Below are 48,214 nucleotides of genomic sequence, written 5' to 3'. Positions count from 1 at the left end.
TACAGACGCCTAAACACCCATGCAACCTCAAAAAGGGTGAAGTAGACCACAAACACGGGGGTTTAGGTCCATCCTGACCCAAACATGACACTAGAACCCCTAGTCAGGAAAGGATAAGCTCCTCAAAAGTTCTTCGAAAAAAGTTTAAAAACCTTCAAAAGAACCCAAAAAACCTGCAGAATGCCCTCTCGGAGCATCCAAACAGAACAGACAGCGCCCATTAAACAACCAGGCAGCGCCGACCAACTCGAGAAGCGTACAACGGAGGAACACTTGGACAGCAAAGATACAGAACGACATATATGTAGAGCCTCTCCTGACGAAGGGGCTCTACATATATAGGGGACAGAAAAGGAGGAGCACTCCCCCACCGAACTGTCAGTACCAAACACTCAGTACTAAACACTCAGCAGAGAAGACTCCTCCCCTTCTATATATCGAGAAGACTAAATCAACTCTGTATTAGATAAGCTCTACAGCCCCCTGGTTCTTCTTGCCACGGCGAACCATCGCAAAACGACCGTGCAGCAGATCATCCTTAGAAATAGCTGCGTCCTCGCCCTGAACCTTCACACCGTTCACCGAAGCACCGCCTTCCTTCAGAATGCGACGAGCCTCAGAGTTAGACTTCGCAAAGCCCAGCTCAGTCAGAACAGAAATCATGTCCAGACGATCCTCGGACAGCTTAGCTGAAGGAAGCTCAGCAACCACAGACTCCAAGGTAGCCTCATCCAGAGCAGCGAAATCGCCCTTACCGAACAAAGCCTCCGAAGCAGCCACAGCCTGATCAGTAGCCTCAGTACCGTGAACCAGTGAAGTCACCAGGTATGCCAGAGTCTTCTGCGCCTCGCGCTTAAACGGCTCCTTCTCAACCTTCTCCGCAAACTCAGCAATCTCAGCACGAGTCAAGAAAGTAAAGACCTTCAAACGATCCACTACATCTGCATCCGCAGTGTTCAGCCAGAACTGATAGAAAGCGTACGGCGAGCACATCTGCGGGTTCAGCCAAATAGCGTTACCCTCGCTCTTACCAAACTTAGTGCCATCAGAGTTAGTAATCAGCGGAGTACCAATAGCGTGAACGCTCTTACCCTCCACCTTACGAATCAGCTCAGTACCGCTCGTCAGGTTACCCCACTGATCAGAACCACCGGTCTGCAGAGTACAACCGAAACGACGGTTCAGCTCCAAGAAGTCCAAGCCCTGCAGAATCTGGTACGAGAACTCGGTGTACGAAATGCCCTCATCAGAGTTCAGACGCTTCGCAACAATCTCCTTCTTCACCATGGTGCCCACGCGGAAATGCTTACCAACATCGCGCAGCAGCTGCAGAGCAGACATCTGACCGCTCCAATCCAGGTTATTCACCATACGAGCAGCGTTCTCACCCTCGAAAGATAGGAAACGCTCAATCTGAGCGCGCAGAGACTTAACCCACTCAGCAACAACCTCAGGAGAGTTCAGCACACGCTCAGAAGTCTGACGCGGATCACCAATCAAACCGGTGAAACCACCTACCAGACCCAGCGGCTTGTGACCAGCAAGCTGCAGACGACGCATCACCAGCAGCTGCACCAGGTGGCCCAGATGCAAAGAAGCCGCAGTCGGATCATAACCCGTATAGAAAGTCAGGCTCTCCTCGCTCAGCGCCTTCTCCAGAGCAGCCTCATCAGTGCTCACGTGCACCAGGCCGCGCCACTTCAGCTCCTGCCAAATATTCTCGAAGGTATCGTCATTATGCTGCGCGTTGAGGATCTCGGCAGACATGCTTCTCCCATTCACAAGGTAACAACGCCCGAAGGCGCTCGAACAAAATATGTAACAAGCCTAGCACCGCACCAGCCCAATCGCTCAGAAAAAACCAAGCGAGCGCCCAAACCGGTGCGGAACCGGCTCAAAGAAATAGAAATAACCGATAGAGGCTACACGAGCCACAAAGCTACAGACCCGCAGGCATCCGCGAACCCACCATGTGCAGGCGCTGAGTCGGACGAGTCATCGACACATACAAATCACCCACAGCACCATCAGCATCATCAATCAGCTGCTGCGGCTCAACAATCACCACAACATCAAACTCCAGCCCCTTCGCCTCCCACGGAGTCAAAACCAGCACCTGACTCTTCAGCGCTGTCTGCGCAGTACCCGTACGATCAGAATGAGCACGAGCCACAGCCTGAACCGTCTGAACATACAGGCTCGGCGGGCACACCACACCAATCAGAGCACCACCCGAATGAGCGACCTCCTCACTGACCACAGACACGGTCTGCTCCACAACAGACTCGGAAGCAACCTCATGAACCAGCGGAGCCCAACGGCCCTCACGCACCGCACGAGGCGCAGACACCTCATAGCCAGCCGCCTGAGCAACCGACACCGCCGCCTCAGCAATCTGAGCCGGAGTACGGTAATTAATCGTCAGCTCCTCCAGAGTGAAACGCTCACCCACAAACGGCTCCAACGCCTGCGACCACGACGAAGCAGCCGCAGCAGAAGAAGCCTGAGCAATATCGCCCACAATCGTGAACGACTTCATCGGACAACGACGCATCAACAGACGCCACTGCATAGGTGAGAGCTCCTGAGCCTCATCCACCACAATATGGCCATACGCCCACGTACGATCAGCCGACGCCGCAGTCGCAGCAGTCATACGCTCGCCACGAACCTCATTCATCATCGCAATCTGCTCTGGAGTAATTACGCCATCGGCGCCAATATCCTCCAGCGACTGGTGAACATTCTCCAGAGCCTTCGCCGCATTCTCAAGGTTCGCACGATGCTCCGCCGCAGCACGAGCCGCAGCAGCCGCACCGGTCACCTTCGAAAAATCACCCAAAAGTTCAGCAGCCTCATCCAACAGAGGAACATCAGCCTCCGTGAAAGGGGCATCCGCCGGGCGAACCAGCAGCTCACGCTCAGGCTTCGACAACTCACGAGTCGCAGACTCCAGATAGTGCGGCTTCGAGAACAGCGAACGCAACAGAGTCTCCGGCGACAGCGGCATCCACGCCAAGTTCAAGGCACGGCGCACATCCATCGAGGCACGCACATCATCCTGCAGATACGGACGCTCCACCACACGACCCGCCGCACGGTTCAGCTGATCATCCAGCTTCGCGGTCAGTTCCTTCAACAGAATCTTCACGAACGTCTCACGAGCCTCATTATGCGGCTTGCCAGTCGAACGAGCGCGAGAACGAGCCGAACGAACCATCTCCGGAGTCAGCTCAACATCAGTACCCTCAACATTCAGACGCTGAACCTGAGCCGGCACCTTCTGACGATCCGCCACCGCACGCTTAATAACCTTCACCATGCGCAAATCGCCCTTCAACGCAGCAACCGCGCGATCCTTCTCAGGCACAGCACGCAAACCCGGGTACAGGGTCGCCAACGAAGACATCACCACGCCGGTCTCACCCAGCGAAGGAAGCACACGTTCGATATACCACATGAACGAATTCGACGGACCAACCACCAGCACGCCAGCCTTCGACAGGCGCTCACGGTTCGTGTACAGCAGGTACGCCGCACGATGTAGCGCCACAGCAGTCTTACCGGTACCCGGACCGCCCTGCACAACACGCACACCCGGTAGCTCCGAGCGGATAATAGCATCCTGCTCAGCCTGAATCGTCGCCACAATATCGCCCATGCGGCCCGTACGCTTCTTATTCAACGCCGCCAACAGAGCACCCTCACCGTGGAGAGTGTCCTCATCCTGCAGCATCTCCGAATCGAAGACCTCATCCTCAATATTTACGACAGTGCGGCCCTCAAGCATCAGGTGACGGCGGCGGCGCACGCCCATCGGCTGAAAGGCAGTCGCCTGATAGAACGTACCCGCCTCCGGGGCACGCCAGTCCATCAGCAGACGCTGCTGATTGCTATCCGTAATACCAATACGACCGATATATCGCACCGCATCAGCGCCCTCACGGTCCATATCCAAACGACCAAACGTCAGACGAGAATCCACAGCATTCAGCTGCGCCAAACGATCCTCATAGTGAGTAGCAAAAGAGTCACGCTCCGAACGGTTCTGATGACCGCCCACCGCCTGATTCTTACGAACAGCAGCCAGCATCTCAGCCGTCTCCTCACGGAGCTTATCCAGACGAGCATACACGCGAGCAACATACTCACGCTCCGCAGCCATCTGCTCGGCAAACAGCTTCTCAGCCGCCGAAGAATCAGCAGACTTCTGGGGTAGAGATTCAGATGACACGTAAGCTCCTTAAACCTATAGTGTCTCAAAGACAGGGTGCGACAGACACCCAAAAATACGGGTCACTATTTTACAGGACAGGCTCCGAAGGGCAGAAATATTGCCCCCATAGAAAAGTACCCCACCGGTTCAACCGGCGGGGCACCCCTCATCAATATCAGCTACACACACCCAAACGGCGGTAGCCTCAAACTCTATAAAACTACTTCGACGGCAGCGGGTACTCAGACACCAAGCTCAGCGTCTCAAGACGGTAACCGTCCAACGCCTCACGACCGCCCAGGCCCTCCAGCTCCAGAAGAGCGCCAACGCCGGCAACCTTCAGGTTCGCGCGCTCCACCAGCTTCGCGGCAGCCACCAGGGTACCGCCAGTCGCCAGCAGATCATCCAGCAAAAGAACACGGGTGCCCGGCGCGAAATCATTACAGTGAATCTCAATCGCAGCGCTACCGTACTCCAGTGCATACTCCTCACGGTACGTCTCACGCGGAAGCTTACCCGCCTTACGAACCGTCATAATGCCAGTGCCCGTAGCGTATGCGAGCGCAGAAGCCAGCAAGAAACCGCGAGCCTCAACACCAGCCGCCACATCAAACTGACCCTCAAAACGAGCAGCCAGCTCATCAATGCACGCCTTGAACACCTCAGCATTAGCGAAGAGAGTGGTCACATCGTAAAAGAGGATACCCTCGTGCGGGTAATTCGGAATTGTAGCGCAAGCAGCCGGAATCAACTGCTCAATAGGGGTTCGCGAAGCCTCAGAAGCGGGAACGCTCATGCTCTCTCTTTCGTGAAGGGGATAGCCCCGGAAAAACCGTCCGGGAACAATAGCGCGGTAGAAGCCGCCTACAAGATTCTACCCTCTTCATCTACAGTTGTCCTCAGATGAGCACCAAGAACTCCCTATCGGAATTAGCCCCGCTGAATCAAAACCCGCAAGTCACGCTTAAGAATCTTACCGGTCGGGCCCAAAGGCATGCTCTCCACCATCACGTAGCGGCGAGGGTACTTATACGCCGCCAAACGAGTACGAGCCAACGCATTCAACTCCGCCTGCAGCACACCCTCATCAGCACCCGGACGCGGCATCACCACGGCGACAACCTCCTCGCCCACTCGCTCATCCGGCACGCCCAACACCGCTGCAGACTGCACCTGCTCATGGGTATAGAGAACATCCTCAATCTCACGCGGATACACCGAATAGCCGTTACGCAGAACCATGTCTTTAATACGATCCACAATAAAAATATTGCCCTGCTCATCGACACGAGCAACATCGCCGGTCGCAAACCACTCGCCGTCAAAAACCTCAGCAGTAGCCGCCGGGTTATTCCAGTAGCCAGCCATCACGTTCTCACCGCGCACCCACAGCTGACCGCTCACACCCGGAGCGCACTCGGAGCCTTGCGGGCAACGGACCTGCACCTGCACACCCGGCAGCACACGACCCACCGAACCGAGCACCATGCCAAACTCCGCCTGATTAAACGAAACCACCGGCGACGTCTCACTCAAACCGTAGCCCTCATATACCGGGCACTCAATCAGCATTTTCAACGCAGAATGCACCGGCGCAGGCAACGGCGAACCGCCCGAAATACCGAAACGGATGCAACCACGCAGCGAGCGTGCACGCTCAGGCTCAGCCTCCAGCGCCGCCGCTAACGACACATACATGCTTGGGACCGCAGCCAACACCGACACCCCTGCACCCTCAATCAGATTCAGCGCACCATCAGGGGTAAAACGTGGCAGCAAAGCCACAGTAGCCGACGCCGCAAACGCCGCGTTCATCGACACCGTCTGCCCAAACGCGTGGAATAGCGGAAGTCCACCAAAAATGACATCCTCAGCGGTAAAACCAAAAACGCTGACACAGCTACGAGCATTCGAGAGGATATTCGCGTGGGTCAGCGTCGCACCCTTCGGTTTGCCCGTCGTACCCGAAGTGTACAGAATAATCGCCGGCTCGCTCACCGCCACCGGGACAGGCTCCAGAACAGTAGCCAACAGCGCACTATCGGCAGGCGTATCAAAAGGAGCCACCGGCGAGCCCTCTCCCCCGGTGAAAATCTCGCAATGAACCGAACCGTTCTTCACCGGAACCGTCGAGGATGCCACCGACGCCAGACGAGTACCCGCAAAAGCAAAAAGTGCCTTCGCCCCGCTATCGCGCAGATGATACTCCAACTCAGCACCCGACAACAGCGGATTCAACGGAACACAAATCGCACCCGCAGCCACAATGCCGTAATACAGCGCCGGCATCAACGCCACATTCGGCATAGACAACGCCACGCGGTCACCACGCCCAACACCGAGCGCCGCCAAATGACGCTGAACCTGCGCGGCCGCAGACGCCAACTGCGCGTAGCTCACTACCCGCACATCAGCAGAGTCAGAAGCCGGAATCGCCAAAGCTGTCTTAGCTCCCGAACCAGAAGCAGCCTCTGCCAAAAGGTAGGCAATATTGTTCGCTGAATCGTGCATTTCAGACATAATAGAAAACTCTCACCACAGAAAAATCGGTATATCTAGAAAAGAAGTCGAGCTAGAAGCCCGGCAAAAAGCCCGAAGACAGCAGAAGGGCGTACCTTAAACCGCTCTCCCGAAACATCAGAAGAACAGGCAAGATACGCCCCAGCTACTACTGAGCAGCAGACCAATCCAAGAAGCTCTCGGCAAGCGCAGCCCCACCATTGGGGTCACGAGTAACCACTATTACCGTATCGTCACCGGCAATAGTACCCATAATCGCTTCGAGACCGCCCTGATCAATAGACGACGCCAAGAACTGCGCAGCACCCGGAGGAGTACGCAGAACCGTAATATTTGCCGAACCCTCAGCGGTAATCAGCAGTTCCTTAAACAGGGAAATCATACGGGCGTCAGGTGCAGTACCGCTGCCACGACGAGCAGGGTAATTCGGCACAGCATAAATCAGGCCAGCGCCTTCATCACGGATGCGCTCAGCGCCAATTTCAACAAGATCACGGGAAAGGGTGGCCTGAGTAACCTTCATACCATCATCGGTCAGGTACTGCGCCAGTTCAGCCTGGGAGCGGACACGTCGGGTCTGCAGCAATTCAACGATGCGTGCCTGACGCGCGATCTTGGTCGAGGGGAAAGGCATAATATCTCTTCTTCCTACGGTGCCAATCACGAATTCAGAACGGAGCTGCCCAACGGTGGCGCAGCGCAACATTCTTTACTACCCAAGATAATACATATGCACATAAATATGCGCACCAAATATGGATTATTCCAAGATATGGGGGAAATTTCAGGGTTTATCTCACCAACTGTCACGCAAAACGCCGTGAATGTAGCGTGTATCTACACATTCAGGCGCATAACCTCGCAATGAATGCATAGCATGCAAGAACATTGTGGACTGGTCCGCTGCGCCCATCAAGAGGCCTCCGGCAGGTGAGCACAAAAAAGGAGCCCGCCTCCAGCACACCACGTGCACCAGAAACAGGCTCCCTCAACAAAACATCAACCGGTCAATCCTCAAGATTCAGAACGCCTAGCGCTCATCCTCCACCAGACCATCCAGGTCCTCATACTCGACATCGCGCGAACGGCGGTTCAGCCACACAGCAAAACCCATACCCAGCAGAAGCACCAGCACCGAACCAACAATACTTGCGATACCGGCAAAGCGCTCAGCATTCACGCTGTCCTCAGTCACAGGCTTCAACGTGCCCTTCTCAGCGGTATACACAACTTCAAGGCTACCGTTCTTCTCCACCAGCAGGCCGTCCACCTCACGCGGGAACTCGGAGGGAACATCTCCAGTCTGCGAACCTCGGAACTCAATCGGAGCCCCCGAAGTCACCTGATACTTATCCTTCAGGTTCGACACATACGTCTTACCATTCAGCGCATCATCAGCCGGCAGGTTGCCCTTATAGCGAGCCACATTACCCTTCGTAATCAGGTCAGGAGTCAAATCCTGATAAGTGCCCTGAATAACCCAGCTCTTGCCAGCATACTCGGCGTTATTATTCACCGACGCAAAAGCACGAACACCCACAACAGCCAAAACAATGGAAAGAATAACTGCAACAACAGCAGAAAGAACCGACAGCCAATTCACGCCCGGACGGTGATCCAGCTCTTCCTCACTCATCGCGAAAAGAGAGGAGTTCTCTTCCTCATCGTCGTCGTAATCCTCGGGCTCGTCGTACTCCTCATACTCAGAATCTTCAAAGTAGGTTTCTTCGACCTCAGGCTGCGACAGCTCATCCTGTTCGCGCGAGTTCTCTAGATTAGCCATTACTCTCTCCCTCACTTCATCTATCCTCTAGGGTACCCATAACCACATGAGTTCACCCATGAAAGCGCTTATCAACGCTTCATAAACCAACCCAACAGATAAACCCACCACGCAACGCCAAAAGCTACGGGGCGGGAGCCAACAACTCCCACCCCGTCAGCACTAAGCGTTACGTCATAGGGTCAGCCCCGGTTAGACACGCGGTTCCGCACCCAGCTGCTCAACAGTCGCAGCCACAGCAGCCTCACGAGCAGCCGACGCCTCATCAGCAGTTAGCGTACGATCCGGCGCACGGAAACGCAGAGCAAACGCCAAAGACTTCTTTGACTCATCAATACCGACACCTCGGTAATCATCAAAGACGCGGATATCCTCCAGCAGCTCACCAGCGCCCTCACGCAGAACACGCTCCACTTCAGAAGCAGGCAGATCGCGGCCCACCAGAAGCGCCACATCCTGAGTAGCAGCCGGGAACGTCAGCACCGGAGTAGCCTGACGCGCCTCAACACGATCAGCAAACAGCGCCGAGAAATCCAGCTCAAACGCGCAGGTACGCTCCGGCAGGTTCAGCTCCTGCAGTAGCTTCGGATGCAGCTCACCAGCGAAACCAACACGCTCACCAGCAGCACTCAGAACCTCAGCCACACGGCCCGGGTGGAACGCGGTATGCACACCGTTACGCACCTGAATCTCAGCCGAAACAGCGGCAGCAACCAGACGCACAGCGTCCAGAGCGTCACGCCAATCGTAAGCGCGCGGAGCAATGCCGGGCATTACCTCATGTTCAGTACCAGCAAACAGGCCACCAATGAACGTGGGCTGCTGCGGAATACCGGCATTCAAATCAACCAGAACCTCATCCGAAGGACGAGCACCCAGCGGCGGAATAGACTCCGAACCCAGCTGCTCACCCGGAATGAACACGTGACCCGTCTCAAAAATAGCCAGGTTCTTGAAACCGCGAGACAGGTTACGCTTCAAAACCTCAACCAGGCCAGGCAGCAGCGAGCGGCGCATCCAGCCCTCAGCCGAAGAAATCGGGTTCTCCAGGCGAACCGAAGGAACCTCAGTTACCGGATTCTCAGGGGTGCTAACCCACGGAGCCGACCATAGGTTATTCGCATCAGCCGACACGAAGGGGTACGCGAAAACCTCAGTCAGGCCCGAAGCTGCCAGCGCATTCAGCGCACGACGCTTACCCGCCTGCTCCGGAGTGTAACCGCGACCCGCAGGAGCCACCGGCAGAGTCGAGGGGATGTTCTCGTAACCGTCAATACGTGCGATTTCCTCAGTCAGGTCCTCCTTCGCACGCAGGTCAGTACGCCATGACGGGACAGTCACCGCGTAACCAGACTCGGTACGCTCCACCGAGCAACCAATCTCACGTAGGCAAGACTCAATCTGCTCCGGCGAGTAATCCACGCCAATACGACCGGCGGTGTAATCAGCAGGCAGGTCAATCACGACCGGCTCATAGCCAAGTGACACATCAGTAACGCCCGGCTCAGCCTGGGCGTCAGCCAGCTTAACCAGCAGCTCAACCGCACGCTGAGCAGCCGCAGTCTGAATCTGCGGATCCACGCCACGCTCAAAACGCTTCGAGGACTCAGAAATCAGCTTGTGACGGCGAGCAGTACGAGCAACCGACACCTCATCAAAACGAGCAGACTCCACCAGAATGCGGGCGGTCGAATCGGTCACCTCAGTCGAGGCGCCACCCATCACACCGGCAAGACCAATCACCCCGGAACCATCAGCAATGACAATATCCTCGGGATGCAGAATACGCTCGACACCGTCCAGGGTCACCAGCTTCTCACCAGCAGCGGCGCGGCGCACCACAATCTCACCCTGGACCTTGTCAGCATCGTAGAAGTGCAGAGGCTGACCGGTCTCCAGCATCACGTAGTTCGAAATATCTACCGGCAGCGACAGTGAACGCACACCCGCCAGACGCAGACGCGAAGACATCCAAGTCGGAACTGGCGCATCCGCCTTCACGCCCGACACCTCACGCATCACAAAACGAGTGCATGCGGGGTTACCGTGAATCGGGGCCTCATCACGCAGAGAAACCGCGTGACCGGTCTTGTTCGCCTCCGGGGCACGCTCGCCGTACGCCAGCACAAAATCCTCAAAAGAAGAACCGGTAGCGTGGCACCACTCGCGAGCGATACCGCGCAGAGAGAACGCGTAACCGCGGTCCGGAGTCACGTTCACCTCAGCAGCCTGATCGTACAAGCCCAGCAGCTCCATCGCATCGGTGCCGACCTCCGGGTCCATGCCCAGGGTCGAAAGCACCAGAATGCCACCGTGATCATCGCCAATACCCAGCTCACGGGTAGAGGCAATCATGCCAGCCGACTTATGACCATAGGTCTTACGGGCGGTAATCGCGAAACCGCCGGGCAGAACAGCACCGGGCAGGGTCACAACAACCTTGTCACCGGGCTTGAAATTGTGGGCACCACAAATAATGCCCTGCACTCCGGAAGGCTCAATGCCCTTACCGGTCAGAGTCTGCTCCTGGCCCTCCGGAACCACACGCACCTGGCACCAATTCACGGTCTTGCCATTAGAGTGGGTCTCCGGCTCCATAGAGAGCACCTGACCAACCACAATCGGGCCGGACAGCTCATCAGAGGGGCGGTGAACGTCTTCTTCTTCCAGGCCAACCTTCACCAGGGTTGCCATCAAATCTTCAGCGGAAGCATCCTCAGCTACAGGCACGAACTCGCGCAGCCATGACAGGGGTACACGCATAATTTAGATCTCCATCCCGAACTGTTCAGAGAAACGGATGTCGCCTTCAACCATGTCATGCATGTCAGCGACGTTGTTACGGAACATGAGGGTACGTTCAATACCCATACCGAAAGCGAAGCCCGAGTACTCCTCAGGATCAATACCCGCAGCACGCAGAACATTCGGGTTCACCATGCCGCAGCCACCCCACTCAATCCACTGCGGGCCGCCCTTAGCGTTCGGGTGCCACAAATCCAGCTCCGCGGAAGGCTCAGTGAACGGGAAGAAGTTCGGGCGCAGGCGAATCTTAGCGTCCTCACCGAACATGGCGCGTGCCATATACTCCAGGGTGCCCTTCAGATCAGCCATGGTCAGGCCCTTATCCACGGCAAGACCCTCAATCTGGTGAAAGACCGGGGTGTGGGTCGCGTCCAGCTCATCGGTGCGGTACACCTGACCCGGGCACACAATGTACAGCGGCAGATCACGCGAAAGCAGCGAGCGCATCTGCACCGGCGAAGTGTGAGTGCGCAACAGCAGGTGAGCGGTCTTCGGCTCAACGTAGAAAGTGTCCTGCATTTCGCGTGCCGGGTGGTCCGGCTTAATGTTCAAAGCGTCAAAGTTGTACCACTCAGACTCAAGCTCCGGGCCGTCAGCAACTTCCCAGCCCATACCGACGAAAATGTCGGTCAGGCGCTCCTGCATCAGAGCAATCGGGTGGCGACCGCCCAGGGAACGGCGAGCCGAAGCAGCAGAAACGTCCACAGCTTCCTCAGCCAGGATGCGAGCCTCACGCTCAGCCTCCAGCTCAGCGGTGCGAGCCTCAATAGCCTCAGTCAGGGCGGCACGAGCCTGACCCATCAGCTTACCCACCGGGCCCTTGTGCTGGTTCTGAAGATCACGCATCTGACGGTTAGCGATGCTCATGATGCCCTTCTCACCGAAGAAGCTCAGGCGCACCTCCTTGAGGCTGTCAAAGTCCTTAGCCTTCTCGCGAATCTCCTGCTTGGCACGCTCACGCTCAGCCTCAAAGGCCTCACGGATAGCGTCCAAACCGTTCTCGGGGTTCTCCTCCAGAACCTGCGCAATGCGGGCGAGAACCTGAGCCGGGCCGTTAAGACCCTCGTGTTCCTGCACGGAATCGGTCATTGTCACTCTTCTCTGCATACCACCGGCCGAATGCCGGCTGGCTCGTTATACAACTTAGGCAGCACCGTCTGCTCTCTCCCGACTGCCCGCACAGGGTGCGGAACAAAGGTAGGCGACGGGCGCATATCCTATCCATTTTAGACCAGAGAAGGAAGCGCAAACAGCAGAACGCCCGGATAATCCATCCGGGCGTTCTAGAGTATATCTTTTCAACAATAGGGTTGAAGGGGTGCTTCTACTTCAGAGCCTGCTTTACAGCCGGGTCGAAAGAAGCACGAATCCACAGCACGTTCGCAATGAACCATGCCGCGTACAGGGGCACAAAGCCGTAGCGCTGAGCGTCAATAACATTACCAATCAGAGACATAATCGCCACGAACGCACCCAGAATTGCAAAAACCAGACCGACGGTTAGGCCCTGACGCTTGCCCTTCTGAATCGTGAAGTACACCCAGATGTACACAACCGCAGAGACGACCAGCAGAGCGATACCGCCGACAATACCAAACTGCGGCAGCCCATGTAGCGGGGACAAGTTACCCGGCGCCAACGAGGAAATAACACCGTGGATAAAGCAGAGCAGTGCGGAGATAATCATAATCTCCTGCAGACGCAGAATCTTCGGGTGCTTGGTCGGCGAGTGGAACAGAATTCCGCGCGGCTCAGCGCCGCCTTCCTGAATATAAATAGCTTGAGTGTCCGAGGGAACCGCGTCGGAGCGGTAGGCACCCGGATCAAACGGGGGTTGAGCAGTCATCATTGTCTCCCAATACGTATGTGATTTCTCCCTCAATACTACCCGCCTACCGGTTGGTTTCCAAAGTATGCCCCCGTGTTGAAACCATATATGACAAAATCCCCTCCCTCACAAAAACCCACAAAGAGTCAATCCAGGCACCCCCAACACCCGCAAAATAGTGGCTGTGCACGCATTAACAAGAGAAAGCAGGAAGTGACAGCACCTCCTGCTTTCAACAGCATAAACACGCCGCTTAGCAAGCCTAAGCAGGCGCTAGTCCCACACATCCACTAGCTGAAAAGACCCGAACAGATGTAGTCGTTCTCATCCTTCACACCCGGAGGCACCGCAAACAGCCCACTACCGGTATGACGCAGATACTCACTCAACGCATCCGAAGAAGTCATCGTGCTCAGCATCGGAATAAAATGCGTGCGCGGATCGCACACGTACGCAATGAAGAACAAACCAGCATCCAGGCGGCCCAATTCATCAGTACCATCCGTGTAGTTGAATCCGCGGCGCAACATCTGCACACCCTGATTCTGGTCAGGATGCATCAGACGCATATGCGAATCTGCTGGAATCAGAGGACCCGAGCGGCCCTTCTCCGAAAAGTTAGGAGCCGTGAACTCGTCACCACCAGACAGCGGCGCGCCACTGACCTTAGTGCGGCCCACAATCTCCTCCTGCTCACGCAGACGAGTGCGGTCCCACGTCTCAATATTCATACGGATACGACGAGCAGCCAGATAGCTACCACCCTCCATCCATGCCGGGCTATTCGCCGAATTCTCAGAAGAAGTCCACACATGCTTCTTCAGCAGATTCGGGCTCTCCACCTTCAGGTTATTTGTACCGTCCTTGAAACCGAACAGGTTACGAGCCGTCACCTGGCTCGTCGAGGTCGAAGAAGTACGACCAAAGCCCTGCTGATTCCATGCCACCACAGCGCGACCGCCAGCAATGCGAATCAGATTACGAATCGCATGGAACGCCACCTGCGGGTCATCCGCACAAGCCTGAATGCAAATATCACCGTTGCTACGCTTATCTTCCAGCGCATCACCGGTCATATGAGGGATGCGGACCAGCGCCTCCGGGAGCTTGCTCGCAAAGCCAAAGCGATCCTTACCCTCATCATCAACGAAGAAGCTACGACCCAGCCCAAAGGTGAGGGTCAGGTTCGCGGCAGACAGGTCCATCGCCTCGCCGGTATCCTTAGGAGGCGCCTCATAGGAGCGGTCCTCCCCCACCAGCTCACCCACCTGCAGCTTCGCAGCAGCGGCACTCCATTCCTTGAACAGGGACTGGATTTCATCACGGTCGGTAGTCTTCAGGTTCAGCGCCGCAAAGTACATGCGGTCCTGAACCTCAGTAGAGATGCCGCTCTGATGCTCCCCGTAAAACGAGTGGGAATCTTTCACAGCGGTCGAGGAAGCACTCGCAGAAGTCTGCGCGCTGGAATTGGAGGAGCAGCCGGCGAGCGCGCCAAGGGCACCCAAGGCACCGGCACCAGCCAGTGCGGCACCGAGAGCACCGCGGCGGGAGGTGCCCGCAGGCTTAGCTTCGGGGGCTATTTCCGGGGTGTGGTGGTTAGATTCGGTAGGCATGGGAAGGCCTTTCGTATGATGTGTGAATAATGAATAATGCGCCCGTGCCGGGCAGAGACACGAATCAACCGTAGTCCCCACCCGGCATCACCCGCATTCAAGCGCAGTGAGGTATCAACCCGCAGGGTACTACTTAGTACCCGCGCCGGTCACAACCTCAGTCATCTTCGAAACCGGCTCGGAGAGCGCCTCGACAGCATCGGACAGCTCACGCACCTGTTCCTTGGTCAGCTCATCGTAGGAAGCGAAACCGTTGCCCTTCTTGTGGTGGTTCAGCAGCTTCTGCACGGCGTCGAATTTCTTCTCGATGTCCTCCGCCAGCTTCGGGTCCTTCTGCTTCAGAATCGGCAGAACATCCTCGTAGGCCACGCGGGCACCATCAATATTGCCCTGGAAGTCGGAGAGGTCGGTGTGCGACCAGGTTTCTTCCTCACCGCTAATCTTGGTGTTTACCACTTCGTCCAGCAGTTCCTTGGCACCGTTAGAAATCTGGAAAGCCTCAAGCTTGAACTCGGAGGAGTGAACCTCGTCGTAGAGCTTTTGAGTGTCAGCAACAAGCTTCTTCGCCAGCTCAGCGCGCTCCTGCTCAGTCAGCGGAGTGTATTCCTTACCACCATTCTTCTCAGCGGTGGGCTGCCACAGGTCCTTCTCAATCTTGTGCCAGCCGGTCCACTCCTTGCCCTCCTCCACGTCTGTTTCACGTGCATCCAGGGCGGGGTCCAGGTCACCGAAGGACTCAGCCACCGGCTCAATGCGTTCGTAGTGCAGGCGTGCGGAAGAGTACAGAGCCTTCGCTTCTTCCGCCTTACCGGCGGTGTACAGCTCAGCGAACTGCTCAGTCTTAGTCTTCAACGACTCCACCTGGTCCTTGACATAGGCGGTGTACTGGGCAACCGCGGTATCGCGCAGGGCCTGCTCATCAGCGGAGATTGGGATTGCGTTCTCGTTCTTGGTCACGGTGAAATTACCCTGGATACCGTCACCCACCATGCCGGGCTTGCACGCAGTCTTGTAGCTGCCCTCACTCAGTTCCACGGTCAGGTCGCGGCTGAGGTTCGGACCGATATTCTCCACCTCGGAGATAATGCGCAGACCGTCAGAGCCAAGCACATAGAACTCGTTGACCTTAGTGCCCTCATTTTTGACTTTAAAAGTCACCTTGCCAGCCTTCGCAGTGGTCACCGAGAGCTTGCATGCAGTGTCGCTAGCGCTGACGTTAATGACACCATCGGACGCCGCAGATCCCGAAGCGGAGGATGCCACGTTCTGATTGTTCGGGGTGCAACCGGTCAGGGCGAGGGCACCAACCGACAGCAGTGCGCCAGCGGAGGCGAGAGTCTTACGCATTGATTCTCCTTATGTATGGTCCCGTGAAGGGTAAATATATGAATGAATAGTGAGGGTTCGCGGCCAGTCATTGCCGCAAAAATCTAAGGGTGCTTCCCTGACAATGTGGAGGCTAGTTTCGGTTGAGGACGCCGTCTATTAGGCTGCAGCCTTTTCGTCTTCCGGCTTCTTAGCCGATGCCTTCAGCCCCGGACGCTGCGCACGGATAAACAACGGCATCACAATGCCCACGTACAGGATCCAGGCGCCCGCCTCAAGCCAGGTGGTGGTCGAAGACAGGTTGAATACAGCCTTCAGCAGTGTGCCAACAAAACTGCTCGGGTCGATATAACGGTAGGACTCAAACGCGATGTTGTTCAGACCCGGCAGGATAGCCGCCTCCTGCAGGTCGTGAATACCGTACGAGAGTACGCCCGCCGCCACAATGACCAGGAACGCGCCGGTAATCGTGAAGAATCGGGAGAGGTTAATACGCATCATGCCGCGCATCATGCCCCACGCCATGACAACAGCGATTGCGATACCGACCAGCGCACCGAGCATGGGGATTGCGTTAGCCTCCTGACCGGAGGTGCGGGTAGCCGACCAGATAAAGAGAGTGGTCTCCAAGCTTTCACGGCCCACGGAGAGCGCTGCCAGCAGAACCACAGCCCAGACGCTGGTCTGCACAGCGTCCAGTTTGCCCTTGAGCTCGGCGGAGAGCATGCGGGCGTTTTCAGCCATCCAGAAAATCATCCAGGTGACGAAGCCAACCGAAATGATGGACAGGGAACCACCGATGGCTTCCTGCGCTTCGAAGGTGAGGGTTTGGGGGCCGAAGGTCAGCAGGGCGCCGAAGCTGAGGGACAGCAGCACCGCCACACTGACGCCAGCCCACATCGTGGCCAGCAGGTGGGTGCGCTGCGTTTTGCGGATGTAGGCGAGCAGGATACCTACGACCAGAGCCGCTTCGAGGCCCTCACGTAGGCCAATCAAAAAGTTTCCGAGGAAGGCCCCCAAAAGTTCATCTCAGTATCACCAATTAGTTAGTTTTCTCTTACCTAATAAACATACGGTGATTGGTGCTAGATTGCATCCCGGCTGATGGGGCTACACATGCCTAAAATCGCCTATATCTTTACGGTGCCGGTTCTTAGACACGACCTGTCGCCATAACTTTACGCACTTTGAATAAACACCCTAATAAACACGCAAGTCAGGATCACATGGCGCATAAATCACCCTTAAAACATGAATAAAGGCGGGACTCCCCACAGGGAATCCCACCTTCAAACAGTGTCAAAAAAGATAGAGAAAATTTATCCTGTTACCGCCGCGAACTTGTTACACAACGGGAATTAGCCTTACACCAAACTAACACAGAGTCTTAGCACTACGGCATTAGGATTATGCCTCGCCAACACCTGCATCCTGTAATTGCTGAAGAAGAGCCACAACAATCGGCAAATCCGCCGGAATCCACGGCAAACCCAGCAAATCATCATACGCCTGCGCGTTATCCCTAGAGTTCGGTAGCGGCATCCACCGCAGAGCACTGTGATCTTCCAAAGTATCCGGAGTACCAGAAAAAATCTCAGCAAAGAACACACGCATCGCCAGGCGCTCGTTTAGTGGCCAACCTTGAACGTGCGGTCCGGGCACCTCAGCACCCACAAGAATCCGTACGCCCAGTTCCTCACTCAGCTCACGCGCCAGAGCCTGCTCGCAGCTCTCTGCCGCCTCGACCTTCCCACCGGGAAATTCCCAGAGGCCCGCCAGGATGGGTGGCGCCGAGCGTTGGGCAATCAGCAGGCGGGTGGGATTCTTGAAAGAATCCAAAACTGCTGCACCTACCACCTGCACTTCAAAGTGTTCGGGCACCTGGTTAGAGGTAGACACTACTGCTCCTTCTTCTCCTTAGGGGCCACCTGAGCGTCAGTAGCCTTATCCATGTCCTCAGAATTGCCGTCCTGCTGTTTATCAGTTTTCTCGATGCCTGCCTTCCACTCTTCTTCCTCGTCATTCATATTCGAGGTTTCTACCACCTCACGGCGAATATTAGTGCCGTCGTTCAGCAGAATCAGCAAGCGGTTGCCGTTCTTAAACTCCATAAGGAAGATATCCTCAAGCTCAACCTTAGCTGCACGTAGCTGCAAACGCACCCAATCCTCAGTCTTGTGAGCATCCGCAATATCGCGAGTCACCAGGGTTCCCTTCACCACCAGGGTAAAGTTTGGAACACCGTCACCCTTACGAATCACGCTCAGCGCGCCATTCAGCTCAATCTGAGCGAACTCAATTTCTTCCAGGTCGTAAATACCTTGCGCACGCAGATCTGCTACCAGACGCATCGGGTCAAGTACCACGTCGGACTGTTGGAAGCTCTTAATATCGATATCGCCATCAGTAATGACCGGCACGCGCTGCTCACGCACCGCCATATGCAAAAAATGAATCTTCGAAGTCGCCACATTCAGCAGCTGAATCATACACAACGTAAAGACCAGGTAAACGATGAAGTAGAACAGACTAATCTGCTCGCTATACAGTACACCACCAATCAGACCACCAATCACAAAGTTACCGATGGTATCAATCGGGGTCTGGTGCCCCGCCTGAGAACGGTGGGTCAGGCGTAGATACACCAGGATGATGACCAGACCGAAGAAAATCTTCAGCAAGCCGTCAGTCACCATTTCGACAGTCATGAATCGTCTCTCCTATACGTTTGTGTGTTTAAGTGGATATGCCTCACCTGCTGTGTCTGCGCGGTATGATACGCCCACAAGAGGCGCCAGCACAGGTGCCGCCCCAAGGAACCAGTATCTAGGCGTCGGCCCGCAAAATATCCGGCTCCAGGTAGATTATGCGGGCAGCAGGGACAGCCTCGCGAATACGAACCTCAGCCGCATCAATCTCATCAGCCACAGCGCGGCCAGTATCAGCATCATGAATACGGATCTTAGCCGCCACCAGAATCTCCTCAGGACCCAGGTGCACGGTCTTAATATGGATAATGCGCTCGCTATCGCCATCCTCAATCGCTGCACGGATCTTCGCCAAATCCTCAGCAGAAGCAGCCTCACCCAAAATCAGCGACTTCATCTCCACGGCAAGGAACACAGCGATAAAGACTAGCAGCACACCGATAGCCAGCGTACCGAACGCATCCCACAGACCGTTACCGGTCAGCAAGGTCATACCCACACCGAAGAGCGCAAACATCAGACCCAGCAACGCACCCGCATCCTCCAGCAGAAGAACCGGAAGCTCCGGGTTCTTCGAAGTACGCAAGAAACGCATCCAGCTCTGCTTGCCCTTCAGCTCACGCGACTCCTTCACCGCCACGCGGAACGAATTACCCTCCAGCAGAATCGAACCCACCAGAACAGCCACCGGAACCCACTGCCACTCAGTAATACCGTGCGGGTCATGTAGCTTCTCATACCCCTCATACAGAGCAAATAAGCCACCCAGGGCAAAGATAATAATCGACACAATAAACGCGTAAATATAGCGATTACGGCCATAACCAAACGGGTGCTCCTCATCAGCTTGCTTCTGCGAAGCACGACCGCCCACCAGAAGCAACACCTGATTACCGGAATCAGCCACCGAATGGATACCCTCCGCCAGCATCGACGAGGAACGAGTCAGCGCAAAAGCCAAAAACTTCAGCACCGCAATACCCAGGTTCGCACCCAACGCAGCAACAATCGCGCCCGAACCCGAATGACCAGAAGGAGCAGACATAATTTCCCTTTCTACAGCCCTAATCCTGCATTCTCAAACCTATACGGTCGAGGCGGCCCGCCACTGTTTCACAACTACGAACCGCCCCGAAACCTCGTAAAAATATAGCGAGATAAACCCTAGCGAGAAACACCACGCTGAGCCATCGCCGAAGCATACAGACACACAGCAGCAGCCGTACCCACATTCAAAGACTCAGCCGAACCATAGACAGGCACCGCCACGCGCATCGTGGCGGCAGCCTTCTCCTCAGCATTCAGGCCCTGAGCCTCATTACCGAAAAGCCACATGGTCGGCTTAGAAAGATCAAAATTGCCCTTCACACCGGACGGGGCACTCACCTCCACACCGGCACGACGAGCCGCCGTGTACTCACTCAGCTCCTGCAGATTCACAGCACCATAGCCGTCAGCAGCCAGCACAGCAGTACCCTGAGACTTCACATCCTCCGCGAAATCCTCCAGCTGCACGCCCTGAATAATCGGCACATGGAACAGCGAACCCGCGGTAGAACGCACCGTCTTCGGGTTATACAAATCCACCGAACCCTTAGTCGTAATCACCAGGTCAGCACCGGCCGCATCAGCCACGCGAAGAATAGTGCCCGCATTACCCGGATCCTGCACACGAGACAGCACAGCAATCAGCTTCGGGTTCAACGCGCCCTCACCCCACAGCAGCGAGAACGACGCATCCACCATAAAAGAAACCGCAATAATACCCTGCGGGCTCACCGAATCAGCCATCGCCTCCAGCACCTCGTCGGTCACCACACGCATAAAGACGCGGCGACCCTCCTCCGGGGTGGGGGTGCCGTACACCTGCTCCAGCAGCTCAGCAATATCCTCATGACGGTCAAAAGCCGCCTCCGTAACATAGACAGCATCCAGAATCGGCTTCTTCAGATGCGCCTTCAGCGCCTCACGTACAGCCTGCGGGCCTTCCACCAGGAACTGGCCCTTCTTCGTGCGGGCAGCGCGGGTACGCAGCTTGGCAATATCACGCACACGATCTGCCTGCGGATTGGACATCACAACGGGGGTACTAATACGTTCAAAAAAGTTCACTCTTAAAGGGTACACAGCCAAAGGCACACCCAAAAAACGCAGAACAGTCACTCAAGCAACCCCCAGATACGCAGAAAGCGGCCGCCCACACTCAAAAGTGCAGACGGCCGCTCACGACGCTTACGCATCTTACCCCGAACCTAGATCTTCGAGGTAAGAACACAACCTAGGCTCATTAAGCCTTGGGAGCCGAGGTGTCCTCGGGCAGGTTGTTCTTAGCAATCTCAACCAGTGCGTTGAAGGCAGCGGGCTCGTTAACAGCCAGCTCAGCCAGCATACGGCGGTCAACCTCAACACCAGCAGCCTTCAGGCCCTGGATGAAGCGGTTGTAGGTCAGGCCCTGTGCGCGGGAAGCAGCGTTGATACGCTGAATCCACAGGCGACGGAAGTCACCCTTCTTCTTACGACGGTGGTCGTAGCTGTAAACCAGCGAGTGAGTGACCTGCTCCTTAGCCTTACGGTACAGGCGAGAACGCTGACCGCGGTAGCCGGATGCACGATCGAGAATAGTACGGCGCTTCTTGTGCGCGTTAACCGCGCGCTTCACACGTGCCACGTGTGTCTCCTTCGTCTTATGTCCTGAACAGCTCACATATCACGCTGAACAGGAGCGAGTCTTTAATCAGTGCGCACCGCTATCGGTACGCCAGGTGCAGAGAGTAAGCGGTGCTTACTTACCCAGCATCTTCTTGACAACCTTTGCCTGGCCGCCGGTAACGATCTGGTCAGAAGCCAGACGACGGGTCAGACGAGAGGACTTGTGCTCCAGGTAGTGGCGACGGTTCGCCTGCTGGCGCTTAACCTTGCCGCTACCGGTGAGCTTGAAGCGCTTCTTAGCACCAGAGTGGGTCTTCTGCTTCGGCATAGCTGCCGTTCTCCTTACATTCATCCCCCACCACAATGGCGGGGTAGCTTAGTGGGGTTGAGCGATAGACGCATCAGCCCCAAGGACCAAAGATGAGGCACCCCTGAGGAGGCGCCTCGGAACCGGCACCGGGTGAACCCGCAACACCCACCCAACGGTGGAGGCGCGTGCCCATCCTAAAGTGACGACCCGGTTCCCTACTCGGCGGAAGCCTGTGCCTTCAACTCGGCAGGCATAGCGTCTGCCAGAGAATTAGTTACGGGCTTCGCCTTGGTCGTGTCAATACGCTCGCGACCCTTGCGACCGCCGGCGCCCTGCTCACGGCGAGCCTCTGCCTTACCGCGAAGCGGAGCCAGAACCATCACCATGTTACGGCCATCCTGACGGGGGCGAGACTCAACAGTACTCACCTCAGCCAGCTCAGCCGCCAGACGCTCCAGCAGACGCACACCCATCTCGGGGCGCTGCTGCTCACGACCACGGAACTGAATCATTGCCTTGACCTTGTCACCACCGGAAAGGAAACGACGAGCGTGTCCAACCTTGGTTTCGTAGTCGTGGGTATCAATCTTCAGGCGGAAACGGATCTCCTTCAGAACGGCATTAACCTGCTTCTTGCGGGATTCACGAGCCTTGATTGCGGCTTCGTACTTGTACTTACCGTAATCCATGAGCTTGCACACGGGCGGCTTCGCGTTCGGGGCAACCTCGACCAGGTCGAGTTCAGCGTCCTCAGCCAGACGCAGAGCGTCCTTCAGAGGGACAACGCCTACCTGCTCGCCACCGGGACCGACAAGACGGACCTCGGGAACGCGGATACGATCGTTAATGCGTGGTTCGCTAATGACTAGCTCCTGTGCTCTGTGGGTTTCCCCGTGAATACTATCCGTTGCGGGCACTAAAAAAGCCCCCGCAGTTACACAAGCGGAGGCACAAACCAGCGTACGCCGAAAGCGGCGGACAAACCCGTTCACCTCAAAACTCGCAAGCTAACGCCTGCAGCGGTCAACCGGGTGGGAGGCATGCTCCACTTGCAAACTGCCTACAACCATACCGTAGAATCCCCGACAGACGCAAGGAATTAGACGTAAAACACCATAAAAATTGCGGGAAATCGCGCAGGTGGCTCGCCCGACGGTCACGCTTAAGGACGCATTTACCGAAACAAACGAAATATGAGATTCTAGGACTATGAGCACTGAAAACACGAGTTTCCGCTTCACAGCGGAAGAAGAAACCCCCGTACACGGACACACCGAACTCACCGAAGAGCAGGTCGAAGCCGTCAACGAACAGCTTCGCGACATTGCAGACGTACCCGCCATCGAAGTCATCAGCTCCGCAGCCATCCACATGATGAGCGCCGCAGCCGTCAAGTGCGGCCTGGCAGCCGAGGAAAACGCTGACGACCTCAAGGACCTCGACGAAGCACGCAAGCTTATCACCGCACTGGCAGGCCTCGTCACCGCCGCCGCACCCGAAATCGGCTCCCAGCACGCAGCACCCTTGCGCGACGGCCTGCGCACCCTACAGCTCGCCTTCCGCGAAGCGTCCCCCTTCCCGGACGAGCCCGGCAAGGGCCCCGGCGAAAAGCTCACCGGCCCGGTGTACTAAACCAAACTGGTGCACTAAGCCAGGACGTGCGCTAAACCAGTTGGTCTACTAAGCCGTATCTGGTGTATGTCATCACGAAGCCCTGCCTCCCTTGTGCTGAGGAAGGTGGGGCTTCGTCATACATAAAACCTATGCGGATAAGAAATCTACTCGGATTTGAGCGGAGCGGTAACTTTAGCGGGAGCCAGCGGCCTCAAGAGCCTGCTCAAAACTAAAGTTACCCACATACAGCGCCTTACCAAGCACCACGCCCTCCAAACCAGAAGGCACAACAGAACGCAGCTTCACAAGATCAGCCAGCGACGCCACACCACCAGACGCCACCACCCGACAGGCAGTCTGAGCCAGTACCTCATCCAGCAGCTCCGCACCGGGGCCCGCCAGAGAACCGTCCTTACTGACATCCGTGACGATATAGCGGCGCACGCCCACGCTCTCCAGCCACGCCAGCGCCTCCGCCAAATCAGGACCCGACCAGTCGGTACCGCGAGCCACCGTCACCCAGCCCCGCTCGGGGTTGTAACGGGCATCGAGGCCAAGAGCCAGAAGATCAGAATTGGCATAACGAGCCAGAACACCTTCAAGCCAGGAAGAATCCGCCAGAGCCGCACTAGTCACGTTTACACGGTCCGGGCTCAAGCTCAGGGCGCGCTCCAGACTCTCAGCATTACGCACACCGCCGCTGACCTGAACACGAACCGGAGCGGAGCCGGTCATCCGGGCATTCTCAGCGCGGACAGCGGCAACCACCTCAGCCAGAACCTCAGTATTCGTGCCACGACCAAACGCTAAATCAAGATCAACCAGGTGAATCCAGCGAGCACCAGCCTTCACCCAGGTCAGAGCCGCCTCAACAGGGTCAAGGCGCTGCTCACCACCGGAGAGGGTGCCGCCCACCGGGCGCACCGCGTAGCCTTCAGAAATATCAACAGCGGGCAGAAGTTCAAGAATGGGTGCAGACATTAGTTACCTCCCGCAGCAGTAGCGGAGCCCTCAGAAGACAGGCGACCAGTCACCGCCAGGGATGCAACCCAGCGGCGCATAAACTCCGCACCCAGCTCGCCAGATTCCACCGGGCAGAATTGCACCGCCGTCAGCGGACCGTTCTCAACTGCCGCGATATAGGCAGGTTCGGTGACAGTCCAAGTCACCGCGGGAGGGGCAATATATTCAATGCTCTGATCAAAAGCCCACTCAAAAACGGCGTGCTCAGATTTGAAGTGAGCCTCACCCTCAAGGTCCTTGAGCAGCGCGCTATCCGAGGCAGAACGCAGGGCAGACACACCGGGCACCAGGTCGCGGGTAGAAAGCTCCACACTCTCACCGGGCCATTCCCCCATGCACTGCACCTGAATCTGCCCCGTCTGCGGATGCTTCACCGTAACGGAGTCGAAGAGGCAAGTCAACGCTGCACCGGCAACCAACACCGGACGACCGCCAGCCACACGGCGACCAATCACGCGCTCAGCATCCTTAGCTTTCAGATCTTCGTACGCCTCGAGAGAGCTCGCACCGCCGGTAACCACCATTCCGTCAGCCTCACGCAACTGATTGGGCACAGCGGTCACGATAACCTGAGCCCCCGCATTCTGAAGAAGCTTCACCAGGGCGCCACGAGTTCCGGGTTCCCCCAAAACAGCAACCACAGGACGAGTGGTCTGAGCACTCTGTACAGATTCAGTTTCGACGGGTGTGGGTTCAACGGGAACAGGCATCGGTGCGCTCCTATTTCATAGGCTCAAGAATTTGGCTCAAGCGCTCTAGCTTGAGAGATGAAGAGTTCGGAGTCAAGACACCAACCTCATGCAGAAGCCAACCACACACGGGTCCATGCTTAGCGCTGAGTCTGAGGAATTTCCAGATGCTGACCGGTATCAACAGAGGTGCTAGTCAACGAGTTCAACTCCATAATACGAACCACAGTATCACGGGTGTCACCTTGCGGATCCACTGCCTGAGCAATATCCCACAGGGTCTCGCCGTGCTTGACCACAACGATGGTTCGAGTCGCCGAAGCGTTCTCCACGGAAGCAGAAGCCGCCGGGCCAAAGAAGCTAATAGCACCGAGCACAATCAGCACCGCCAAAGTCAGCAGAGGCAGCCCTTTCAGGAAACCGTGCACAGTACCAAGACGACGGATAGAAGAGGGAATCGCGCGCAGAAGCTCGCCGCCCTTAGCCTGAAGAACGCTCTTCAGTCGAGGCGCCTGTGGATCAGAGACAGCCTGCACACCAGAAGCTACAGAGCGAACCGGCGCCTGAGTGGAAGCAACGGTGGCAGAAACGGCAGGAGCATGGGTAGGCAGAGCCACCGGCACAGGGCGGGGTGCATGAACCGCACGAGAAGAGCGAACAGACTGCGAAGATGCAGGCACACGAGAACGCCCCTGCACGGTGCGGGCGGACACAGTGCGGGCGGGGTGAAGTACCACCAAACCTGCCGGAAGGTGTGCAGAAGTGCCACGAGAAGCAATAGGTGCTGCAAGAGTCATTGTGGTTCCTTTCTCTCAGCTCGCCCCGGGGTTACCCCGCGGGTCTAGCAATGCCGAGCGATACCCGCTCGGAGGTCCTAGTTGAGTGATAACTATGGAGTGGTGATTGTTAAGCAATAACTATTGGATAGCTATTCTCTAGTTAGGTCAGAGCACCGGATACACCGGGTTGCGTTGGGTCGCCCCAGCACCCCCATCCCCCTGCGCTCTCTCTTCGCCAGATGACCCCTAGAGCATCCGGGGTAGATAGTGCGAAGAGAGACAGAGGATTCGAATACATTCGAACACTCATTCACTCGCCCCTCCTGGAAGACTCCGGACCGAATCTTCGAATATTTTTCGAACATTCACCCGCAAATCCTGAGTTTCAGGAGAGATTCAAGAGTATATACGAAATTTTATTCTAAAGTATAGCAGATATGTACTAAAAATTTCTTCGAGCTTCGAAGAAAAAATCTAGAATATTTGTTTGAGTTTTTCGGTGTAGTGTTCTACACTGGTGTCAAGAGACGTTCCACACGCTCCTGATGAGTCCTACTCACAGCAGGTTTCTGTACCCGTTACAGCTTGGTTCTGTATCAAAATGCAGGTGCTACTGAGTGAGTTTTATAGGGCGGAGGCGCATACTCGTTGCCCGCGTATCACTCCGGCACGGATAGAATTCCTCCACCCCCTGACGAGATAAGACCCATTTCGGCAGAACCAAAAAATCTTTAGGACACCATCGGAAAACGTGTGAAGCACCCATCCGTGCCCCGACCGGACTGTGTCTCAAACAGACTACAGAGACCGGAATACAGAATTCGGGGCACAGACCGAAGGAAAAGAAATGGCAACAGCACCCCGTCCGGCGCTGACCGCGCGCCAGCAGAAGATTCTTGACGCGATCCGCACCGAGATTGAACAAAAGGGTTACCCGCCGTCCATGCGCCAGATTGGTGACATGGTGGGTCTTGCATCCCTATCCTCGGTCACTCACCAGCTCGGTCGTCTCGAGACCATGGGCTACATTCGCCGCGACCCGAAGCTCCCCCGCGCCATTGAGGTGCTGGATGAGAACGGCGTCGGCATCCACGGTAGTTCCTCCTCGTCCCTGCCCGAGCTGCCGAATTTCGAAGTCGGCGATGAAGACCTCGTACCCGTTCCCCTGGTTGGACGAATTGCAGCGGGCGGTCCCATCACCGCCGAGCAGTCCGTGGAGGATGTGCTTGCCCTGCCCCGCCAGCTGGTAGGTAACGGCAAGCTCTTCATGCTCAAGGTCAAGGGCGATTCCATGATTGACGCCGCAATCTGCGACGGCGACTGGGTGGTTGTCCGCGAGCAGCACACCGCAGACAACGGCGATATCGTTGCCGCTCTGCTCGACGATGAAGCAACCGTGAAGGTGTTCCGTCAGGTTGACGGCCATACCTGGCTCATGCCGCGCAACTCTAACTACGAGCCGATTATGGGTGACCGCGCAACCGTCATGGGTAAGGTCGTCTCCGTGCTGCGCAGTCTCTAGAAGACGCGGGCTCTCACCAGCGCAGCCTCTAAAAGCAGCTGGGTCTAAATAGCACGACTTCTAACAGACATAACCGTTAGGCCTTTTAGCTCTCTATAGAAATCATCCCGGTGATACGTGAACGTTCACGTATCACCGGGATGATTCCTATATGTCCAAATTTATAGCCCAAAGCGGAGCGGCGGTGCGGCATGGAATGATCTCGCCCGAGCTAACGCTCAATACTTGCTGAAAGACGAGCCAGCGCACCCATCACGGCTGCCTTATTCTGCGTCGACCACATCGGCGGCATCGCCTTCATCAAGAAACCGCCGTAACGTTTAGTCGCAACACGAGAATCCAGCACAGCCACCACGCCGCGGTCAGACACCGAACGAATCAGGCGGCCCGCCCCCTGCGCCATACGAATCGCCGCATGGTGAGCAGAAACCGCCATAAAGCCGTTACCGCGGTGACGGTTCACCGCCTGCGTACGCGCCTGCGCAATCGGGTCATCCGGGCGCGGGAACGGAATGCGGTCCATCACCACCAGGCGGCAAGAGTCACCCGGAACATCCACGCCCTGCCATAGGCTCATCGTGCCGAATAGGCACGAGTCAACGTCCTCGCTGAACTCCTCCACCAGAGCCTTGAGCGAAGACTCACCCTGCAGAAGAACGTTCAGGTCGCTATGCTCACGCATGTACTCGGCGGCACGCTCGGCGGCACGCTTCGAGGAGAACAGGCCCAGGGCACCGCCCTCCGACGCCTCGCACAGCTCACGCAGACGCTCCAGCTGACCCTCATGCACACCAAATCCCGGAGGTTTCAAATCCCCGGCAACATACATAATGCCCTGCTTGCGGTAGTCGAAAGGCGAACCCACGTCGATGCTCGTCCAGCGCGGCGCGCCCTCGCCCTGCAGTCCCAGGGCGGCGGCTGCAACATCAAAAGAGTCACCCACCGTTAGGGTCGCACTCGTCAAAATCACGGTGCGGTCAGCGAACAGTCCGTCACGCAACTGCAGACCGACGCTCAACGGGGCGATGTTCAGGGTCGCCGGGTCGGTATCGGAAGCAGCAACGTAGCGGCCGTTCTCCCAGCCACCCTGACGAGAAATCCACAGCACGTCCTGCTCAGCAGATGCCTCCAGAATGCGGCTACTCATATCGTGCACCTCAGAGACACGCGAGCGCGCCATCTGCAGGCCAGCGTCAACGTCCTGACCGTCCGGTTTGGTATCGGACAGGGCGGTGCGGGCGGCATCATTTACCGCAGAAATAGCGGTCAAAAGGCGACCGTCCAGGCCCTTCAACAGGCCCTCAGCAAGACCCTCGAAAGCAGTCTCCAGGGTGCCGGCAGCCATTTCCAGTGCGCCGGAATCAGCCTTCGAATGCTTCTTCACGCTACGTGCCGCACGGCGAACCATCGCAACCGTCAAAGAACCAGACACGGCACCGGTCACACGGTCCACCAGCTCATGAGCCTCATCAATAATGACCGTCTCATGTTCGGGTAGAACCTTCATGCCTTCAAAAGCGTTAATCGCCAGCAGGGCATGGTTCGTAATGACAATGTCAGCCTCAGCGGCGCGGCCACGCGCCATCTCGCTAAAGCACTCTTCCACCAGCGGACAGCGGCGACCCAAACACTCGGCGGCGCTGACCGATACCTGAGCCCAGGCGCGGTCAGAGACGCCGGGCTTCAGCTCGTCACGGTCGCCGGTCTCCGTGCGGTCAGCCCACTCGCGCAGGCGCACCACTTCCTCACCCACGCGGGAAGTTGAAGAAGGCATGTCAAAGAGAGCATCCGGCTCGTCTTCCGGGTAGCCGCCCTCCAGCTTGTGCAGGCAGAGGTAGTTATTGCGGCCTTTGAGCAGAGCAACCTGCGCCTGCGACTCCGGGCGCGGCTCCAGCGCTTGTAGAAGACGCGGAATATCGCGGTTCACGATCTGCGCCTGCAGGGCAAGGGTCGCCGTCGCAACCACAATCGGCTGGTCTGACTCCTCCACCCGCGCCAGGGCAGGCACCAGGTAGCCCAGGGATTTACCGGTGCCGGTACCCGCCTGGACCAGCAGGTGACGCTGCAGTTCAAGAGCCTGCGCCACATGCGCCACCATGGTGCGCTGACCGGCACGATTCTGACCGCCAGTGGCGGCAACCGCCTCGTCCAGCAGGGTCAGGGCATCCTTCGCACCGGGCAGGGTCTCAAGCTCCTGCCCGGTGAATCGGGTGCCGTCGGTCGCCGATCCGGGCACGGTTCCCGGGGCGTTTTTGGGCGCGTTGATGCTCTCGGTCACGCTCATCCGCCCTTAGATAGCCTCGGAGGTAGAAGACTGCTCGGAAACAGAAGCGGTCGCTTCAGCCAGGGCGTGCGCCTCCTCAAGTTCCTCTTCCAGAACCTCCAGCAGGTCGCCTTCCAGCACATACTCGGACAGTTCGGAGGCGACATCCTCACGGACCAGAGCAACCACGAAGGTACCGTCCGATACGAAATCGGTGCTCTTAATTTCGGCGTCCCACTCGTGCAGGCGCGAAATAATCTCACCGTGCGAGTACGGAATCAGCAGCTTCACCTCAATGGAGGGGCGCGGAATGGTGTCCGCAATCTTCTGCTTCAGCTCCTCAATACCCTCACCGGTACGCGCCGAAACAATCACGTGCTCCGGCTCGCGCTGACGCATACGCTCCAGCACGAACGGGTCGGCGGCATCCGCTTTATTCAGCACAATGATCTCGGGGATATGGCGGGCGTCAACCTCCGCGATGACCTCGCGGACAGCACGAATCTGCCCCTCCGGGTCCGGGTGCGAAGCATCCACCACGTGTAGGATAACGTCAGCGTCAGCGACCTCTTCCAGGGTGGAGCGGAACGCCTCCACCAGCTGGGTCGGCAGCGAACGCACGAAACCCACCGTGTCAGAGAGGGTGTAGCCGATACCGTCCGGGGTCTGAGCCTTACGGACGGTCGGGTCCAGAGTCGCAAACAGGGCGTTCTCCACGAGCACGCCGGCATCGGTCAGACGGTTTAGCAGGGAGGACTTACCCGCATTCGTGTACCCGGCAATAGCAACCGAAGGCACACGGTTACGGCGACGGTTCAGACGCTTCGTTTCACGCGCCGGCGCCATCGCAGCAATCTCACGCTTAAGCTTCGCCATGCGAGCGCGCAGGCGGCGGCGGTCCATCTCGATCTTGGTTTCACCGGGACCACGCGAACCGATACCCTCACCGGCTGCGGCACGGCCACCCGCCTGACGGGACAGGGAGGCACCCCAACCACGCAGACGCGGCAACATGTACTCCAGCTGTGCCAGCTCAACCTGCGCCTTACCCTCTCGGGACTTGGCGTGCTGAGCGAAAATATCGAGAATCAGGGCGGTACGGTCAATGACCTTGACCTTCACAATGTCTTCGAGGGCACGACGCTGCGAGGGAGCCAGTTCGGAGTCGACAATGACGGTGTCGGCGCCGGTCGCCTCGACAATGTCCTTGAGTTCCAGCGCCTTACCGGAGCCGAGGAAGGTGCCGGGGTCCGGCTTGAGGCGGCGCTGAACCAGGCCGTCCAGAACCTCAGAACCTGCGGTTTCAGCCAGTGCCGCGAGCTCACGCAGGGAGTTCTCTGCGTCCTCTACGGTGCCTTCAGTCCACAGGCCAGCCAGCACCACGCGCTCCAGGCGCAGCTGGCGGTACTCGACCTCGGTGACGTCTTCAAGTTCGGTGGAGAGGTTCGCGATACGGCGCAGTGCGCGGCGCTCAGCGAGATCTTCCTGGTCACCGTCATATTCGGAGTGTTCGCGCTGAACGTCAGAAATTTCGCGCGCGCGAGTATCCAGCACACGGCGGCTATTGTTGCCGTGAGTGATGGAAGAGTTATCGCTGTGATGCGCGGTACCGGCGGCGTCATACGTCGTGACGGAGGCGGCGGCCTGGGAGCGGCCCAGAACGCGGTCTACGGTGCGGCGCAACTGCTCATCGCTGGGCAGCTTTTCGGTATCAGATACGGGGGTGTTCTTAGAATTCATACGACTATAATTCTACCGCCGTTGCCCGCATCAGGTAGGGGGTTTGGTCGCCTGTGCGCTCAGGGCGTGCAAGCTGCTGACCTGCCCCGTGCATTCTCTGCCCATGTGCGGCGGGTTCTTGCCCTACCGGTACACTGGATAGCATGAGCGAGCAGCATTATTTCTCTGAAACCCCCGAGACCGAATTCAAGCCCCGCCCCGTGCAGGTGGAGCTTGCCGGCCGCAAGGTCACCGTCACCACAGCTAACGGCATTTTCAGCCCCTCCGGCATTGATAAGGGCACCGCTATTTTGCTGCAGGAAGCACCCGACCCGCAGGGCGAACGCATGCTCGACATCGGCTGCGGTTGGGGCCCCATTACCCTGACCCTGGCGATGCTCGCACCGCAGGCGCAGGTGCACGCGGTGGATGTGAACTCCCGCTCCATTAGCCTGACCGAACGCAACGCCGCCGCTCTCGGCCTGTCCAACGTCACCGTCGGAACCCCCGAGTCGGTTGACCCCGAACTGCGTTTTGACACCATCTGGTCAAACCCGCCAATTCGCGTGGGCAAGGAGGTTCTGCACGAGATCCTGCTGACCTGGCTGCCTCGCCTAGCATCCGGTGGTGACGCCTACCTGGTGGTTCAGAAGAACCTGGGCTCCGATTCTTTGCAGAAGTGGATGGACGCGCAGCTTGAGGAGCTGCGCCCCGGCGAGTTTGAGGTGTCGCGCTATGCGACCTCGAAGGGCTTCCGTATTCTGCAGGTGCACCGCTACGAGGACTAAAACCTCTGGCGTTCATGGCTTAAAAATATAAAAGCGGCGGGTGTTTTCTGACGATAAATTCAGAAAACACCCGCCGTTTTTCTCTATAAAATCTCTGGTCTAGGACTGTTCGCTATTGGAACCGACTATCGCAGCACGACGGTCGAAACCATCTGCGCCGGACCAGCCAGAACAACATGCTCCAGGTCGTCCGGGCCCAGCACGAAAGTCACCGCGAGGGTACCGCCGGGCACATGCACCAGCCACTCATCCGGTGCTTCCTCGCCGCCCCAGAAACGGGTCGCAGCAGCAGCCGCACACGCGCCGGTACCGCAGGACAGAGTCTCGCCCACGCCGCGTTCGTGCACACGCATACGGATAGCACCCACATGCGCGCCGCTCTCAACATCCAGGTCGACCGGCACCACAAACTCAACGTTCGTGCCATTGACCGGGGCGGGGCTCACCTGAGGCAGGCTATGAAGGTCCAGGCCGTCCAGCTTACCGTCGGAGCCGAGCATCACCACGGTGTGCGGGTTACCCATCGAAATGGACAGACCAGCACGCGGAGTCTTCAGGCCACGAGCAGACACCAGGCAGTCCTCGCCACCCTCGCGGGCAGCCTCACCGTGGATGAAGCTCCACGGACCCATATCAATCGCGTAACCCTCTTCGGTGCGCGCCACAGTCTTCACGCCGGCACGGGTACCGATCTTGACGGTCTCGCCCACCTCAAGCTCAATCAGGCCCTCAGTGCGCAGGTACTCCACGAACGCGCGCACACCGTTGCCGCACATTTCAGCGATAGAGCCGTCACCGTTGCGATAGTCCATAAACCAGACAGCGTCCGGGTGCTCCTCGAGCAGCTTCTGACCCGCTCGGGAGGCGGTGCTGCGGGCAGCACGAATGAAGCCGTCCGCGCCAATGCCGAAGTGTCGGTCGCAGGCGCGGGCTACCAGCTCGGGGGTGAGGGCAATTTCTGCGTTCTCGTCCGTCAGAAAGATGAAGTCGTTACCGGTGCCGTGACCCTTAGTGAGGGTCAGGCCTGCCAGCTCGCCCCAGATGGAAGGGTTCTCGCTCATATGCTGTCCTTAAGGTTGGTGACCTATCCGTTTATGATTTTACCGCGCCAGATGGTGAACCAGGCATTCTTCCTCGGAAATACTTCTGCGGCTCCCGGTTCACTTGATGAGTTCGTCAAGATTACCGAAAGCCGCAGAAATAGGCGGGATACTTTACCGGTTTATGAAGATGCCGCTACGGTGTCTGTGGGACGATCGCGACGAATGCGCAGAAGCTTGCGATCCTTCAAAGCCAACGCAGGTTTCTCAACATACAGCCAAGACAGCCACGCCAGACCAACGGTGATAGCAAAAGTGATGATGGCGTTCAGAACCCAGCCCAGCGATGCACTACCGAAAATTGTCAACAGAATCTGCACCGGGAACGCGTAGATGTACACGCCATACGAAATATCGTTATGTCGGCACAGGTCGGTCTTAATCGCAGCGCTGAGAGCCAGGATTCCGTAAGCCACGGGCAGGTGCATGTACTGGGCAATACCAGGTGCAAACCATTGCAGAGCAAATCCTAGAATCGTGACCACAATAGCCACAGTAGCGTTATAGCGAATACGCTTACCCCACATGTAGAGAATGACACCTGCGAAAAAGTAAGGATGCAGGCGAAGAATATGCTCTACAAAACGATTAGGTTCACGCCCCATCAGTTCAAAAATCTGGTGCCCGAAAAATAGCCCAGCATAGATAACAGGAACCAGCCATTTTGCATTCTTACGAATAAACCCAATGTAGAAAATCGGGATAAGCGCTAGATAAGCAAGGAATTCAAAACCCAGGGTCCAGGCTGACCCATTCCATGCGTGGGTGAAAGGGATGCCAATGGGACCACCAAAAAGGGGGTATTGCAGATTGAAAAGGTCAAAATTGCGCGCTATGTATCCGCCTGCGCCCTTCAGTGAATAGGGCTCTGCCGTGTGTCCGGTGGCTACAGCAATCGGTGCACACAGGAAGACAACAAACAGGATAGATACCCAGTAGCCGGGGAAAATTCTTAGGGCACGACGCTTAACATAGCCGGAAATAGTACCCCGTTGCGCGCTATGAGCAATCAGGAATCCTGAGATGCAAAAGAACATGTTCACAGCCCATTCACCCAAAGTGCCGATATGTTCGGGAACAGGAATTCCGAGAATTCCAGCGTTAAAACCGACAAGAGGGGCAGCATGGGCCACGATAACTAACGAGGCCAATGATAGGCGAAGAAAGTTCAGTGAATTCGTTCCGCCCAGAATGGCATCGTAGAGGGAACGCGGAGTGGATTCTGCCGCGGACAGAGTGGCAGAATTTTTCGCATGTGATGTGAGTTACATATTTCCTCTATAGTTGAGTTCAATATGTCCCTAGAGTAACCTCAATTTCCCAGCTTTAGTACGTCCATTTGCTTATTTTTGCAAAATTGTAGCCAACGCCTCATCTGCAAGGGTGGGTGAGAGCGCATCCAGCCAGTGCACGCGCGGGTCCGCACGGAACCAGGTCAGCTGGCGGCGCGCAAACTGGCGAGTCGCAATGGTCGTATCTTCAATCGCCTGCTCCACGCTGTAGTCCGCATCCTCAAGGGCGCGAGCGAACTGCGCGTAACCAATCGCGCGGGAGGCAGTCTTACCCTCCTGCAGTCCCTGCTCGTTCAGGGTACGAATCTCATCGAGCAGACCCTGCTCGTGCATCAGCTCCACACGGCGGTGCAGACGCTCGTGCAGCAGGGCACGATCCATATCCAGACCAATCTGAATACTCTCCGTCACGTACTCGCGCACCGGCATGAACGCCGAGAACGGGCGACCCGTCACCTCGAACACCTCCAGGGCACGAATAATGCGGCGCTCATCCTTCACGCGCGCAGCCGACTCCGGATCAACCTCCGCCAGGCGGGCGTGCAGAACACCAATACCCTCGGTACGCGCCTGCTCCTCCAGACGCTCACGCACCCGCGCATCCGTGCCGGGGAACTCCAACCTATCCAGGGCTGCACGCACATACAGACCGGAACCACCCACCAGAATCGGGTAGCGGCCACGGCCGCGGATCTGCTCAATCAGCTCACGGCTACGCTCCTGAAACTCCGCCACGGATGCCTCATCCCGCACATCCATAATGTCCAGCAGGTGGTGCGGAACGCCGCGCATCTCCTCCGCGGTAACCTTCGCGGTACCAATATCCATGCCCCGATAGAACTGCATAGAATCAGCGTTAATGCACTCACCATTCAGGCGCAGAGCCAGCTCAATGGCGAGCGCGCTCTTACCGGTGCCGGTCGGGCCCACAATAGCGATAACGGGCAGAGTTTCGGAGATAGTCATGCGCCCCATTCTACCGGTTCCCTCACCCCCACTTGCGGTGGTGGCAAGAGCCCGAAGAACAGGGCCCATGATTCGTTATAGGTTTTAGGGGCGCAGACCGATGGTCGGCATGCCCAGACCCACCGGCGCACCGGGCACCTGGGTGGTGCCGGTACCGCAAGAGTCAGCCTGGGAGCGGTCCCACGCGTCACCGGCGCGGGTGCGGCGCAGCTGGTACTGCTCGGCGGTCGGGTCAGAAATCAGGTGGAAGGAACCAGCCTCGGTAATCGGTACGGTGACCATGTCACCGGGGCGTGGAGTCTCGCAACCCTCGGGCACCGAAAAGTGCACGAGGCGCTGGTCCGGGCCACGACCGGAGAGACGGTGAGTCTGGTCAGCCTTACGACCAGCCTCCGCAACGACCATCAGCTCAACGGTCTTACCGAGCTGCTTGCGGTTCTCTTCACCGGCGATACGGTCCTGCAGGGCAATCAGACGCTCGTAGCGTTCCTGCACGACCTCCTTCGGAATCTGGTTCTCCATGGTCGCCGCCGGGGTGCCGGGGCGGATCGAGTACTGGAAGGTGAATGCGGAGGAGAAACGAGCCTGCTCCACAACCTTCAAAGTGTCCTGGAAGTCCTCTTCCGTCTCGCCGGGGAAGCCCACAATGATATCGGTGGTAATCACGGCGTTCGGGATGCGCTCACGCACCTTGTCCAGAATATTCAGGAACTTCTTGGAACGGTAGGAGCGGCGCATATCCTTGAGCACCTTGTCGGAGCCGGACTGCAGCGGCATGTGCAGCACGGGCATGACGTTTGGGGTCTCCGCCATCGCGTCAATCACGTCGTCGGTGAACATTGCCGGGTGGGGGGAGGTGAAGCGTACACGCTCCAGGCCCTCAATCTCACCGCAGGCACGCAGCAGCTTGGAGAATGCCTGGCGGTCGCCGAACTCCACGCCGTAGGAGTTTACATTCTGGCCGAGCAGGGTCACCTCAATAGCGCCGTCATCGACCAACGCCTGAACTTCTGCGAGAATGTCGCCGGGGCGGCGGTCCTTTTCCTTACCGCGCAGGGACGGCACGATACAGAAGGTGCAGGTGTTATTACAGCCAACGGAGATGGACACCCAGCCGGAGTACACGTGATCGCGCTTAGTGGGCAGGGTGGAGGGGAAAACTTCGAGGGATTCGAGCAGTTCTGCCTGCGCCTCGTGGTTGTGGCGGGCGCGCTCCAGCAACGCCGGCAGGGAGCCAATGTTGTGAGTACCGAACACGACGTCAACCCAGGGTGCCTTCTCAATGATGGCGTCCTGGTCCTTCTGCGCCAGACAGCCGCCCACAGCAATCTGCATGCCCTGGTGACTACGCTTGACCGGTGCGAGCTGGCCAAGATGACCGTACAGGCGGTTGGAAGCATTTTCGCGGACCGCGCAGGTGTTGAAAACAACCAGGTCGGGCTGGGTGCCTTCCTCCGCGCGAACGTAGCCGTTAGCCTCCAGCAGGCCGGACATTCGTTCGGAGTCGTGCACGTTCATCTGGCAGCCGAAAGTGCGCACTTCGTAGGTGCGGGGGCTGGTTTCGGGGATCTGGGCGGAATCGCTGAGGGTCGAAGTCATGCCCTATAGGGTATCCGATGGGGGATAATGGCTCTATGCAGGTTTCCCTTAGTAGTAACTTTCCGGCTCTGTCACCGAACGATTCTTCCGCTCCCGCCCCTGACGGGGAGCTCCTGAGCGCCCTCATTGAGGAGGCGATTGCCGCCTACTCCCCGGTGCCGCCTCAGGCGAGCGCTGATTCTGTCTCGATGCGTCAGAACCTGATGCAGCTGCTCAGCTGGGCGCATTCTTTGGAGCAGGTGGCTGCCCGCACGGTTGAGCGTGTGCAGATTCTAGGCACCGGCATGCGTTCCGTTGTGGTGTGTGTGGCGTATAAGCCTGCAGCCGAGTCTGCGGAGTCTTTGCCGACCTCGATTATTGTGAAGCGTTACCGCCGTAAGGATTCGACGGTGAACGCGGGCGGTTTCGGGTACCTGCGTGAGCGTTACGGTTTGGAGGCACTGAACCTGCAGGTTCCGGGCCTGTTCCCGCAGCTCTACGGCGCGGATCCTGAGCTGCGTGTGCTGGCTCTGGAGGATGTGAGCGCCGGAACCGTTGAGGGCGAGCAGTATTCGGTCGCCCACGCCCTGCTGGAGGGCACCGAACAGCAGGCACTGGATGCACTGAACTACTACATTGAGGCGTACCGTGCCCTTGCCGCCAGCGGCATTATGGGTGAGGCGGTGGAGGAATATCGCCTGAACCTAGCACGTGCCGATCGCAAGGCACACTTCCCGGGAGCTATTGCCTCACCGGGTTTAGCTGAGCGCGGGTTGAAGAAGCTGTACGGTGTGGCTGATGAGGCACGCTCCCCCGAGCCCGATGCTGACAGCACGGATTCCAGCTCTGCCGAGCATGAGGACGCACCCGTTCTTCCCGCCGCTGTTGAGGAGCTGTCCTTCCGTTTCCGCCGCGTTCTGCAGCCCTTCTTTACCAAGCGTCCGCCGGTACCCGAGCAGTTCAAGCTCAACCGCGGCAAGGTCTATATGCTCTCTTCGGGCGATTTTTCGCCGCAGAACGTGCTGATTGGCTCGGCGGACGGGACGCAGGTGCGCATGGTCGATGCGGAGGGCACCTGCCTGCACCACCGCGGCTTCCCCTTCGTTGAGGCGATGCTGGGCTTCCCATCCTCACCGGAGTACCCGCGCTACCGGGTGGATCGTAAGAAGGCGCTGCCGGCGCTGTACTCTGCGCTGTTCGAGGACGCCCCACTGGATGAGCACCTGGCGGAGGATTTGGCGGTGTGCACGGCGGTAACCGTGTGCGCTCTACTGGAACTGTACTCTTCTTCGGCACGCTCCGGCTTGTTACCTCGTATTCGCCGTGAGGGTGCGCAACTGATGCGCCTGCTGCTGGAAATCGCTGGTTCTCAGGAGGCAACCCTCGCCGAGTTCGCGGACCATCTGGGAGCGCTCAAGTAAACAGCGAATATAGCCTTCGACAAGGTATTTTATAAAGCTCAAAAACATAAGGGTGAGCCCGCTACAGAGTATGTCTGTAGCGGACTCACCCTTTTAACTCATTGATGGAAGCCTTAGACGGAGCGACCTACTCATCCTAGACCAGATCCGCCAACTACCAGAGCTCGTCATCCGCACCGTAGTCGGCAAGTTCCTCACGAATCACCGACATCGACACCGAGGAGGAGTACCCGCGGCGAGCCAGCATCCCCAGTAGTCGGCGGGTCACCTTATCCTTTTCGGCACGGTCGCTCAGGTCCATACCGGGGCGCAGCTTCTTACGCACCAGCTCGGCGGCGTCCTCACGTTCCTGCTCGTCGGTGCGCTGAGCCAGTGCGTTCTCTGCCTCTTCACCGCGCACCCCGCGTTCAGCGAGCTCACGACGCAGCGCGGCGCGGGAGAGCTTCTTGGTGCGGCTCTTCTGTGCCACAAACATTTGGGCGTATTCGGCGTCGTCAATGAGTTGTGCCGCCTCAAACTTATCGAGCAGCGGCTCAATGAGCTCCGCCTCGAAGCCTTCTGCCTGCAACTTCTTACGCAGCTGACCTCGGGTTTTTGCCGAGTACGCCAGCTGGTTGTACACGATGGTTTTAGCGCGCGTGTAGGGGTCTGTTTCTTCCGCGGCGCGGGCGGCACGCACCTTCTGCTTCCAGGAAGGCACATTGCTTTCCGACGGTGAGGAAGCATGTCCTACCTGAGAGCCGCCCGGTTGGAAGCCCCGAACTCGAGAACCGCTCTTTGGGGAACCCGCCGAAGCGGCACGGCTCTTTCCGGTACCAACGCCCTGCGCCTCTTCCTCAGCAATGCCGCGAATGAGTGCTTCTTCAGCCGGGGTGAGTTCTTCGTTCAAGCTGCTTCCCTCCCTGAATAGGTTGCTCCCCGAGCTGCGGCCCGTTGGACTCTTGCGGGTTTCCTCATCGTCACTGCGAGCTCCGAAGGCGGGCGCGTAGGGCGAACGGCTCCGCATTTTCTCTTCCTGCGCCGCGCTCATACGACGGAACCCACGCTTGTAGTCTGTGTTCTTGGAGGCACGCGAAGACTTGCGTTTCTTCTGCTTATCCCGCTGAGCTGCTTGCCGCTCAATCTCTTCCTTTTCTTCGGCGGTGAGCCCCGACCCGATGGAGGCGGCACCGGCTCGACTCATACGGCCAGCCGCCATGGGGCGCGGCTCGGCACCGCCGGGGGTGAAGGCACGAACGGGCGCTTCGTCAATGGAGACGGCGGGCAGGTTCGGGTCAACGAGCAGGCTACGACGCGGGGGCTCGCTACTTTCTTCGGAACTGCCATCTTTAAAGTTGGCGGGCGCAGCTTTCAGGAGCAGCTCGGGTACGCGGAACTCCCCCGCGTAGTCGCCGCCGTTATCGCGGGCGATGCTTTCTTCAACAAAGCCGTGCGCGGCGGGGTGCCAGTCCGGGAACTCCTCAGCGGCTACCGAATCCGCGACCCTGTTCCGCGCCCACTTTTTGGATGCGTTTTCTGTGGCCGCTGGTTTCTTCTTAGCCGCTAACTTCTTCTTGGGCGCGGGCTTTTCAGCCTGCCGCGCTTTCGGCTTGGTTTTTTGGGGTGAAGGTTCTTGACCCTCAAGCTTCTCCGCTATCGCTTCTGCGGGTGCTGCTTCGTCCGAGGATACCCAGTATTCCCCTACATACTTAGGCTCTGCCGGATACTGAGGTTCAACCTCATAAGGAGGCTCGTCAGGGTACGGGGGTTCATCCTGATACGGGAGCTCTCCGACAGCAGGAAGCGTAACAGCAGGAGGCGCCTCCCAGCTGAGGGTGGGCTCCGCCAGGGCGGTAGGCGCCTCAAAATTGAGCGCTTCGAAGCCGCCTACCTCAACAGGCGGGGCTGCCGGTTCAAAGGAAATAGCGGTCTCAAAGGAAACAGACGCAGAGAATGCAGAGTCTTGGAAGGCTGAACCTTCCAGAGCCGAGGAACCGAAGTGCGGTTCGGTCCCATCCAGCGCCGCAAAACCGGCATCGTCGTCACGCGCGCTGTTTTGCTCGTGCTCTTCATGACCGTGCTGTTCCGTCATGCTCAGTTCCTCCTCTCCCCTGTATTGGATCGTTTATTGACGGGTCACTGTTGACCCGTGCACCAGACTATACGGCGCTCCCCCATTGTAACGAGGCGCTGTCTCGGCACCCCCGATACTCTCTTTAAAGCACTCTCCGTTAACGACAGATTGCCGTGCACCGTGCGGAATGCACAGCACACGGCAATCAGTCGTGGCGTTAGCAAGAAGCTACGCGGGCCGGTTTAGAAGTCCTCAGCCAGCTCGTCCAGCGGGTCGTTACCCTCGGATTCAGAAGCAACTGCCTGCTCTTCAGCTTCTTCCTCAATGATGCCCAGCTTCACCAGAACCTTGTACTGCAGTTCCTCGGTGAGCTCGGGGTTGTCCTTGAGCAGCTTACGAACGTTCTCACGGCCCTGACCCAGCTGCTCACCATCGTAGGTGAACCATGCGCCGGACTTCTTGACGATGTCGTTCTCCACCGCCAGGTCCAGGATGCCGCCCTCAACGGAGATGCCCTCACCGTAGAGGATGTCGAACTCAGCCTGCTTGAAGGGCGGAGCCATCTTATTCTTCACAATCTTGGCGCGGGTGCGGTTACCGATCGGGTTAGCGCCGTCCTTGAGGGTCTCAATGCGGCGGATGTCGATACGGACCGAAGCGTAGAACTTCAGTGCCTTACCACCGGTGGTGGTTTCGGGAGAGCCGAAGAAGACACCAATCTTCTCACGCAGCTGGTTGATGAAGATTGCGGTGGTGCCGGTTGCGGAGAGGCGGCCGGTAATCTTACGCAGAGCCTGGCTCATGAGGCGAGCCTGCAGGCCCACGTGGGAGTCACCCATGTCACCTTCAATTTCGGCGCGGGGTACCAGTGCTGCAACGGAGTCGACGACCACGATATCAACGGCGCCGGAACCAACCAGCATGTCCATGATCTCCAGTGCCTGCTCGCCGGTGTCGGGCTGAGAGACCAGCAGCTGGTCGATGTCCACACCCAGCTTAGCCGCGTAGATCGGATCCAGTGCGTGCTCGGCGTCGATGAACGCCGCCACGCCGCCTGCCTTCTGAACGTTCGCTACAGCGTGCAGTGCAACGGTGGTCTTACCAGAGGACTCGGGACCGTAAATCTCGATGACGCGGCCACGGGGCAGGCCGCCAATACCCAGAGCTGCATCCAGAGCGATAGCGCCGGTGGAGATCACCTCAGTCTTGGTGATTTCCTTATCACCCAAGCGCATGACCGCGCCCTTGCCGTAATTCTTATCGATCTGTGCCATCACGGCTTCAAGTGCCTTGGCGCGACCCTCTTCGGGAACGCGAGCTACGCTCTGAGACTTGGTGTTCTTAGCCACGGTAGTACCTCGTTCTTTGTGTTGTCAGTGGTTGACGGGAGTAATGTTTCTTCGGAATCGGTGGGACTCGTAATCGAGACCTTGAAGGTTTTGGCCTACCGGTTCCTTCTGAGACTACTCTAGGGTCACAGCCTGACAGGATAAGGCCATTTTTTAAAATCTGTGGAAAACTTTGAAGACTTTTCCAAAAAATTCCTGATGTGGAAAAGTCTACCATGAGTCGAACAAAATTACGACCCGGTTTCGAATAAATCGGATAGGGTTTCGGCATATATTTTCGAAAAACCCGGATTCTCGGCTAATTATTCGAAAATACTTCCCGCACAGGCGCCAGCACTCGAACAATTGCCAGGGAACAGCTGGTAGGCACCGCACAGGCGCTAGAACACGCCAGGCTCACTACCTAGCGCAACGGCTCCTTATCGGGACCCAGGCGGCGTTCCTGCGGAATCTCCTGCTCCTCACAAATCGCAAGCCACACATCCTTCGGGTTAACGCCCTGATCCAGCGCCTCCGCAGCGGTCACATGACCCAACGACCCCAGCACCAAGTCACGCGCCAGCACCGGAGCATACCCGGCACCGAACTCATACTCCATGCACACCCAAAATTCGCTCAGCTTCACAAGCGCTCCTTCCTCTTCACCGCTAGTTTGCTTCATAATTCGTCACATCGCCCGAGAATAAACTGAGAATAAGCGATGCCGCACACCACCTTACGGGGATGCACGGCATCGCTTCACATTTAGCGCGGCATGTGCCGCCTTGCGTTACTTCGAGAGAATGTAGTAATCGCTCTTGTACTGCTCAGACATCTCAGCCGGAACAGTATCCGGAATCTGAACACCCTCGAGAACTGCCATACGGTCGGCAACCTCACGCAACATCTGGGACATCGGAATGTCCAGAGCCTGGCAAATCCATGCCAGCAGTTCGGAGGAAGCTTCCTTCTGACCGCGCTCAACTTCGCTCAGGTAACCGAGGGAAACACGGGCACGCTGGGAAACCTCGCGCAGGGTGCGACCCTGACGCTGGCGAACATCGCGAAGAACCTCACCGATTGCCTGTCGCAGGGGAACAACCTTAGCTTCCTCAACGACCGGGGCGACCTGTCGGGGGGTCTCCTCGATTTCCTTCCACTTAGTAATGCCATTAATCGATACACGCTGCTTAGCCATGAGCTTCTATATCACTTTCCTGAGTAGGTATTCCCGACGCGCGGGACTGTACAGAATAAGCCTAACTGATTTTTGGAGCGTGAGCTAGGTGCCCCGCCACTTTCGTCTTCTTCTTACGGCTTGTATCTATTCAAACAGACGAACCTATGCCTTTATTCCTGCAGAGCTGAAAGAACCCTGTGAATATATTTGAACCGTAAAATTTTTTCTCAGGTAGGCGCTGCACAGATGATTACACAGCCATTCCAGGCGCCACACAGCACAGCACAGCACAGTCTAGCCGAGTCGCTACGCCAGCTCATTCTCCAGAACCCCCACCAGCACCACCGCGCACCGCACGCGCCAGCAGAGCAATCGCATCCGCGCTCGCCGCCTCACGAATCTGCGCCCGATCCCCCGAATAGTGCCGCTCAAACACCTCAGAACCACCCGGGGAACGCACCCCAATATAGACCGTACCCACCGGCTGACCATCCGCAGGATCAGGACCGGCAACACCCGTGGTCGACACCGCATAATCAGCACCGCACACACGCGCCGTACCGACCGCCATCTGCACCGCCACCGCAGGATGCACCGCCCCCTCACGCGCCAGCAGCTGAGCATCCACACCCAACACCTGAGCCTTCACCTCGTAGGCATAGGAAATCACTCCGCCACGGTAATACGCGGATGCGCCCGGCACTGTACAAATCGCGCCGCCCACATCCCCGCCGGTCAGCGACTCAGCCGTTGCCACCAGCACCGGCCCCTCCTGGGAGGCACGCAACCGCACCGCATCACGGAGCAGCAGAGCCGCCGCCTCCGGGGTACCGGAGAAAACCTCAGCAGGATCAAGGGACGGAGCATCTTCAAGTATGAGGGGAACCATTATTCTCTCCTTTCAGCGGCGAACCGCCGACCAAAACCTCACGCGGCACACAACGCACCGCAGGTACAACGAAGGGGAGCAGCACACGCCACTCCCCCCTCGCCTCTAATGACCGCCGCCCTGGGAGGCCTGAGCCTGCAACCAGTTACGACGCAAAATATACGCATCACGCACATACACCAGGCCGGTCCACACGGTAATCGCAGTGACCGCGCCCATCAGAACCCAACCAGGAATCAGCCACCCAAGACCCAGCTGACCCAGCGGCAGAAGCATCAGCACCAGCGCCACCGTCTGTAGCACGGTCTTAATCTTGCCGCCCTTGCTAGCGGCCATCACACCGTACTTAATGATGAACAGACGCATGATTGTAATGCCCCACTCGCGCAGCAGAATCACAATCGTGACCCACCACCACAGCTCACCCAGCGTCGACAGCACAATAAACGCCGCGCCGGTGAGGAACTTATCGGCAATCGGGTCAGCAATCTTGCCGAAGCTCGTAATCAGATTACGCGAGCGCGCCAGATAGCCGTCCGCCCAGTCCGTGAGCATGGCAAGAATGAAAATAATCCACGCCAACCAGCGGTGCATCGAATCTGCGGCACCAAAAGTACCACCCGTAACCAGGGCAACAATGAAGAAAGGAACCGCAATAATACGCAGAACCGTCAACACATTCGGCACATTCCAGTTCGAAGGCTTCGCTGCGCTGACCGCACCTGCGGGTGCGGAATTGCGAGCTTCACTCATAACGGCTCCTTACGGGTAGATCGCTTTCGACGGTGAGAGACCGCGTACGCGCCGACACCTAAACGTATCGGGGATACGCAAACACCCCGTACCATCCATTATAAGTGTGCCGTAGCAGACATCACGGGGACAATGCGGGGTGCATGTCGCGGGTTCACTCAGCTGAGTGGGCAGGGCGCTGGAGGACTAGCGGCCAGTCAGCTGCCAGGCGTCCTCTGAACCCTCATCATCGGGCTCATCGAAATAGTCGGTGACCGCTTCACCCGGGTCCACCGCATTCGCGTACGGGTCGGCAGCCGGAGGCTCCTCACCGCGAATACGTGCCAGGGTCACCTGCAGGTCATCCGGGCGGATCAGCACCTCACGTGCCTTCGAGCCCTCCGAGGGGCCCACCACGCCCTGCGATTCCAGCAGGTCCATGATACGGCCAGCCTTCGCGAAGCCCATGCGCAGCTTACGCTGCAGCATCGAAGTCGAACCGAATTGGGTCGTAATCACAATCTCCGCCGCCTGTAACAGATCGTCGAGGTCATCGCCAATTTCCTCATCAATCTGCTTCTTCGCGGCAGAGACCATCACGTCCTCACGGTAGATGGTCGGCGCCTGCTTCTTCACGTGCTCAACCACTGCGTGAATCTCAGACTCAGACACCCACGCACCCTGAACACGCATCGGCTTCGAGGCACCCATCGGCAGGAAGAGTGCGTCACCCTGACCGATCAGTTTCTCGGCGCCGGGCTGATCCAGCACCACGCGGGAGTCCGTCACCGAGGAGGTCGCAAACGCCATACGAGACGGAACGTTCGCCTTAATCAGACCGGTCACCACATCCACCGACGGACGCTGGGTTGCCAGCACCAGGTGAATACCCGCCGCACGCGCCAGCTGCGTAATACGAACAATCGCTTCTTCCACGTCACGCGGAGCGACCATCATCAGGTCGGCGAGCTCGTCAACAATCACCAGCAGGTACGGGTACTCGTGCACCGTGCGCTTACTACCGGGATCGGGCTGAACCTTACCCTCACGCACCGCCTTATTGAAGTCGTCCACGTGCTTATAGCCGTAATGGGCGAGGTCATCGTAGCGGGCGTCCATCTCACGAACCACCCACTGAAGAGCCTCAGCTGCCTTCTTCGGGTTCGTAATGATGGGCGTAATCAGATGCGGAATGCCCTCGTAGGCGGTGAGCTCCACACGCTTCGGGTCGACCATCACCAGGCGCACCTGGTCCGGGGTTGAACGCATCAGAATCGAGGTAATCATCGAGTTCACAAACGAAGACTTACCGGCACCGGTCGCACCAGCGACCAGCATATGCGGCATCTTTGCGAGGTTGGCCAGCACGAAGCCGCCCTCAACGTCCTTACCCACACCCATGACCATCGGGTGGTGGTTCGCATGAGCCTGTGAGGAACGCAGCACGTCACCCAGCGCAACGGTCTCACGGTCCGTATTCGGAATCTCAATACCAATAGCAGACTTACCCGGAATCGGGGACAGAATACGAACATCCGGGCTCGCCACAGCGTACGCAATATTCTTGCTCAGCGCGGTCACACGCTCCACCTTCGTGGCGGGACCCAGTTCAATCTCATAGCGGGTCACGGTCGGGCCGCGCGAGAAGCCGGTGACCTGCGCATCCACCTTGAACTGCTCCAGCACATTCGTCAGAGCCTCAACCACATGCTCGTTGACCTCGGAAGATTCCTTGGCGGGAGGACCAGCAACCAGTAACTCCTCCGAGGGCAGCACATAGGTGCCGCGGGAGGACTGCACAACCTGCTCGCCGCGCGCCTGCTCGGTGGTTGCCACCTGAGTATTGTTCTGCAGCGGGCGGGATGCGCCAGCCTCAGGCGCTCGCGAAGCCGCGGGAGCCATGTTCTTCGGATGCGCACCCGGCGAGTGCATGCGGGTCGGAATCGGAGGCTGAGCCGCGGGGGCAACAGGAGCCTGGGGTGCAGAAACCGGGGCCGCCGACCGTGCTGCAGGCTGTGCAGAGTTAACTACCTGGTGGTGCTTCGTCTGCGGTGCAGCTTCCTCAGAAGCGCCGAAGCCATCGTATGCTTCAACGTCAAAGAGGGGCTCCTCGCCAGGAATACGGTTCACGCGGCCATTCGCCACGGCGGCACGCTGCACCTGGTCCAGGCGGGCTGCGGGTGCATCCGATGCCTCAACATCGAAGAGGTCCGGGCTGCTCGAATACGCACTGTTCTGCGCAGAAGTACCCTGCGCAGCCGGTGCCTGGTTGAGGCGGCCCGGCAGACGGGACAGGCGGTTCGGCTTAGCCGCCGGGCGCGCCTGCTGAGCGGATCCCTGTGCAGAGTCCACGGGCTGTACCGGCATCTGCGTGGTCTCCGGGTGAGTCTCATCCACCACGGCGCTCACGAATGCTTCATCACCGGCGTACTCGTCCAGGGAAGAATCCGTCGACGCAGCGGGAGCAATGCCCAACCAACCGCGCAGACGAGCGAACAGGCCGCCAGACTTCGGAGCCGTACGTGCCGGCTTCTCATCCTCGTACAGGTAGCTACGGTCGTGCTCCTCAGCGTTCAGATTCACGGTCTGAGTTGCATCCGAAGGGCTGTCCTTCGCGGAGGTTCGAGTCGTGCCGTTGGGCTTCTCACCCAGAGCCAGACCGACCATGTGCAGGGTACGCGGCACCACCTGACGAATCGGAGTATTCGTCAGAACCATCAGACCGGCAATACCCAGCAGCAGATGAATCAGAATCTCAACGAACGCAATACCGCCGCTCACACGCACAATGGGGGTGCCCAGCAGAACGCCAGCCACGCCTCCACCAGCCCAGACGGCGTCAAAACCATCCGCGAAGGTCGGGTGACCCGCATGGCGGGCAAAGAACAGGGAGGTCGCCACCAGTATGATGAAGGAGCCCACCGCCACGCGGTTATTACGTTTAATGAGGTCAGGTCCACGGAAAATGCACCACGCCATGATAAGGCAGAACACCGGAATCAGCAGGGCACCCTGACCGAAAATACCGCCCAGCATGGTGTGCCAGGCATCCAGCGGCGCTCGCAACAAACCGAGGGAGGTATGGGAACGCCAGTTGTACCACTCCACCCCTGCGCTAATCATGCCAAACAGCAGGATGGTGAGCGCGCCACCGTCACGGCGGTCTTCGGGCGCAAGGTCGGTGCGCACCACACCAATGGAGCGGAAGAGCCCACCGATAGCGTGAGCTATACTCAGCCAGACGGAGGAGATAGCGCCCGCTACAGGGTTCGCTGTGTTGGCCCCGCGCTGGGCGCCGCCTCGGGAGGTGGTGCGCTTGCGGGTGGTCTTTTTAGTGTTTGCTTTAGTAGAGGTCGTGTTACGACCCTTCGTGGTCCGTGGAGCCATACCTTTTAGGGTATCAACCTTCCCGTTAATGTACCGATTCTTTCGTTATCAGTGAGCTAAAAAGTGCACCTCGCCCGGCGCCTATGTGGGCATTGATAGGGCGCTGATAAGGGGCTTGGGGGGGGGCGCGGCC

At 57.9% G+C, this 48,214-nt stretch carries 39 protein-coding genes; 4 read left to right on the top strand and 35 right to left on the bottom strand.

Annotated features, from left to right (window positions below):
- Positions 1 to 462: 462 nt before the first annotated feature.
- The 19 genes from tyrS to infC all read right to left on the bottom strand — a co-directional run bounded on the left by tyrS (position 463) and on the right by infC (position 22,675).
- Positions 463 to 1,767, bottom strand: coding sequence for a tyrosine--tRNA ligase (gene tyrS / locus QFX05_RS07905; protein WP_279742178.1), 1,305 nt, complete (start codon positions 1,765 to 1,767; stop codon positions 463 to 465).
- 172 nt (positions 1,768 to 1,939) lie between these two features.
- Positions 1,940 to 4,234: a HelD family protein gene (locus tag QFX05_RS07900; protein WP_279742177.1), complete on the bottom strand. Its 2,295-nt coding sequence runs from the start codon at positions 4,232 to 4,234 to the stop codon at positions 1,940 to 1,942.
- Between the two features lie 202 nt (positions 4,235 to 4,436).
- Positions 4,437 to 5,012, bottom strand: a complete 576-nt coding sequence (locus QFX05_RS07895) for an adenine phosphoribosyltransferase (protein ID WP_279742176.1) — start codon at positions 5,010 to 5,012, stop codon at positions 4,437 to 4,439.
- A gap of 134 nt (positions 5,013 to 5,146) precedes the next feature.
- On the bottom strand, positions 5,147 to 6,736 hold the full coding sequence (locus tag QFX05_RS07890; RefSeq protein WP_279742175.1) for an AMP-binding protein: 1,590 nt from the start codon (positions 6,734 to 6,736) through the stop codon (positions 5,147 to 5,149).
- A gap of 148 nt (positions 6,737 to 6,884) precedes the next feature.
- A complete protein-coding gene (locus tag QFX05_RS07885) occupies positions 6,885 to 7,370 on the bottom strand; it encodes an arginine repressor (protein ID WP_279742174.1) in 486 nt (161 codons plus the stop codon).
- Between the two features lie 396 nt (positions 7,371 to 7,766).
- On the bottom strand, positions 7,767 to 8,519 hold the full coding sequence (locus QFX05_RS07880) for a hypothetical protein (RefSeq protein WP_279742173.1): 753 nt from the start codon (positions 8,517 to 8,519) through the stop codon (positions 7,767 to 7,769).
- Between the two features lie 192 nt (positions 8,520 to 8,711).
- Complete coding sequence (gene pheT, locus QFX05_RS07875) at positions 8,712 to 11,282, bottom strand: phenylalanine--tRNA ligase subunit beta (protein WP_279742172.1); 2,571 nt, start codon at positions 11,280 to 11,282, stop codon at positions 8,712 to 8,714.
- 3 nt (positions 11,283 to 11,285) lie between these two features.
- Positions 11,286 to 12,413 (bottom strand): phenylalanine--tRNA ligase subunit alpha, encoded by a 1,128-nt coding sequence (gene pheS, locus QFX05_RS07870; RefSeq protein ID WP_279742171.1) that lies wholly within the window; start codon positions 12,411 to 12,413, stop codon positions 11,286 to 11,288.
- A gap of 235 nt (positions 12,414 to 12,648) precedes the next feature.
- Positions 12,649 to 13,170, bottom strand: coding sequence for an ABC transporter ATPase (locus tag QFX05_RS07865; RefSeq protein WP_279742170.1), 522 nt, complete (start codon positions 13,168 to 13,170; stop codon positions 12,649 to 12,651).
- Between the two features lie 272 nt (positions 13,171 to 13,442).
- Positions 13,443 to 14,765, bottom strand: a complete 1,323-nt coding sequence (gene efeB, locus QFX05_RS07860) for an iron uptake transporter deferrochelatase/peroxidase subunit (protein ID WP_279742169.1) — start codon at positions 14,763 to 14,765, stop codon at positions 13,443 to 13,445.
- A gap of 129 nt (positions 14,766 to 14,894) precedes the next feature.
- On the bottom strand, positions 14,895 to 16,112 hold the full coding sequence (efeO, locus tag QFX05_RS07855) for an iron uptake system protein EfeO (RefSeq protein WP_279742168.1): 1,218 nt from the start codon (positions 16,110 to 16,112) through the stop codon (positions 14,895 to 14,897).
- Between the two features lie 138 nt (positions 16,113 to 16,250).
- Entirely contained in the window at positions 16,251 to 17,087 is an 837-nt protein-coding gene (gene efeU / locus QFX05_RS07850) for an iron uptake transporter permease EfeU (protein ID WP_279742167.1), read from the bottom strand.
- A gap of 411 nt (positions 17,088 to 17,498) precedes the next feature.
- Positions 17,499 to 17,990 (bottom strand): (deoxy)nucleoside triphosphate pyrophosphohydrolase, encoded by a 492-nt coding sequence (locus QFX05_RS07845; protein ID WP_279742166.1) that lies wholly within the window; start codon positions 17,988 to 17,990, stop codon positions 17,499 to 17,501.
- Positions 17,990 to 18,799 (bottom strand): DUF421 domain-containing protein, encoded by an 810-nt coding sequence (locus QFX05_RS07840; RefSeq protein WP_279742165.1) that lies wholly within the window; start codon positions 18,797 to 18,799, stop codon positions 17,990 to 17,992. The genes QFX05_RS07845 and QFX05_RS07840 overlap by 1 nt, the downstream gene beginning before the upstream one ends.
- A 118-nt stretch (positions 18,800 to 18,917) precedes the next feature.
- Complete coding sequence (locus QFX05_RS07835) at positions 18,918 to 19,844, bottom strand: cation diffusion facilitator family transporter (protein ID WP_279742164.1); 927 nt, start codon at positions 19,842 to 19,844, stop codon at positions 18,918 to 18,920.
- 119 nt (positions 19,845 to 19,963) lie between these two features.
- The gene (locus tag QFX05_RS07830) at positions 19,964 to 20,875 is read right to left on the bottom strand and encodes a TrmH family RNA methyltransferase (protein ID WP_279742180.1); all 912 of its coding nucleotides are present in this window, start codon (positions 20,873 to 20,875) and stop codon (positions 19,964 to 19,966) included.
- 211 nt (positions 20,876 to 21,086) lie between these two features.
- Positions 21,087 to 21,467: a 50S ribosomal protein L20 gene (gene rplT / locus QFX05_RS07825; protein WP_005507127.1), complete on the bottom strand. Its 381-nt coding sequence runs from the start codon at positions 21,465 to 21,467 to the stop codon at positions 21,087 to 21,089.
- 114 nt (positions 21,468 to 21,581) lie between these two features.
- The gene (rpmI, locus tag QFX05_RS07820) at positions 21,582 to 21,776 is read right to left on the bottom strand and encodes a 50S ribosomal protein L35 (RefSeq protein ID WP_004006287.1); all 195 of its coding nucleotides are present in this window, start codon (positions 21,774 to 21,776) and stop codon (positions 21,582 to 21,584) included.
- A gap of 197 nt (positions 21,777 to 21,973) precedes the next feature.
- The gene (infC, locus tag QFX05_RS07815; RefSeq protein WP_083294482.1) at positions 21,974 to 22,675 is read right to left on the bottom strand and encodes a translation initiation factor IF-3; all 702 of its coding nucleotides are present in this window, start codon (positions 22,673 to 22,675) and stop codon (positions 21,974 to 21,976) included.
- Between the two features lie 292 nt (positions 22,676 to 22,967).
- Between infC and QFX05_RS07810 the strand changes: the two genes are divergently transcribed.
- Positions 22,968 to 23,390: a DUF1844 domain-containing protein gene (locus tag QFX05_RS07810; RefSeq protein ID WP_049345337.1), complete on the top strand. Its 423-nt coding sequence runs from the start codon at positions 22,968 to 22,970 to the stop codon at positions 23,388 to 23,390.
- 174 nt (positions 23,391 to 23,564) lie between these two features.
- Here QFX05_RS07810 and QFX05_RS07805 read toward each other — a convergent pair whose 3' ends face one another.
- The 3 genes from QFX05_RS07805 to QFX05_RS07795 all read right to left on the bottom strand — a co-directional run bounded on the left by QFX05_RS07805 (position 23,565) and on the right by QFX05_RS07795 (position 25,881).
- Positions 23,565 to 24,353 carry a HisA/HisF-related TIM barrel protein gene (locus QFX05_RS07805; protein WP_279742163.1) on the bottom strand — a complete coding sequence of 263 codons (789 nt, stop codon included), beginning with the start codon at positions 24,351 to 24,353 and terminating at the stop codon, positions 23,565 to 23,567.
- Complete coding sequence (locus tag QFX05_RS07800) at positions 24,353 to 25,105, bottom strand: imidazole glycerol phosphate synthase (RefSeq protein WP_279742162.1); 753 nt, start codon at positions 25,103 to 25,105, stop codon at positions 24,353 to 24,355. Before QFX05_RS07800 ends, QFX05_RS07805 begins: the two co-directional genes overlap by 1 nt.
- Before the next feature lie 119 nt (positions 25,106 to 25,224).
- The gene (locus QFX05_RS07795; protein WP_279742161.1) at positions 25,225 to 25,881 is read right to left on the bottom strand and encodes a LysM peptidoglycan-binding domain-containing protein; all 657 of its coding nucleotides are present in this window, start codon (positions 25,879 to 25,881) and stop codon (positions 25,225 to 25,227) included.
- Between the two features lie 829 nt (positions 25,882 to 26,710).
- Here QFX05_RS07795 and lexA point away from each other — a divergent pair.
- Positions 26,711 to 27,385, top strand: a complete 675-nt coding sequence (gene lexA / locus QFX05_RS07790) for a transcriptional repressor LexA (RefSeq protein WP_070614766.1) — start codon at positions 26,711 to 26,713, stop codon at positions 27,383 to 27,385.
- A gap of 211 nt (positions 27,386 to 27,596) precedes the next feature.
- Here lexA and QFX05_RS07785 read toward each other — a convergent pair whose 3' ends face one another.
- Together QFX05_RS07785 and hflX are read right to left on the bottom strand one after the other, a co-directional pair.
- Positions 27,597 to 29,669, bottom strand: a complete 2,073-nt coding sequence (locus QFX05_RS07785; protein ID WP_279742160.1) for an ATP-dependent DNA helicase — start codon at positions 29,667 to 29,669, stop codon at positions 27,597 to 27,599.
- A 6-nt stretch (positions 29,670 to 29,675) separates the two neighbouring features.
- Positions 29,676 to 31,388: a GTPase HflX gene (hflX, locus tag QFX05_RS07780; RefSeq protein WP_279742159.1), complete on the bottom strand. Its 1,713-nt coding sequence runs from the start codon at positions 31,386 to 31,388 to the stop codon at positions 29,676 to 29,678.
- Between the two features lie 143 nt (positions 31,389 to 31,531).
- On the opposite strand from hflX, the gene QFX05_RS07775 reads away from it, so the two are divergent.
- Complete coding sequence (locus QFX05_RS07775) at positions 31,532 to 32,155, top strand: class I SAM-dependent methyltransferase (RefSeq protein WP_279742158.1); 624 nt, start codon at positions 31,532 to 31,534, stop codon at positions 32,153 to 32,155.
- 125 nt (positions 32,156 to 32,280) lie between these two features.
- Here the strand turns inward: QFX05_RS07775 and dapF are convergent, their stop codons facing one another.
- The 4 genes from dapF to miaB form a co-directional block, all read right to left on the bottom strand.
- On the bottom strand, positions 32,281 to 33,216 hold the full coding sequence (dapF, locus tag QFX05_RS07770; RefSeq protein WP_254757506.1) for a diaminopimelate epimerase: 936 nt from the start codon (positions 33,214 to 33,216) through the stop codon (positions 32,281 to 32,283).
- Positions 33,217 to 33,377: 161 nt separating this feature from the next.
- Entirely contained in the window at positions 33,378 to 34,427 is a 1,050-nt protein-coding gene (locus tag QFX05_RS07765) for an acyltransferase family protein (protein ID WP_279742179.1), read from the bottom strand.
- Positions 34,428 to 34,598: 171 nt separating this feature from the next.
- Positions 34,599 to 35,513 carry a tRNA (adenosine(37)-N6)-dimethylallyltransferase MiaA gene (gene miaA / locus QFX05_RS07760; protein ID WP_459550501.1) on the bottom strand — a complete coding sequence of 305 codons (915 nt, stop codon included), beginning with the start codon at positions 35,511 to 35,513 and terminating at the stop codon, positions 34,599 to 34,601.
- 84 nt (positions 35,514 to 35,597) lie between these two features.
- Positions 35,598 to 37,112 (bottom strand): tRNA (N6-isopentenyl adenosine(37)-C2)-methylthiotransferase MiaB, encoded by a 1,515-nt coding sequence (gene miaB / locus QFX05_RS07755; protein ID WP_279742156.1) that lies wholly within the window; start codon positions 37,110 to 37,112, stop codon positions 35,598 to 35,600.
- A gap of 35 nt (positions 37,113 to 37,147) precedes the next feature.
- Here miaB and QFX05_RS07750 point away from each other — a divergent pair, with 35 nt between their 5' ends.
- A complete protein-coding gene (locus QFX05_RS07750; protein WP_279742155.1) occupies positions 37,148 to 38,512 on the top strand; it encodes a hemin ABC transporter substrate-binding protein in 1,365 nt (454 codons plus the stop codon).
- 154 nt (positions 38,513 to 38,666) lie between these two features.
- Here the strand turns inward: QFX05_RS07750 and QFX05_RS07745 are convergent, their stop codons facing one another.
- The 7 genes from QFX05_RS07745 to QFX05_RS07715 form a co-directional block, all read right to left on the bottom strand.
- Entirely contained in the window at positions 38,667 to 40,583 is a 1,917-nt protein-coding gene (locus tag QFX05_RS07745) for a regulatory protein RecX (protein WP_279742154.1), read from the bottom strand.
- 224 nt (positions 40,584 to 40,807) lie between these two features.
- A complete protein-coding gene (recA, locus tag QFX05_RS07740) occupies positions 40,808 to 41,914 on the bottom strand; it encodes a recombinase RecA (protein WP_279742153.1) in 1,107 nt (368 codons plus the stop codon).
- Positions 41,915 to 42,317: 403 nt separating this feature from the next.
- Positions 42,318 to 42,539, bottom strand: a complete 222-nt coding sequence (locus tag QFX05_RS07735) for a DUF3046 domain-containing protein (protein ID WP_279790897.1) — start codon at positions 42,537 to 42,539, stop codon at positions 42,318 to 42,320.
- Positions 42,540 to 42,683: 144 nt separating this feature from the next.
- On the bottom strand, positions 42,684 to 43,091 hold the full coding sequence (locus tag QFX05_RS07730) for a helix-turn-helix domain-containing protein (protein WP_005507109.1): 408 nt from the start codon (positions 43,089 to 43,091) through the stop codon (positions 42,684 to 42,686).
- A 298-nt stretch (positions 43,092 to 43,389) separates the two neighbouring features.
- The gene (locus tag QFX05_RS07725) at positions 43,390 to 43,962 is read right to left on the bottom strand and encodes a CinA family protein (RefSeq protein ID WP_279742151.1); all 573 of its coding nucleotides are present in this window, start codon (positions 43,960 to 43,962) and stop codon (positions 43,390 to 43,392) included.
- A 105-nt stretch (positions 43,963 to 44,067) separates the two neighbouring features.
- The gene (gene pgsA / locus QFX05_RS07720) at positions 44,068 to 44,715 is read right to left on the bottom strand and encodes a CDP-diacylglycerol--glycerol-3-phosphate 3-phosphatidyltransferase (RefSeq protein ID WP_279742150.1); all 648 of its coding nucleotides are present in this window, start codon (positions 44,713 to 44,715) and stop codon (positions 44,068 to 44,070) included.
- A gap of 186 nt (positions 44,716 to 44,901) precedes the next feature.
- On the bottom strand, positions 44,902 to 48,081 hold the full coding sequence (locus tag QFX05_RS07715; protein WP_279742149.1) for a DNA translocase FtsK: 3,180 nt from the start codon (positions 48,079 to 48,081) through the stop codon (positions 44,902 to 44,904).
- Positions 48,082 to 48,214: the final 133 nt, after the last annotated feature.

It is taken from the genome of Rothia similimucilaginosa (assembly GCF_029850875.1).
Lineage (GTDB): Bacteria > Actinomycetota > Actinomycetes > Actinomycetales > Micrococcaceae > Rothia.
The sequence above is the reverse complement of the archived record's forward strand: the minus strand, read 5'-3'. Positions and strand labels throughout refer to the sequence as shown.

Bases quoted from the DNA above. Each gene is read 5' to 3' on its own strand.
- tyrS (WP_279742178.1), bottom strand. From the start codon at position 1,767: ATGTCTGCCGAGATCCTCAACGCGCAGCATAATGACGATACCTTCGAG.
- QFX05_RS07895 (WP_279742176.1), bottom strand. From the start codon at position 5,012: ATGAGCGTTCCCGCTTCTGAGGCTTCGCGAACCCCTATTGAGCAGTTG.
- QFX05_RS07890 (WP_279742175.1), bottom strand. From the start codon at position 6,736: ATGTCTGAAATGCACGATTCAGCGAACAATATTGCCTACCTTTTGGCA.
- QFX05_RS07885 (WP_279742174.1), bottom strand. From the start codon at position 7,370: ATGCCTTTCCCCTCGACCAAGATCGCGCGTCAGGCACGCATCGTTGAA.
- QFX05_RS07880 (WP_279742173.1), bottom strand. From the start codon at position 8,519: ATGGCTAATCTAGAGAACTCGCGCGAACAGGATGAGCTGTCGCAGCCT.
- pheT (WP_279742172.1), bottom strand. From the start codon at position 11,282: ATGCGTGTACCCCTGTCATGGCTGCGCGAGTTCGTGCCTGTAGCTGAG.
- pheS (WP_279742171.1), bottom strand. From the start codon at position 12,413: ATGACCGATTCCGTGCAGGAACACGAGGGTCTTAACGGCCCGGCTCAG.
- QFX05_RS07865 (WP_279742170.1), bottom strand. From the start codon at position 13,170: ATGACTGCTCAACCCCCGTTTGATCCGGGTGCCTACCGCTCCGACGCG.
- efeB (WP_279742169.1), bottom strand. From the start codon at position 14,765: ATGCCTACCGAATCTAACCACCACACCCCGGAAATAGCCCCCGAAGCT.
- efeO (WP_279742168.1), bottom strand. From the start codon at position 16,112: ATGCGTAAGACTCTCGCCTCCGCTGGCGCACTGCTGTCGGTTGGTGCC.
- QFX05_RS07840 (WP_279742165.1), bottom strand. From the start codon at position 18,799: ATGACTGTCGAAATGGTGACTGACGGCTTGCTGAAGATTTTCTTCGGT.
- QFX05_RS07835 (WP_279742164.1), bottom strand. From the start codon at position 19,844: ATGTCTGCTCCTTCTGGTCATTCGGGTTCGGGCGCGATTGTTGCTGCG.
- QFX05_RS07830 (WP_279742180.1), bottom strand. From the start codon at position 20,875: ATGTCCAATCCGCAGGCAGATCGTGTGCGTGATATTGCCAAGCTGCGT.
- rpmI (WP_004006287.1), bottom strand. From the start codon at position 21,776: ATGCCGAAGCAGAAGACCCACTCTGGTGCTAAGAAGCGCTTCAAGCTC.
- QFX05_RS07810 (WP_049345337.1), top strand. From the start codon at position 22,968: ATGAGCACTGAAAACACGAGTTTCCGCTTCACAGCGGAAGAAGAAACC.
- QFX05_RS07805 (WP_279742163.1), bottom strand. From the start codon at position 24,353: ATGTCTGCACCCATTCTTGAACTTCTGCCCGCTGTTGATATTTCTGAA.
- QFX05_RS07800 (WP_279742162.1), bottom strand. From the start codon at position 25,105: ATGCCTGTTCCCGTTGAACCCACACCCGTCGAAACTGAATCTGTACAG.
- QFX05_RS07795 (WP_279742161.1), bottom strand. From the start codon at position 25,881: ATGACTCTTGCAGCACCTATTGCTTCTCGTGGCACTTCTGCACACCTT.
- lexA (WP_070614766.1), top strand. From the start codon at position 26,711: ATGGCAACAGCACCCCGTCCGGCGCTGACCGCGCGCCAGCAGAAGATT.
- QFX05_RS07785 (WP_279742160.1), bottom strand. From the start codon at position 29,669: ATGAGCGTGACCGAGAGCATCAACGCGCCCAAAAACGCCCCGGGAACC.
- hflX (WP_279742159.1), bottom strand. From the start codon at position 31,388: ATGAATTCTAAGAACACCCCCGTATCTGATACCGAAAAGCTGCCCAGC.
- QFX05_RS07775 (WP_279742158.1), top strand. From the start codon at position 31,532: ATGAGCGAGCAGCATTATTTCTCTGAAACCCCCGAGACCGAATTCAAG.
- dapF (WP_254757506.1), bottom strand. From the start codon at position 33,216: ATGAGCGAGAACCCTTCCATCTGGGGCGAGCTGGCAGGCCTGACCCTC.
- miaA (WP_459550501.1), bottom strand. From the start codon at position 35,513: ATGACTATCTCCGAAACTCTGCCCGTTATCGCTATTGTGGGCCCGACC.
- miaB (WP_279742156.1), bottom strand. From the start codon at position 37,112: ATGACTTCGACCCTCAGCGATTCCGCCCAGATCCCCGAAACCAGCCCC.
- QFX05_RS07750 (WP_279742155.1), top strand. From the start codon at position 37,148: ATGCAGGTTTCCCTTAGTAGTAACTTTCCGGCTCTGTCACCGAACGAT.
- QFX05_RS07745 (WP_279742154.1), bottom strand. From the start codon at position 40,583: ATGACGGAACAGCACGGTCATGAAGAGCACGAGCAAAACAGCGCGCGT.
- QFX05_RS07730 (WP_005507109.1), bottom strand. From the start codon at position 43,091: ATGGCTAAGCAGCGTGTATCGATTAATGGCATTACTAAGTGGAAGGAA.
- QFX05_RS07725 (WP_279742151.1), bottom strand. From the start codon at position 43,962: ATGGTTCCCCTCATACTTGAAGATGCTCCGTCCCTTGATCCTGCTGAG.
- pgsA (WP_279742150.1), bottom strand. From the start codon at position 44,715: ATGAGTGAAGCTCGCAATTCCGCACCCGCAGGTGCGGTCAGCGCAGCG.
- QFX05_RS07715 (WP_279742149.1), bottom strand. From the start codon at position 48,081: ATGGCTCCACGGACCACGAAGGGTCGTAACACGACCTCTACTAAAGCA.